The 55,989-nt window shown below is 60.4% G+C and carries 55 protein-coding genes (2 of these 55 only partly in view); 18 read left to right on the forward strand and 37 right to left on the reverse strand.

The genetic code is table 11. The features are described from left to right. Positions 1-126, reverse strand: partial view of an alpha/beta fold hydrolase gene (locus HF257_RS19065; RefSeq protein ID WP_185705985.1) — the 5' end (the start) only. Its footprint begins 753 nt before the window's first position; only the first 126 of its 879 coding nucleotides appear in the window; its start codon is at positions 124-126; its stop codon lies beyond the left edge, outside the window. Positions 127-303: 177 nt separating this feature from the next. Between HF257_RS19065 and HF257_RS19070 the strand changes: the two genes are divergently transcribed. Next, positions 304-894, forward strand: a complete 591-nt coding sequence (locus tag HF257_RS19070) for a CGNR zinc finger domain-containing protein (protein WP_185705987.1) — start codon at positions 304-306, stop codon at positions 892-894. Here the strand turns inward: HF257_RS19070 and ada are convergent. The 4 genes from ada to HF257_RS19090 form a co-directional block, all read right to left on the reverse strand. Further along, positions 891-1,943, reverse strand: a complete 1,053-nt coding sequence (ada, locus tag HF257_RS19075) for a bifunctional DNA-binding transcriptional regulator/O6-methylguanine-DNA methyltransferase Ada (RefSeq protein WP_185705989.1) — start codon at positions 1,941-1,943, stop codon at positions 891-893. The genes HF257_RS19070 and ada overlap by 4 nt on opposite strands. A 75-nt stretch (positions 1,944-2,018) precedes the next feature. Further along, entirely contained in the window at positions 2,019-2,684 is a 666-nt protein-coding gene (gene alkB, locus HF257_RS19080; protein ID WP_185705991.1) for a DNA oxidative demethylase AlkB, read from the reverse strand. A 4-nt stretch (positions 2,685-2,688) separates the two neighbouring features. Beyond that, positions 2,689-2,856 (reverse strand): hypothetical protein, encoded by a 168-nt coding sequence (locus HF257_RS19085; protein ID WP_185705993.1) that lies wholly within the window; start codon positions 2,854-2,856, stop codon positions 2,689-2,691. Between the two features lie 20 nt (positions 2,857-2,876). Next, a complete protein-coding gene (locus tag HF257_RS19090) occupies positions 2,877-3,179 on the reverse strand; it encodes a DUF1883 domain-containing protein (protein ID WP_135290423.1) in 303 nt (100 codons plus the stop codon). 211 nt (positions 3,180-3,390) lie between these two features. Here HF257_RS19090 and HF257_RS19095 point away from each other — a divergent pair, with 211 nt between their 5' ends. Together HF257_RS19095 and HF257_RS19100 are read left to right on the forward strand one after the other, a co-directional pair. Then, entirely contained in the window at positions 3,391-3,741 is a 351-nt protein-coding gene (locus HF257_RS19095; protein ID WP_185705995.1) for a hypothetical protein, read from the forward strand. A 22-nt stretch (positions 3,742-3,763) separates the two neighbouring features. Beyond that, positions 3,764-3,994 carry a hypothetical protein gene (locus HF257_RS19100; RefSeq protein WP_185705997.1) on the forward strand — a complete coding sequence of 77 codons (231 nt, stop codon included), beginning with the start codon at positions 3,764-3,766 and terminating at the stop codon, positions 3,992-3,994. Positions 3,995-4,001: 7 nt separating this feature from the next. Here HF257_RS19100 and HF257_RS19105 read toward each other — a convergent pair whose 3' ends face one another. Then, the gene (locus HF257_RS19105; protein ID WP_185705999.1) at positions 4,002-4,283 is read right to left on the reverse strand and encodes a hypothetical protein; all 282 of its coding nucleotides are present in this window, start codon (positions 4,281-4,283) and stop codon (positions 4,002-4,004) included. Between the two features lie 145 nt (positions 4,284-4,428). Further along, positions 4,429-4,614 (reverse strand): hypothetical protein, encoded by a 186-nt coding sequence (locus HF257_RS19110; RefSeq protein ID WP_012724166.1) that lies wholly within the window; start codon positions 4,612-4,614, stop codon positions 4,429-4,431. Between the two features lie 309 nt (positions 4,615-4,923). On the opposite strand from HF257_RS19110, the gene galU reads away from it, so the two are divergent. Then, entirely contained in the window at positions 4,924-5,763 is an 840-nt protein-coding gene (galU, locus tag HF257_RS19115; protein WP_003212579.1) for a UTP--glucose-1-phosphate uridylyltransferase GalU, read from the forward strand. A gap of 106 nt (positions 5,764-5,869) precedes the next feature. Then, entirely contained in the window at positions 5,870-7,228 is a 1,359-nt protein-coding gene (gene gorA / locus HF257_RS19120) for a glutathione-disulfide reductase (protein WP_185706001.1), read from the forward strand. On the opposite strand, the gene HF257_RS19125 is transcribed toward gorA, so the two are convergent. Beyond that, positions 7,229-8,236 carry a DNA-binding protein gene (locus HF257_RS19125; RefSeq protein WP_185706003.1) on the reverse strand — a complete coding sequence of 336 codons (1,008 nt, stop codon included), beginning with the start codon at positions 8,234-8,236 and terminating at the stop codon, positions 7,229-7,231. Between the two features lie 171 nt (positions 8,237-8,407). Between HF257_RS19125 and HF257_RS19130 the strand changes: the two genes are divergently transcribed. The 3 genes from HF257_RS19130 to ahpF all read left to right on the forward strand — a co-directional run bounded on the left by HF257_RS19130 (position 8,408) and on the right by ahpF (position 11,726). After that, positions 8,408-9,334 (forward strand): site-specific integrase, encoded by a 927-nt coding sequence (locus HF257_RS19130; protein ID WP_185706005.1) that lies wholly within the window; start codon positions 8,408-8,410, stop codon positions 9,332-9,334. A 143-nt stretch (positions 9,335-9,477) separates the two neighbouring features. Next, complete coding sequence (ahpC, locus tag HF257_RS19135) at positions 9,478-10,041, forward strand: alkyl hydroperoxide reductase subunit C (RefSeq protein WP_003173835.1); 564 nt, start codon at positions 9,478-9,480, stop codon at positions 10,039-10,041. A 119-nt stretch (positions 10,042-10,160) separates the two neighbouring features. After that, positions 10,161-11,726 (forward strand): alkyl hydroperoxide reductase subunit F, encoded by a 1,566-nt coding sequence (gene ahpF, locus HF257_RS19140; protein WP_185706007.1) that lies wholly within the window; start codon positions 10,161-10,163, stop codon positions 11,724-11,726. Between the two features lie 94 nt (positions 11,727-11,820). Here ahpF and gloA read toward each other — a convergent pair whose 3' ends face one another. Then, positions 11,821-12,342, reverse strand: a complete 522-nt coding sequence (gloA, locus tag HF257_RS19145) for a lactoylglutathione lyase (RefSeq protein WP_185706010.1) — start codon at positions 12,340-12,342, stop codon at positions 11,821-11,823. A gap of 198 nt (positions 12,343-12,540) precedes the next feature. On the opposite strand from gloA, the gene HF257_RS19150 reads away from it, so the two are divergent. Next, positions 12,541-13,077 carry a DUF4946 domain-containing protein gene (locus tag HF257_RS19150; protein WP_185706012.1) on the forward strand — a complete coding sequence of 179 codons (537 nt, stop codon included), beginning with the start codon at positions 12,541-12,543 and terminating at the stop codon, positions 13,075-13,077. Positions 13,078-13,189: 112 nt separating this feature from the next. On the opposite strand, the gene HF257_RS19155 is transcribed toward HF257_RS19150, so the two are convergent. From HF257_RS19155 to HF257_RS19165, 3 genes are all read right to left on the reverse strand, one after another. Further along, positions 13,190-13,555 carry a histone-like nucleoid-structuring protein, MvaT/MvaU family gene (locus HF257_RS19155; protein WP_105697335.1) on the reverse strand — a complete coding sequence of 122 codons (366 nt, stop codon included), beginning with the start codon at positions 13,553-13,555 and terminating at the stop codon, positions 13,190-13,192. A gap of 198 nt (positions 13,556-13,753) precedes the next feature. Then, complete coding sequence (locus tag HF257_RS19160; protein WP_185706014.1) at positions 13,754-15,295, reverse strand: EAL domain-containing protein; 1,542 nt, start codon at positions 15,293-15,295, stop codon at positions 13,754-13,756. Between the two features lie 136 nt (positions 15,296-15,431). Beyond that, on the reverse strand, positions 15,432-16,310 hold the full coding sequence (locus HF257_RS19165) for a LysR family transcriptional regulator (protein ID WP_185706016.1): 879 nt from the start codon (positions 16,308-16,310) through the stop codon (positions 15,432-15,434). 77 nt (positions 16,311-16,387) lie between these two features. Here HF257_RS19165 and HF257_RS19170 point away from each other — a divergent pair, with 77 nt between their 5' ends. Together HF257_RS19170 and hppD are read left to right on the forward strand one after the other, a co-directional pair. Next, positions 16,388-17,311 (forward strand): DMT family transporter, encoded by a 924-nt coding sequence (locus HF257_RS19170; protein WP_185706019.1) that lies wholly within the window; start codon positions 16,388-16,390, stop codon positions 17,309-17,311. Positions 17,312-17,556: 245 nt separating this feature from the next. Next, positions 17,557-18,633, forward strand: a complete 1,077-nt coding sequence (hppD, locus tag HF257_RS19175) for a 4-hydroxyphenylpyruvate dioxygenase (protein ID WP_185706021.1) — start codon at positions 17,557-17,559, stop codon at positions 18,631-18,633. A 54-nt stretch (positions 18,634-18,687) separates the two neighbouring features. On the opposite strand, the gene rarD is transcribed toward hppD, so the two are convergent. The 3 genes from rarD to HF257_RS19190 form a co-directional block, all read right to left on the reverse strand. After that, entirely contained in the window at positions 18,688-19,569 is an 882-nt protein-coding gene (rarD, locus tag HF257_RS19180) for an EamA family transporter RarD (RefSeq protein WP_185706023.1), read from the reverse strand. Between the two features lie 234 nt (positions 19,570-19,803). Continuing rightward, positions 19,804-20,814 (reverse strand): aldo/keto reductase, encoded by a 1,011-nt coding sequence (locus tag HF257_RS19185; RefSeq protein ID WP_185706025.1) that lies wholly within the window; start codon positions 20,812-20,814, stop codon positions 19,804-19,806. Positions 20,815-20,895: 81 nt separating this feature from the next. Continuing rightward, positions 20,896-21,798 carry a LysR family transcriptional regulator gene (locus HF257_RS19190; RefSeq protein WP_185706027.1) on the reverse strand — a complete coding sequence of 301 codons (903 nt, stop codon included), beginning with the start codon at positions 21,796-21,798 and terminating at the stop codon, positions 20,896-20,898. A 102-nt stretch (positions 21,799-21,900) separates the two neighbouring features. Here HF257_RS19190 and HF257_RS19195 point away from each other — a divergent pair, with 102 nt between their 5' ends. Continuing rightward, positions 21,901-22,605, forward strand: a complete 705-nt coding sequence (locus HF257_RS19195) for an SDR family oxidoreductase (protein ID WP_185706029.1) — start codon at positions 21,901-21,903, stop codon at positions 22,603-22,605. 112 nt (positions 22,606-22,717) lie between these two features. Here HF257_RS19195 and HF257_RS19200 read toward each other — a convergent pair whose 3' ends face one another. Beyond that, positions 22,718-24,028 (reverse strand): MFS transporter, encoded by a 1,311-nt coding sequence (locus tag HF257_RS19200; protein ID WP_185706031.1) that lies wholly within the window; start codon positions 24,026-24,028, stop codon positions 22,718-22,720. A gap of 158 nt (positions 24,029-24,186) precedes the next feature. On the opposite strand from HF257_RS19200, the gene HF257_RS19205 reads away from it, so the two are divergent. The 3 genes from HF257_RS19205 (at position 24,187) to HF257_RS19215 (ending at position 27,092) form a co-directional block, all read left to right on the forward strand. Continuing rightward, positions 24,187-25,293, forward strand: coding sequence for a sugar diacid recognition domain-containing protein (locus HF257_RS19205; protein ID WP_185706033.1), 1,107 nt, complete (start codon positions 24,187-24,189; stop codon positions 25,291-25,293). Positions 25,294-25,384: 91 nt separating this feature from the next. Beyond that, positions 25,385-26,530, forward strand: a complete 1,146-nt coding sequence (locus HF257_RS19210) for a glycerate kinase (protein WP_185706035.1) — start codon at positions 25,385-25,387, stop codon at positions 26,528-26,530. Positions 26,531-26,579: 49 nt separating this feature from the next. After that, positions 26,580-27,092, forward strand: a complete 513-nt coding sequence (locus HF257_RS19215) for a GNAT family N-acetyltransferase (RefSeq protein WP_185706037.1) — start codon at positions 26,580-26,582, stop codon at positions 27,090-27,092. Here HF257_RS19215 and HF257_RS19220 read toward each other — a convergent pair. The 3 genes from HF257_RS19220 to ccoN all read right to left on the reverse strand — a co-directional run bounded on the left by HF257_RS19220 (position 27,089) and on the right by ccoN (position 29,510). After that, a complete protein-coding gene (locus HF257_RS19220) occupies positions 27,089-27,781 on the reverse strand; it encodes an aspartate/glutamate racemase family protein (protein WP_185706039.1) in 693 nt (230 codons plus the stop codon). The genes HF257_RS19215 and HF257_RS19220 overlap by 4 nt on opposite strands. Positions 27,782-27,871: 90 nt before the next feature. After that, positions 27,872-28,081 carry a cbb3-type cytochrome c oxidase subunit 3 gene (locus HF257_RS19225; RefSeq protein WP_185706041.1) on the reverse strand — a complete coding sequence of 70 codons (210 nt, stop codon included), beginning with the start codon at positions 28,079-28,081 and terminating at the stop codon, positions 27,872-27,874. Between the two features lies 1 nt (position 28,082). Next, positions 28,083-29,510: a cytochrome-c oxidase, cbb3-type subunit I gene (gene ccoN, locus HF257_RS19230; protein ID WP_185706044.1), complete on the reverse strand. Its 1,428-nt coding sequence runs from the start codon at positions 29,508-29,510 to the stop codon at positions 28,083-28,085. A 293-nt stretch (positions 29,511-29,803) separates the two neighbouring features. On the opposite strand from ccoN, the gene HF257_RS19235 reads away from it, so the two are divergent. Then, positions 29,804-30,298, forward strand: coding sequence for a hypothetical protein (locus HF257_RS19235; protein WP_185706046.1), 495 nt, complete (start codon positions 29,804-29,806; stop codon positions 30,296-30,298). Between the two features lie 135 nt (positions 30,299-30,433). Here HF257_RS19235 and HF257_RS19240 read toward each other — a convergent pair whose 3' ends face one another. Then, entirely contained in the window at positions 30,434-32,626 is a 2,193-nt protein-coding gene (locus HF257_RS19240) for a tetratricopeptide repeat protein (protein ID WP_185706048.1), read from the reverse strand. 174 nt (positions 32,627-32,800) lie between these two features. Between HF257_RS19240 and HF257_RS19245 the strand changes: the two genes are divergently transcribed. Beyond that, positions 32,801-33,472: a DUF3313 domain-containing protein gene (locus HF257_RS19245; RefSeq protein WP_185706050.1), complete on the forward strand. Its 672-nt coding sequence runs from the start codon at positions 32,801-32,803 to the stop codon at positions 33,470-33,472. On the opposite strand, the gene HF257_RS19250 is transcribed toward HF257_RS19245, so the two are convergent. The 17 genes from HF257_RS19250 to HF257_RS19330 all read right to left on the reverse strand — a co-directional run bounded on the left by HF257_RS19250 (position 33,469) and on the right by HF257_RS19330 (position 52,488). Beyond that, positions 33,469-34,455 carry a DUF3829 domain-containing protein gene (locus tag HF257_RS19250; RefSeq protein WP_185706052.1) on the reverse strand — a complete coding sequence of 329 codons (987 nt, stop codon included), beginning with the start codon at positions 34,453-34,455 and terminating at the stop codon, positions 33,469-33,471. The two genes, HF257_RS19245 and HF257_RS19250, sit on opposite strands and share 4 nt — an antisense overlap. Then, a complete protein-coding gene (locus tag HF257_RS19255; protein ID WP_185706054.1) occupies positions 34,452-35,978 on the reverse strand; it encodes a J domain-containing protein in 1,527 nt (508 codons plus the stop codon). Before HF257_RS19255 ends, HF257_RS19250 begins: the two co-directional genes overlap by 4 nt. Before the next feature lie 43 nt (positions 35,979-36,021). Further along, on the reverse strand, positions 36,022-38,514 hold the full coding sequence (locus HF257_RS19260) for a spermidine synthase (RefSeq protein WP_185706056.1): 2,493 nt from the start codon (positions 38,512-38,514) through the stop codon (positions 36,022-36,024). A gap of 248 nt (positions 38,515-38,762) precedes the next feature. Further along, entirely contained in the window at positions 38,763-40,349 is a 1,587-nt protein-coding gene (locus tag HF257_RS19265) for an arylsulfatase (protein WP_185706058.1), read from the reverse strand. 75 nt (positions 40,350-40,424) lie between these two features. Beyond that, the gene (locus tag HF257_RS19270; RefSeq protein ID WP_185706060.1) at positions 40,425-41,426 is read right to left on the reverse strand and encodes an HAD family hydrolase; all 1,002 of its coding nucleotides are present in this window, start codon (positions 41,424-41,426) and stop codon (positions 40,425-40,427) included. Beyond that, the gene (locus HF257_RS19275) at positions 41,423-42,448 is read right to left on the reverse strand and encodes a BatD family protein (RefSeq protein WP_185706062.1); all 1,026 of its coding nucleotides are present in this window, start codon (positions 42,446-42,448) and stop codon (positions 41,423-41,425) included. Before HF257_RS19275 ends, HF257_RS19270 begins: the two co-directional genes overlap by 4 nt. After that, positions 42,445-43,899 carry a VWA domain-containing protein gene (locus tag HF257_RS19280; protein ID WP_185706064.1) on the reverse strand — a complete coding sequence of 485 codons (1,455 nt, stop codon included), beginning with the start codon at positions 43,897-43,899 and terminating at the stop codon, positions 42,445-42,447. Before HF257_RS19280 ends, HF257_RS19275 begins: the two co-directional genes overlap by 4 nt. Then, positions 43,886-44,881, reverse strand: a complete 996-nt coding sequence (locus HF257_RS19285; protein WP_185706066.1) for a vWA domain-containing protein — start codon at positions 44,879-44,881, stop codon at positions 43,886-43,888. The genes HF257_RS19280 and HF257_RS19285 overlap by 14 nt, the downstream gene beginning before the upstream one ends. Then, entirely contained in the window at positions 44,868-45,332 is a 465-nt protein-coding gene (locus HF257_RS19290) for a DUF4381 domain-containing protein (RefSeq protein ID WP_185706068.1), read from the reverse strand. The genes HF257_RS19285 and HF257_RS19290 overlap by 14 nt, the downstream gene beginning before the upstream one ends. Beyond that, positions 45,329-46,252 carry a DUF58 domain-containing protein gene (locus HF257_RS19295; RefSeq protein ID WP_185706070.1) on the reverse strand — a complete coding sequence of 308 codons (924 nt, stop codon included), beginning with the start codon at positions 46,250-46,252 and terminating at the stop codon, positions 45,329-45,331. Before HF257_RS19295 ends, HF257_RS19290 begins: the two co-directional genes overlap by 4 nt. Beyond that, positions 46,249-47,223, reverse strand: coding sequence for an AAA family ATPase (locus HF257_RS19300; protein WP_185706072.1), 975 nt, complete (start codon positions 47,221-47,223; stop codon positions 46,249-46,251). The genes HF257_RS19295 and HF257_RS19300 overlap by 4 nt, the downstream gene beginning before the upstream one ends. A 24-nt stretch (positions 47,224-47,247) precedes the next feature. Beyond that, complete coding sequence (locus HF257_RS19305; RefSeq protein ID WP_185706074.1) at positions 47,248-47,799, reverse strand: hypothetical protein; 552 nt, start codon at positions 47,797-47,799, stop codon at positions 47,248-47,250. Continuing rightward, the gene (locus tag HF257_RS19310) at positions 47,796-48,536 is read right to left on the reverse strand and encodes a DUF2092 domain-containing protein (RefSeq protein WP_185706076.1); all 741 of its coding nucleotides are present in this window, start codon (positions 48,534-48,536) and stop codon (positions 47,796-47,798) included. Before HF257_RS19310 ends, HF257_RS19305 begins: the two co-directional genes overlap by 4 nt. A 12-nt stretch (positions 48,537-48,548) precedes the next feature. After that, positions 48,549-49,595: a transporter family protein gene (locus HF257_RS19315; protein ID WP_185706078.1), complete on the reverse strand. Its 1,047-nt coding sequence runs from the start codon at positions 49,593-49,595 to the stop codon at positions 48,549-48,551. Positions 49,596-49,675: 80 nt separating this feature from the next. Next, positions 49,676-51,076: a DUF1254 domain-containing protein gene (locus HF257_RS19320; protein ID WP_185706080.1), complete on the reverse strand. Its 1,401-nt coding sequence runs from the start codon at positions 51,074-51,076 to the stop codon at positions 49,676-49,678. A 63-nt stretch (positions 51,077-51,139) separates the two neighbouring features. Continuing rightward, positions 51,140-51,901 (reverse strand): hypothetical protein, encoded by a 762-nt coding sequence (locus tag HF257_RS19325; RefSeq protein WP_233081322.1) that lies wholly within the window; start codon positions 51,899-51,901, stop codon positions 51,140-51,142. Between the two features lie 221 nt (positions 51,902-52,122). Continuing rightward, the gene (locus HF257_RS19330; protein WP_185706084.1) at positions 52,123-52,488 is read right to left on the reverse strand and encodes a response regulator transcription factor; all 366 of its coding nucleotides are present in this window, start codon (positions 52,486-52,488) and stop codon (positions 52,123-52,125) included. A 239-nt stretch (positions 52,489-52,727) separates the two neighbouring features. Here HF257_RS19330 and HF257_RS19335 point away from each other — a divergent pair, with 239 nt between their 5' ends. After that, a protein-coding gene (locus tag HF257_RS19335; protein WP_185706086.1) for a response regulator crosses the window boundary here: on the forward strand, positions 52,728-55,989 show its 5' portion. 236 nt of this gene lie beyond the right edge of the window; the window shows 3,262 of its 3,498 coding nt (coding positions 1-3,262); the start codon lies at positions 52,728-52,730; the stop codon falls past the right edge of the window.

The following is a 55,989-nucleotide window of genomic DNA, read 5'->3' on the forward strand; positions in this document are numbered from 1 at the left end:
AGAGCTGGGAAAACCGTGCAGAAGCAGCATCACCGGAGCGGTGGGGTCGCCGGCTTCACGGTAGAACATGCGCACGCCATCGGCATCGATAAGGCGGTAGTGAACTGCGGGAGCTTGGAGGGTCATGGTTGAAATCACCTTTTATGTAACTTGATAACGTATTTATACGGGTTACCTCTTTCAAAAGCTGCGCTCAATTAGGTAACCTGTCAAACGTTTTATATCGGTTAGCATTTTGTCGGCTGTAACTACCATTTCGTTTGATTGGCGGTTACGATGCCAGCGCATTCAAGAGAACTGACCATGACTATTTCCGCGCCGCCCGCTACACCTCTGGAGCCCTACGTCCTGGCCGACGACCCGGTACTGGACATGCTCAACACCTTGGCGAATATCGACGGTGTGCCGTGGGATTTTTGGCAGGTCGATGCCGACGTGCAAGCGTGGCTGGTGCGCCTGAGTTGGGTGCCGAGTGATAGTCTTCCGGCGCTTGAAGAAGGTGCACTGCTCAATGCGGCACGCGAGCTGCGCGAGGTGATCCGTGAGTTGGTAGCCACGCGCAAGGCCGGGAGACCTGGCAATCCAGCAGCGCTCAACAGCTTTTTACGCAAAGCCGTCAGCCATCCGCAGTTGGTGTGGCCGTCAAACGAGGTGCCACGGCTGGAGCGCTTGCGCAAGGTACAGACCGCCGAGCAGTTCCTGGCACCGATTGCCGAAGCTGCCGCAGGCTTGTTGGTGGACGGCGATTTCAGCTTGATTCGCCGCTGCGAGCATCCAGAATGCATCCTGTGGTTTTATGATCGCACCAAGGCCCACAAGCGCCGTTGGTGCAGCATGGCGTTGTGCGGCAACCGGCATAAGGTGGCCGAATTTCGTAAACGCAAAATTCGTTAATCGCTGAGGGTGTGCTCGCGGGCGAGTAACTGACGCTTGCGCTCCACACCCCAGCGGTAGCCTGACAAGTCGCCATTGCTGCGCACCACGCGGTGACACGGAATGGCCACCGCCAGGCAGTTGGCGCCACAGGCCTGAGCCACCGCGCGAAAGGCCTTGGGCGCCCCGATACGTTCGGCGATTTGCCCGTAGCTGACTGTGCTGCCTAACGGAATATCACGCAACGCTTGCCAGACCCGCTCCTGAAAAGCAGTGCCACGCAGATCGAGTGGCAAGTCCAGGCCCAGGGCAGGCGCTTCGATAAACCCGACGACCTGGGCCACCAATTGTTCAAAGCTGTGATCGGCGCCTACCAGGCTGGCCTTGGGAAATTGGTCCTGCAGGTCGCGCACCAGTTTGTCCGGGTCATCCCCCAGCAAAATCGCACATACGCCGCGAGTGCTTTGCGCCACCAATATCGCCCCCAGCGAGCATTGCCCGACGGCAAACAGGATTTCGTTGTTGGTGCCTCCGGCCCTGTAATCACTGGGCTTCATGCCGAGTAACTGGTTGGCCGATTCGTAGAAGCGGCTGTTGGAATTGAAGCCCGCGTCGTACAGCGCATCAGTGACTGAGTGCTGGTCCTTGAGCCCGTCACGCACCTTGCGTGAACGGTGTGCGCTGGCGTAACCCTTGGGCGTCAGGCCGGTGACGGCCTTGAACACGCGGTGGAAGTGAAAGGGGCTGAGGCCGGCTTGCGCGGCAAGTACTTCCAGGCTGGGTGGAGACTCGGCCTGCTCGATGTGTCGACAGGCGTTGGCGACCAATTGCGCGTGGTGAGCTGCGACTTGGGTGCGGTCGCCAGTGGCGCGTTTACTCGCACGGTAGCCAGCGGCTTCGGCTTGGGCCGGTGTGTCGAAGAATTCAATGTTCTGCGGGCGCGGCAGGCGCGAGGCGCTGCTGGGGCGGCAATACACGCCGGTGGTTTTTACGCCATAGACAAACAACGCGTCGGCCTTGGGGTCGCGGGCCAGGATCGCGGCCCAGCGGGGGTCTTGTTCGATAGTCATGGTCGGCACTCTTTACAGGTCCTGTGCAGACTAGCGGTGTTGCAGGCGCCTGACACTCCGAAGCTTGCGGTCAAATCAGCCGGCGGTGCGGAAGGTGAGGTTGATGCGCTGTGGGCCCATGATCGGGTGCACGCCCTCCTTGATGGGCATCACGCCGTGAAAGCGCAGGCGATCCACGCCGCCCCAGACCACCACGTCGCCATGAAACAGGGAAACTTTTTGGGTCTTGTCGCTGCGCTCATGGCCGCCAAACAGAAAAACTGCCGGCAAGCCCAAGGACACCGACACCACGGGCGCATTGTAACGGCGCTCATTCTTGTCTTGGTGCAGCGACATCTTTGCGCCCGGTACGTAACGGTTGATCAGGCAGGCGTCGGGCGCAAAGTCGATGAAGCCTGCGTCTGTCGCTGCCTCGACGGCCAGTTGGCGCAGCGCGTCGGGCATGTTTGGCCAGGGCTGTTGGCTGCGCGGATCCAAGGGGCTGTAGCGATAGCCGCCGGCATCGGTGGTCCAGCCCAAATCGCCGCAACTGCTCAGTGCGGCCGACATGGTAAAGCCGCCGGGAGTGATCATTTGTCGAAACGGCGATTGCGCCAGCACCTGCCGGAGTTCTGGAAGAAGGCGATCAATCCAGGGCAGGGCGTAGCCCCTCAGTACGTACGACTCTTCGCCAATTTGTTCACGCCCTGCGGGTTGTTGCAGGGCGTCATCGGCGAACAGGTCGGCAGTGGGGCCGTGCATGGGCCTACAGTGCCTTGCTCACGTTGATGTCGGTGATTTCATCGGTGGCATCGTGAATTTTTGCCAGCGCTTGCTTGGCTTCTTCTACGCTGTTGCTCTGCAACTGGGCAAATTCGAAGCGGCGTTCGCCGTTGAGTTTGTACTTGATGACGTATTTAGTAGTGGAAGTCACGGCGATGTCCTGTTGGGTGTTCAGCTCAGTTTGGAGCTGGTACGGCGCACGATACGGATCTTGTGGGACAGCGTCGGCTTTTTGGTCACGCTGATCGCGCGGCGGGTGACCACGTCCAAGGTGATGTTCCAGAACCCGGTGCTGGGTGCGGTGATCTTGGCCGGGAACTTGTCGAACGCGCCGCCGTGGTAGGTATGGCGACCGCCGTTCTTGAAGCTGCGAAAGTTCGCATCGCTCATCAGGCGGATGTTGCACGTTTGCGAGCATTCGATGACGACAATGTCTCCCTCGTTGAGGTGCTCGCGCTGGTGGATGAATTTCATGGGGTGTCTCCAGAAGGGCTTTTTCTGAAAAATCAGAACGATACGTAGGTTAAGATGGAGTTTATCAGCCCCAGCGCGTTTATTATCGGGTCGTCTTCACTGACGTCGACAATTTAAAACAGTTATTTACCGAGTTATCAGGGATAAATCCTACGTGGGCGGGAGAAAATTACCATCCCCGCTGTCGTAGGGTCTTTATCGGAGGTTTTGTATGAAGTGGAGTGTGTTGGTTCTGGCCTTGGCGATAGGTGGGTGTGCTTCGGTTGCAGATATCAAGCAGACCCCGCCGACACTGGCGGTCATTTCCGGGAAAAAACCCCAAGAATACGCGGCATGCGTGGTGCGCAAGCTGTCGACAACCCGTCGCCCGCCGCAGATCGAGCCGCATAAAGATGGCGTGCAGGTGATCGTGCCGCAAAAGTTCTCGGCTGATCCATCAGCTATCTTTGAAATTGAAGAGCGCTCCAGCGGCAGCAGCATCAAGCTCTACGAGAGCATGTCCAACGTGCCAATCCGTCCGGGTGATGTGAAGAAGGCCGGGGAAGACTGCATTTCCGGCTGATGCCGTGATGGAACAATCAGATATGAAGCGCGAACACGTCAAGGCCCGCCAGGCCGAGGGCCAGATCTCGGCCACCCATGTCATCCAGAATCCCGCCGACCTTGGCGAGTGGATCGTCTTTTTCAAGAAAAGCGGCGGTCGCAGCTTTTTCCTGGTGGACGATCATGATGAAGTCGAATCCTTTTCAAGTCTTGATGAGCTGACCGAGACCCTGCGCGGGTTAGGGATCAAGTTCGCCGAGATCCACCTGTAGCCTTCGGCTACTTGCAGACCACCACCACGCTGCGACTTTTGTAGTTGCCCACGTCTTTGCCCAGGGTCTTGTCGGCTTCCTTAAGCGACGGCGTACCCTCAGTCCCCACTATTCGATAGCCGGTGCCCGCGCAGGACGCATCGGCCTTCTCGTAGCAACTGGCCCAGGAATTGGCTTCGCCCGAGCAGTCGATGGTCAAGCCTTGCTCACCGTTTTTCAGGTAAATGTCAGAAGTGGTGGTGCAGCCAGCAAGCGCCAGTACCGCAGTCAGTGCCAGGGTTTTGTTCATGGATAGGTCGTCGTCGAGGGTGTAGGAGGAGGGCGCTGACACTGTCGTGGGGCGTCTGCGGGAGATTATAGCGAACCGCCATCAAGGTACAGGCAAACACAAAAAAAGCCCCGTCCAACGGGGCTTTTTACGAAGCCTTCGAGGCTTACTTGCCTTTAGGCCGCTTGCTCGATGCGTGGCCTGCTTCATCCACGAACACTTCAGCGACGGCGATCGCTTGGCTTTCGCTCGCGAATGCCCCGGCAACGCTGTCGCCGTGGAAGTTGATCAAGTGCCAGCCGTCCGCTCGCTTGGTGATCAGGTAGCCGTTCACGCCTTTTGGTTCTGACATCTATTAAGAATCTCGTGGTCTGGTTCAAGGGCGTAATGATAGCGCCAAATGTCGCAGGGACGCGCAAGTTATTCTAGGTCAGTGTTCTGGCGGCGAAAGCGTGCTAAAAAGGTTGCAGCCCTCTGAAACTGGGAGGTGCAGGCTTTTTTGCCGTGCCGGCGAGGCTGCTCTTCGTAAGATCAGCGGAACTTACGCCGACATTTTTTCTCTATGATGACATCGCAACGCCAGCAGGACCCATTGTAAGGTGACTGCGGCCTGATTAGACTGCGCCGAATTTCGTACGCACAGCCCTTTGTAAGGACTTATATGATCAAGAAATGCTTGTTCCCAGCAGCCGGTTACGGCACTCGCTTCCTGCCAGCGACCAAAGCCATGCCTAAAGAGATGCTGCCGGTGGTGAACAAGCCACTGATTCAGTACGGCGTCGAAGAGGCACTGGATGCCGGCCTGAACGAGATCTCCATCGTGACTGGCCGTGGTAAGCGCGCACTGGAAGATCACTTCGACATCAGCTACGAGCTGGAAAACCAGATCAAGGGCACCGACAAGGAAAAATACCTGGTCGGTATCCGTAAGCTGCTGGACGAGTGCTCCTTCTCCTACACCCGTCAGACTCAAATGAAAGGCCTGGGCCACGCGATCCTGACCGGTCGCCCGCTGATCGGTGACGAACCGTTCGCCGTGGTGCTGGCGGACGACCTGTGCGTCAACCTGGAAGGCGACGGCGTGCTGACCCAGATGGTCAAGCTTTACCAGAAATACCGCTGCACCATCGTTGCCGTTCAAGAGGTTGACCCTCAGGAAACCAACAAGTACGGCGTGATTGCTGGTGATGACATCGGCGATGGCCTGATTCGTGTGCGCGACATGGTTGAAAAACCGGCGCCGGAAGATGCTCCATCGAACCTGGCGATCATCGGTCGTTACATCCTGACCCCGGACATCTTCAAGTTGATCGAAGAAACCGAGCCAGGCAAAGGCGGCGAAATCCAGATTACCGACGCCCTGTTGAAGCAAGCCAAAGACGGTTGCGTGATTGCCTACAAATTCAAAGGTCGTCGTTTCGACTGCGGCGGCGCTGAAGGCTACATCGAAGCCACCAACTTCTGCTACGAGCACTTCTACAAGACTGGCAAGGCTTACTGACCCACGGTAGCCAAACCTGTTTTAAGAGAAAGCCACCTTCGGGTGGCTTTTTCGTTTTTCAGTCCCATGTAAGTCGGTATGCTGATGGCCTGCCGAGGAGAGTGAAATGGCCTACGATTTTGACCTGTATGTAATTGGCGCCGGTTCTGGCGGTGTTCGCGCAGCACGCTTTGCTGCGGGCTTTGGCGCCAAAGTGGCGGTGGCGGAAAGCCGCTACCTGGGGGGCACCTGCGTGAACGTGGGCTGCGTGCCTAAAAAGCTGCTGGTGTACGGCGCACACTTCGCCGAGGACTTCGAGCAAGCCAATGGTTTTGGCTGGTCGCTGGGTGAAGCGAACTTCGATTGGGCGACGTTGATCGCCAACAAAGACCGCGAGATCAACCGTCTCAACGGCATCTACCGCAACCTGCTGGTCAATAGCGGTGTCACCCTGCACGAGGGCCACGCGCGCGTAGTTGACCCGCACCAGGTAGAGATCAATGGTGAGCGCTTCACCGCCGAGCACATCCTGATCGCGACCGGCGGCTGGCCACAGATCCCGGAGATTCCAGGGCGCGAGCACGCCATTGGCTCCAATGAGGCGTTCTTCCTCAAGCAATTGCCCAAGCGTGTGTTGGTGGTGGGCGGTGGTTACATTGCCGTCGAATTTGCTGGCATCTTCCACGGGCTGGGTGCACAGACCACATTGTTGTATCGCGGCGACCTGTTTCTGCGCGGTTTCGACGGCTCGGTGCGCACGCACCTGAAAGAAGAGCTGACCAAGCGCGGGCTGGACCTGCAATTCAATGCCGATATCGAACGCATCGACAAACAAGCCGATGGCAGCCTCAAGGCCACCCTGAAAAACGGTCGTGTACTCGAAGCCGATTGTGTGTTCTACGCCACCGGTCGCCGCCCGATGCTCGACAACCTGGGCCTGGAAAACACCGGGGTCAAACTCGACAAGCGCGGCTTTGTAGAGGTAGACGATCTGTACCAGACGGCTGAGTCGTCGATCCTGGCCATTGGTGACGTGATCGGTCGGGTGCAACTGACGCCGGTTGCGTTAGCCGAAGGCATGGCCGTCGCGCGTCGCCTGTTCAAGCCTGAGCAATATCGTCCGGTGGATTACGCGATGATCCCGACGGCGGTGTTCAGCTTGCCGAATATCGGCACGGTGGGTCTGACCGAAGAAGAAGCGAAAGAGAAGGGCCACAGCGTGCAGGTCTTCGAAAGCCGCTTCCGGCCGATGAAGCTGACCTTGACGGAGTGCCAAGAGAAAACCCTGATGAAGCTGGTGGTCGACGCCGACACCGACAAAGTGTTGGGTTGCCACATGGTCGGCCCGGACGCCGGCGAGATCGTCCAGGGCTTGGCGATCGCGCTCAAGGCGGGCGCGACCAAGCGGCACTTCGATGAAACCATCGGCGTGCACCCTACGGCGGCGGAAGAGTTCGTCACCATGCGCACGCCTGTGGCGGGCTGATCAGTCTTGTGGTGTTGCCTCTGGCGCCGTTGCAATGATGGCCGCCAGGCGCAATGCCTCGATACTGGCCTGGGCCTTGATCAGGTCCAGTTCCAGGGTTTTGTTGATGTGCTGGTGTTCGGTCAATGCCGTTTGGCGTGACTGACCTTCCAGCACGGCAACCCGCAGCCGCTCCTGAAGCAAGGTGCGCTCGCTGTCTATCTGGCTCACCTGTTCGCTGAGCTTGAGTTGCTGGGCCTGGTCTTTGCGGGCTTGCTCCTGCAGTGCCGCCAATTCCTTCATCGTTACCCGATGTTCAATCAATAGCCGTTCGTTGTCGCGATGCAGTTGGGTGATTTCATCCTGGCGCACCAGTGCGCTTTGCTGGGCTTGGCGAAGCTCGGCCTGGACTTGCTGTAGTTGGCCTTCGTGGCGGCGCTGCTCCTGCTCACGCTGATCCTTGATTGCAGTGCGGTAATGCTCCAGCGCATCGCGGGCGTGCAGGTGCTTCTCTTCCAGTGAGCGGATCTGGTCGTCCTTGTCATTGATGCGCAGCTCGTAATCGCTGCAGGCCTGGCTGAGCCCCGCATTGCGGGTTTGTTCGGTTTGCAGGCTGGTGCTGGCTGTTTGCAGTGCGGCGCTTTCTTCTGCCAGCGCGGCGGCCTGGATATCAAATTGCTGCTTTAGCTGCCCGTGAACCTCTTCCAGGGTTTCCAGCTGCGTGAGGAGGGCTGCCTTCTGTTGTTCGAATTGCGCCAAGGCCAGGTCGATAGGCTCTTGGGCTTTCTCTTTCAGTCGTTGGGCCAGTCGTGAGACCAGCTCGCCAAGCTCGTCGTCAATGGGCGCTTCGGTGATGGTTAGCCGGGTCTCGCTGTCGTCCAGCTCTTTTAAATAGCGGTGAATCGTGGTTTTCGAGCCGGTATTGCCCATTTCGATCCGTACGGCATCGATGCTGGGGTTTTCGCCGCGGGCGAGGATCGCCAGGCGGGCCGTTTGAACGACTGCTTTATTGATGCCACCGCGAGCCATGGGGTCTCCGTCGATTTAGTACTGTGGTACGTAGTATGTATTTACATACTATATCACGAATATAAATCCTTTAAAATTCATGATTTAACAGATGGGATATTGGCGTATTATCCCGTGTGATAATCGTTTTGACCGTGCATACACCCTCCAGCAGTACGAATAGGCCCACCCATGAGCGATCTGGACCGATACCTGAATGCCGCCACCCGCGATAACACGCGACGCAGTTATCGTGCGGCGATCGAGCACTTCGAAGTGAGCTGGGGAGGGTTCCTGCCCGCGACCAGCGACAGCGTGGCGCGTTATCTGGTAGCGCACGCTGGCGTGTTGGCGGTCAACACCTTGAAGCTGCGGCTCTCGGCATTGGCGCAATGGCATACCAGCCAGGGCTTTCCCGATCCCACCAAGGCACCGGTGGTGCGCAAGGTGCTCAAGGGGATCCGCGCCGTGCATCCGGCACAAGAGAAACAGGCCGAACCGTTGCAGCTCAAACATCTGGAACAGGTCGTAGCGTCCCTTGAGGCTGAGATGAATGACACGCCCCACGACCCAGCTCGACTGTTGCGCGCCAAGCGCGACAAAGCCTTGATCCTACTGGGCTTCTGGCGTGGCTTTCGCAGTGATGAACTCTGCCGCTTGGAGATCGAGCATGTGCAGGCCACGCCCGGCACCGGCATCAGCCTTTACCTGCCGCGCAGCAAAAGCGATCGTGACAACCTCGGCAAGACCTACCACACCCCGGCGCTGCTGCGCCTGTGCCCGGTGCAGGCCTATAGCGAATGGCTCAGCGCCTCGGCATTGGTGCGAGGGCCGGTGTTCCGCGGGATTGATCGCTGGGGCAACCTGGGGGAGGAGGGGTTGCACGCCAACAGTGTCATCCCGCTATTGCGTCAGGCGCTTGAGCGCGCAGGCATCCCCGCCGAGCAATACACCAGTCACTCACTGCGCCGGGGCTTTGCCACCTGGGCTCATCGCAGCGGCTGGGACTTGAAGTCGTTGATGAGTTACGTCGGTTGGAACGACATGAAATCTGCCATGCGCTATGTTGAAGCGACGCCCTTTCTTGGCATGACACTGGCGACACAACCGCTGCTTTGAGATTTCTTCTATTAATACAGTCACCTGATAGGGAAAACCAATCGTCAGCATCAGGTTTGCCAATGAGCCATCGACGCGAAGAGTGGGTAGGATTCACTTCATCAACTTGTAACCCTTTCTACAAACCTGACGGAGAGTCAACGATGCCTATCATCAACAGCCAAGTAAAACCGTTCAAAGCTACCGCCTACAAAAACGGCAATTTCGTAGATGTGACCGACGCTGACCTGAAAGGCAAGTGGTCCGTAGTGTTCTTCTACCCAGCCGACTTCACCTTCGTTTGCCCAACCGAGCTGGAAGACCTGGCTGACAACTACGCCGAATTCCAGAAGCTGGGCGTCGAAATCTACAGCGTTTCCACCGACACCCACTTTGCCCACGCTGCCTGGCATAACACTTCGCCAGCCATCGGCAAAATCCAATACACCATGATCGGCGACCCAACCCTGACCATCTCCCGCAACTTCGACGTGCTGATCGAAGAAGCTGGCCTGGCAGACCGCGGTACTTTCGTGATCAACCCAGAAGGTCAGATCAAGATCGTTGAACTGAACGACGGCGGTGTTGGCCGTGACGCTTCCGAGCTGCTGCGCAAAATCAAGGCAGCTCAGTACGTAGCTGCCCACCCAGGTGAAGTGTGCCCAGCCAAGTGGAAAGAAGGCGAGGCTACTCTGGCTCCGTCCCTGGACTTGGTTGGCAAGATCTAAGTCTGTGAGTACCTCAGGGCGGAATACACCGCACCTTAAGTAAGCTGCATCCGCCCTCAAAACGCCCGGGCGAGATTCGCTCGGGCGTTTTTTTTACCGAATTAAAAGGAATCGCCCGTATGTTGGACGCCAATCTTAAAGCTCAGTTGAAGTCATACCTGGAACGGGTCACCCAGCCGATCGAGATCGTCGCCTCCCTTGACGACGGTGCGAAATCCCAGGAAATGCTTGCTCTTTTGCAGGATGTGGTCAGCCTCACCACGCTGATTACCCTGAAAACCGATGGCAATGATGCGCGCAAGCCATCTTTCTCCATCAACCGCCCAGGTGCCGAGATCAGCCTGCGTTTTGCCGGCATCCCCATGGGCCATGAATTCACTTCGCTGGTGTTGGCCCTGCTGCAAGTCGGTGGCCACCCGTCGAAGGCCAGTGTCGAAGTAATTGAACAAATTCGCGCCCTGAAAGGCGAGTTCAACTTCGAGACGTACTTCTCGCTGTCTTGCCAGAACTGCCCGGACGTGGTCCAGGCGCTGAACCTGATGGCCGTGCTCAACCCGAACATCCGTCACGTCGCGATCGACGGCGCGCTGTTCCAGGCTGAAGTGGATGAGCGCCAGATCATGGCGGTGCCGAGTGTGTACCTCAATGGCGTTAACTTTGGCCAGGGTCGCATGGGCCTGGAAGAAATCCTCGCCAAGCTCGACACCAGCGGTATCGAAAAAGCCGCCGAGAAAATCAGCGCCAAAGAGGCGTTCGATGTACTCGTTGTCGGCGGTGGCCCAGCCGGTTCCGCAGCCGCCATCTACGCAGCGCGTAAAGGCATCCGTACTGGTGTGGCCGCTGAGCGTTTTGGCGGACAAGTGCTGGACACCATGTCCATCGAGAACTTCATTTCCGTACAGGAAACCGAAGGGCCGAAACTGGCCAGCGCCCTTGAAGCGCACGTGCGTCAATACGACGTGGACATCATGAACCTGCAGCGCGCCAGTAGCCTGATCCCGGCGAAAAACCCGGGTGACCTGCACGAGATTCGTTTTGAAAGCGGTGCAACCCTCAAGTCCAAGACTGTGATCCTGGCCACCGGTGCCCGCTGGCGCGAAATGGGTGTGCCGGGCGAGCAGGAATACAAGGCCAAGGGCGTGTGCTTCTGCCCGCACTGTGACGGTCCATTGTTCAAAGGCAAGCGTGTGGCGGTGATCGGCGGCGGTAACTCCGGCGTCGAAGCGGCCATCGACTTGGCCGGTATCGTCAGCCACGTGACCTTGCTTGAGTTCGACAGCAAGCTGCGCGCCGACGCTGTACTGCAACGCAAGCTGTACAGCCTGCCGAACGTAGACGTGATCACCAGCGCACTCACCAGCGAAGTCAAAGGTGATGGCCAGAAAGTCACTGGTCTTGCCTACAAGGACCGTGACAGCGGCGAATTCAAGACCGTCGACCTGGAAGGCATCTTTGTGCAGATCGGTTTGTTGCCCAACACTGATTGGCTCAAAGGCACCGTGGAGCTGACGCCTCGTGGCGAGATCATCGTTGATGCCCGTGGCGAGACTTCACTGCCAGGCATTTTCGCCGCCGGCGATGTGACAACCGTGCCGTACAAGCAGATCGTGATCGCCGTAGGCGAGGGCGCCAAGGCCTCCCTGAGCGCTTTCGATCACCTGATCCGCACTTCCGCTCCGGCGTAAATTCGGACCCAGAAATGAAAAACCCCATGAGTGATCATGGGGTTTTTTCCGTTCCCACGTTCCGCGTGGGAATGCATCGTGTGACGCTCCGCGCTTACAGCGGCGCTGGCTGAATGATCTCAACCCAGTACGCATCCGGGTCCTTGATGAACGCCAGGCTTTTCATGCGGCCATCGCTCAAGCGCTTCTGGAAGTCGCAGCCCAACGCTTCGAAACGTTCGCATGCCGCGACAATATCCGGCACCGAGATGCAGATATGGCCAAAGCCACGAGGGTCGGTATTGCCGTTGTGGTAGGCGAAGTCGGCATCGTTTTCGGTGCCGTGGTTGTGGGTCAGTTCCAGGATGCCCGGGATGGATTTCATCCACTGGGTACGCTCGGCGGCGTCGGCCGGGATCAGGGATTTGTCTACCAGGGCCAGGAAGTACAGGCTGAATTCGGCTTCCGGGAAGTCGCGCTTTTCAACCAGGGAGAAACCCAGGACGCGGGTGTAGAAATCCAGGGATTTGGTGATGTCCTTGACCCGCAACATGGTGTGGTTGAACACGAAGTTAGAGGTAGCGGTGTCAGGTTGGGCGGTAACGCCCGGGAAGGTGTTCAGTTCGTGCAGGCTCATGGGCCCTCCAGAAAAAAATGGGGCAAACGCAGCTCTAGATGAAATGAGCGGTCCCTTGGCTTGCGGCCGGCATCCGTGCAGCCCGGCCATGATACGCAAGGGCTGCGCGCCGCGCCAAATGAAAAAGGTCACGCAGGCCTTGCGACCAACGGGGTCGGGCCTCAGACTTTGTGGCTTGAACCTTGAGTGTTTTTCGCAATGATCGAATTTCGTAAACCGCTGTTGACCTCTGTGTGTTTGCTGCTGGCCAGCCCGATGCTGTTGGCGGCTGACCCGGAAATCCATTGGCCCAGTGGCTGGCAAGTCGAGGAAGTTGTCCCTGATGGTGACGCGCCCGCAAAACCTCAGGCCGTGTCTCGCCAGCGGGCAATCAAGAATGATGAAAACGGCGCAACCTTGATGGTGATGGAGTTGACCGGCACGCCGATCGAAGCCGGGCACACCGTTAATCTTCAAGGCGTATTGCTGGAGATGCGCAAGTCTATTCAGAAAGATTTTGCCCAAGGCGGGTATCAAAGTGTGTGCAGCAAGATGCGCCCTACAACATTGAGCCGCCTTGACGCGTTGGAAACTACTTGTGTGATTACCGAAAACGGCCGGCACGTGCTTTCGCAAACATTGGTGGGGGCTGTTGATGCCGATAAAGCGTATGTTTTCTCATACGCCGGCCAGACCGATGCGTACGAATCGAGCAAGGATGAAGTCAGCTCGGTGCGCGACAGCCTCAAACTTTAAATGCGTTGCTCGCGTCGATTCTGAACGAAGTGAAATGTTATTTAAGTTCGACGCCGAACACGCCAATAAAAAAAGCCCCGCGAATGCGGGGCTCTTTGTTAGTGCAGTGTGATCACTTACGCAGCCAGGAATCTACAGTGGCCGCGCCGTGCTGTTCTTTCCACGCTTTGAGGCCACGGTGGTTGCCACCTTTGGTTTCGATCAGCTCGCCGGTGTGTGGGTTTTGGTAAACCTTGACCACGCGGGCACGGCGTTGTTTTGGTGCGGCGGTGGCCGCTGCGCTGGACTTGCCCGGGTTGGGGTCAAGGATCGAGATGATGTCCCGCAGGCCTTTGCCGTAGGTTTTCATCAGCGCTTGAAGCTTTTCTTCGAATTCGATTTCTTTCTTCAGGCCGGCGTCGTTCTTCAAGGATTCCAGTTGGGCAAGCTGCTCTTGAAGGGCTTTTTCTGCTGCGCGAAATTCGGCGAGTCTGGACAAAATCTGTACTCCAATAGTGTATTTGGCTGATATCAACTGCAGACAAAGCTATAAGCCAAAAGCTTTAGGCGACTCAAAAAAAGAAGTCGTCCTGCGAGTTCTGCACAGGCAGGAAAAATTGTAGTAGTTAATCCGCCACGAGTAAATCATGTCTTTAATCTAAATAATCCGATTTCAAGCGCCCTAGTGCGTGGCTAATCAATGGCTGGCCAGCGATTTAATGAATTCATCGACGGGCAATGGCCGCCCAAACAGGTAGCCTTGCAAAAAGTCTACGCCTTGCGCTGCCAGGTATTCGCATTGCTCTACGGTTTCAACGCCTTCCGCAACGACGCCCAGGTCCAGCTTGCCCGACAGTTCAATGATGCTGTCCAGGATATGTCGCGAGAGCGCATCGGCACCGATCATGGCGACAAAACTTTGATCAATCTTCAAGTAGTCGACATTGAAGTTACGCAAGTAACCCAGGCTGGAGTGGCCGGTGCCAAAGTCGTCAATGGCGATCATCACTCCCAGCTCATGCAAGGCGTCGAACAAGCGACGCGTGATGTCGGTGGGCTCGATCAACTCACGCTCGGTCAACTCCAGCACCAGCGTTACCTGGCCGGGCGCAAAGGCGGCGAGGAATTCCCGGCAATCCTCCACCAACGCCAAATCCTGGCAATGGCGCGCGGTAATGTTCACGCCAATATGAAACCCCGGATGGAAGCGGCCCGAGTGGGGTGCTAACTGAGCGGCGGTCTGGCGTAGCAACGCGCGAGTCATCGGCACGATCAGTCCGGAATGTTCGGCCAGCGGTATAAACAGGTCAGGCCGCACCAGGCCCTCCTTGGGGTGCTGCCAGCGCATCAACACCTCGCAACCGGCCCATTCGCGGGTATCGCCACGCACTACGGGTTGGTAGTACGGGACGAACTCGTTGGCGCCCAGCGCCCGCCGCAACTCATGAGTCGGTGCTGAGGAACGTTTCTGGAGCCAGTGCGCAAGGACGCCGGCCAGCACGCCAAAAAACACCAGCAGACTGAACAGCGCCGGGTAGCGGGCTTCCATGTACCGCCACGTTTCACCGGCCGGCATGCCGGCTTCGACGCTGTAGTCATAACGTTCGGAGGCTAAATGATGATGCGCCACGGCAAACGTCGGCACGGCAGAGTTTTGCACCTTGCCGTCGTCACTCATCCAATTGGGCCCCACTTGCAGGACCAGCTCCGCGTATCGACTGATCAGGCGCAAGGCGTTGGCCAGGTGGTAGCCGTCAATTGAGGCAAACGCCGCCTTGTCGCCGTCGACCAATCGATAAACCAGCAGTGCGGTGTCGGGGGTAACCGGGTTGCCGTTCATCAGCCACAGGCGGCCATCAACGTAGTCGTCCGGGTTGACCTTCGACTCGTATTCACCGCCGAACAACGAGCTGCAATAGATGTTTCTTTGCCAGGACAACGTGGTCGCCCGCACAAACGGCCGGCGGGTGACCTGCTCGCGCAGTGCCAGTTGTGCACCGTTATCACACGGCTGACCCGCCAGCGGTATCAGCGCCTGGGCGGCGAGGGCGGTGTTGTCGAGCATCAGGTCGACTTGGCGCACCGCTTCCTGGGCAGTTTGGGCGGTGCTTTGATCAAGGGAGCGCTCGGCCTGCCAGTAAAGGATGGCAACGCCTAATACGATAGGCAGCAACGCGCTGAGCGAAGTGATTAAGTAACGTGTGGCGCGTTTTCGCGGGCCGTTAACGGTCAGGGGCATTGGAAACGGCCTGTTGCGATGTGGGAAAAGCGCCGGAGGGCAAATCAAAGTTAGTTCGATGATAGATGGCTCGGCTGGTTTTAGCTCGTTGTACCTGGCTGTTCGGCCAGTAGGCCTGTCAGACGATTACGCAGGGTCACGAGGAGCGGTTATGAACACTCTGTGCCAGTTGGACAAATGCCAAGGTAGCGGGGGAGGCCTGCCGGCGGTCCAGCACCGCCAGCCCAATGGTGCGTGCAACGGCCGGTGCCAGGGGGCGTTGCACGTAGCGTGTGTCCGCCACTTGCGGCAGCGAAGCCTGGGCCACCAGGCTCACGCCATCACCTCGACACACGGCTTCAAGGGTGCTGAGCAGTTGGGCGCAGCGAAAGCGTACTTTCGGGCTTAGCCGTGCGCTGTGGAATAGCCGCGTCACCAGCTCCGAAGAACCCGCTTCAGTGAGGATAAAAGGATCGTCGCACAGCGCTTCAAGGCCAATGGCGGGGTGAGAAGCCAGAGGGTGATCGGCCGGCAGCAGCGCCACCAGTTGATCCTCGAAGAGTGCAAAGGTGTCGAAGCGTTCTTGTTCCAGGACCACGAACCCCACGTCGATACGCCGCTCGTCCAGCCATTGCAGCACCTGGCGATCCGGGCCCTCATCGATATGCACCTCGATCCCCGGATACGCCAGGCGAAAGCGCTCAAGAATGGGTGGTAAAAGCCGATTGGACGAGGTCGGCCCAAACGAGCCAATGCGCAGCGTGCCGCGTTTCATGCCACGGGCATCGGCGGCCTCTTGTTGCAAGGTATTGGCCAGGCCGAGCATCGCACGCGCGCGCAGCAACAGTTGTTGGCCGATGTCGCTGAGTTCCACTTGGGACTGATGGCGCCGGAACAGATCTATCCCGAGTTCCTGCTCCAGTGCCTTGATGGCATGGGACACCGCTGATTGGCTGATACCCAGGCGGTGGGCTGCACTGGTGAAACCTTGCAGTTCGGCGACCAGGGAAAAGATTTCAAGTTGGGTCAGGGTCATGAGCAATCACTCATTTTACGATGATCAAGTATTAGCAGAAGAATACGCCTGTCCTTCTTCTTGGAGAGTGCTCAGTGATGAATTTATCCGCAGACCACCGTACGTACCTGAAACTGGTGGCCGTGACCATGATCTGGGGCGGTACCTTTGTCGCGGGCCGCTATGTGGCGGCGAGCGTCGACCCGTTACTGGCAGCCAGCTTGCGCTTTGTGCTGGCCAGCCTGGCATTGCTGCTGTTCATGGCGTTTACGCGTACACCGCTGGTGCGCCCAAGTTTCAGGCAACTGGCGCAGTTGGTCACGCTGGGTGCTTGCGGGATCTATGCCTACAACCTGTGTTTCTTTTATGGTCTGCAGTACATCAACGCCTCGCGGGCCTCGCTGATCGTCGCCTTGAACCCGGCGGTGATTGGACTGGCGTCCTGGCTGTTGTTTCGTGAGCGCCTTGGCGGGTACAAGTTGCTGGGCATTGCTCTGTGCCTGGGCGGTGCGGCGACTGTTATCGTCAGCCGTAACCCGCAACTGCTGCAAGGCACCGCCAATGCCTGGCGCGGTGACCTGTTGATATTTGGCTGTGTAGTGGGGTGGGGCGTGTACTCGTTGTTTTCACGCGGGCTGAACCAAAGCCTGGGGCCGTTGCAGACGGTCACCTGGTCGATCCTGTTGGGCACGTTGATGCTGGTGGTCACCACGCTCACTACCGGTCGATTTACGATGCAGGGGCTGGAAGCAATTCATAGGCCGCAACTATTAAGCCTGCTTTACCTCGGCGTGTTGGGGTCGGCCCTGGCGTACATCGGCTATTACGATGGCTTGCGTCGAATCGGTGCCACCCGTGCCGGGGTGTTTATTGCGCTCAACCCGTTGACGGCGGTGGTCTGCGGTGCGCTCTTGCTGGACGAGCCATTGACTTGGCCAATGCTCTGCGGTGGCGGGGTGATCCTGCTGGGTATCTACCTGTGCAACAAACCCCTTGCGCCGGCCAAGGCATTGGGGATTTGATAAGAGTACGGACAAACCTGGTTACGCTGTGTAGAATCGATTTACGCATACAAGAATATGGACTTGCGCTCACGCAAGCCTAGGCCGTCAGAGACTGATGACACCATGAAGCTACTCGGCTCCCCCCTCATCTTTGGTGACTTTCTCGCCCGCAGTGTGCGAGGTCTTTCCTGTGCGCCACCCTGCAACCTCATCCTTGCTCGCAACTGACACTGTGTCTATTACAAGAATGATGAGGTGCCACCATGGCAGATCTATACGAAAACCCAATGGGCCTGATGGGCTTTGAATTTATCGAATTCGCCTCGCCGACGCCGGGCACCCTGGAGCCGATCTTCGAGATCATGGGCTTCACCAAAGTCGCGACTCACCGCTCCAAAAACGTACACCTGTACCGCCAGGGCGAGATCAACCTGATCCTCAACAATGAGCCCCATAGCATCGCCTCCTATTTTGCGGCCGAGCATGGCCCGTCGGTGTGTGGCATGGCGTTCCGCGTCAAGGACTCGCAAAAGGCCTACAACCGTGCCCTGGAACTCGGCGCCCAGCCGATACACATCGAAACCGGCCCGATGGAATTGAACCTGCCAGCGATCAAAGGCATCGGCGGCGCGCCGCTGTACCTGATCGACCGTTTTGGCGAAGGCAGTTCGATCTACGACATCGACTTCGTGTTCATCGACGGCGTGGAGCGCAACCCACAAGGTGCGGGCCTCAAGGTCATCGACCACCTGACCCACAACGTCTATCGCGGGCGCATGGTGTACTGGGCCAACTTCTACGAGAAGTTGTTCAACTTCCGTGAAGCGCGCTACTTCGACATCAAGGGCGAATACACCGGCCTGACCTCCAAGGCCATGAGCGCGCCGGATGGCATGATCCGCATCCCGCTCAACGAAGAGTCGTCCAAAGGCGCAGGGCAAATCGAAGAGTTCCTGATGCAGTTCAACGGTGAGGGCATCCAGCACGTGGCGTTCCTCACCGACGACCTGATCAAGACCTGGGACGCGCTGAAGAAGATCGGCATGCGCTTCATGACGGCGCCACCGGACACGTACTACGAAATGCTCGAAGGCCGCCTGCCAAACCACGGCGAGCCGGTGGACCAACTGCAAGCACGTGGCATCCTGCTGGATGGCTCGTCCATCGAGGGCGACAAACGCCTGTTGCTGCAGATCTTCTCGGAAACCCTGATGGGCCCGGTGTTCTTCGAATTCATCCAGCGCAAGGGCGATGATGGGTTTGGCGAGGGCAACTTCAAGGCGCTGTTCGAATCCATCGAACGCGATCAGGTGCGTCGTGGCGTGTTGACCACCGAATAAGCATAAAAAAGCCCGGCCGAGGTTACCCCGGCCGGGCTTTTTATTGTCCGTGAATCAGGCTTTACGCTGGCGCACCAAGTGCTTGAAACCTTCGTACACCAACACCATTACTGCCAGCCAGATCGGGATGTAGGTCAGCCACTCACCGCCCTTGATCCCTTCACCCAATATCAGCGCAACGCCTAGCAACAGCACCGGTTCAACGTAGCTGAGCAGCCCGAACAGGCTGAACGCCAACAAACGGCTGGCGATGATGTAGCTCACCAGTGCCGACGCACTGATCAGGCCCAGCAGTGGAATCAACGCGTACAGCTTCGGATGGGCGTCCATCACGGCAAACCCCTGTTCGCCGCTTTGCACAAACCACCAGGCCACCGGCAGCATCAGCGCCATGTCCAGCCAGAGTCCGCCCAGGTGATCGGTCTTGAGGTATTTGCGCACGATGAAATAGATCGGGTAGCCGATGATGACCACCAGCGTCGCCCAGGAGAACCCGCCGGCCTGATACAGCTCGTTCAGCACGCCGAGGGCGGCAAATACCACCGCAATCTGTTGCAGGCGCGATAACCGCTCGCCGTACACCAGGCGACCGGTCAGCACCATGGTCAATGGCAGCAGGAAATACCCCACCGACACATCCAGGCTGCGCCCATTGAGCGGGGCCCACATGAACAGCCACAACTGCACACCGAGCAAGGCCGAAGACAACACCACCCCGCCAATAAACGCAGGCTTGATCGCCAGCATCCGCAGCAATTCCCACACCCGCCGCCATTCACCGCTGACGATCATGAACACCGTCATGCACGGCACGGTCAGCAGCATGCGCCAGCCGAAGATTTCCAGGCCGCTCAATGGCGTGAGCAACGATGTGAAGTAATACATCACGGCAAACAACACCGAGGCCAATACCGATAACACAACACCTTTAGACACGCTGTCCTCGCGAAAACCGATTGTTACAAAGAGGAGAGGATTATGGTGCTTTTAGCGGGAAAGGGTTGCGCTGTTTTGGGGCGATTTTCAGCAAATTTTCTTGCTGATGCACAGTAAGCGCGAGGGTTCTGTGGCGAGGGGGCTTGCTCCCGCTGGACTGCGCGGCAGTCCCCAGGTTTTTTGGGGGGCGCTTCGCACCCCAGCGCAAGCAAGCTTGCTCACTACAAAGGGGCTTTATGGGCGGGGAATGCGGCCCGACACAAAATGGCCCACATCATTAAACCCCGGGGTGGACGAATGCCCCGGCGTTACCAGTGAGTCGATAAATGCTTCATCTTCAGCCGTAATCCTTACGTCCAGCGCACCGGTATAGGCATCCCACTGCGCTTCGGTACGCGGCCCGACAATCGCCGAACTTACCGCGCCGTTGTTCAACACCCAGGCAATCGCGAATTCGACAATGCCCACGCCACGCCCTTGGGTGTACTGCTGGATCTGCTGTGCAATGCGCAGCGATTCCACACGCCACTCGGTTTCAAGGATGCGCTTGTCCTGGCGCGCGGCGCGGCTGCCAGCCTCAGGCGTAACGTCCGGTGCATATTTGCCACTGAGCACGCCGCGAGCCAGCGGGCTGTAGGGCACCACGCCCAACCCGTAGTTGGCAGCGGCGGTGATCTGTTCCACTTCGGCCTGTCGGTTGACGATGTTGTACAGCGGTTGGCTGATCACTGGTTTGTCCACGCCCAGGCGCTCAGCCACGCGAATCACTTCGGCAATGCGCCAGCCCCGGTAGTTGGACAGGCCCCAATAGCGGACCTTGCCCTGGCGGATCAAGTCGCCAATCGCCGACACCGTGACTTCCAGCGGGGTGTCGTGGTCTTCGCGGTGCAGGTAGTAGATGTCGAGGTAGTCGGTATCCAGACGCGTAAGGCTCGCCTCCAGTGCGTTGAAAATACGTTTGCGGCTCAGGCCGCTGCGGTTGGGGATGCCGTCGACAGGGCCGATGCCTACTTTGGACGCCAGCACCCAATCCGAACGGTGACGGGCGATGGCTTCGCCGACGATCTCCTCCGAACGCCCGCCGGTGTAGACGTCCGCCGTGTCGATAAAATTGATGCCCTGGTCCCAGGCCTTGTCGATGATGCGCAGCGAGTCCTCGGTGTTGGTCTGTTCGCCAAACATCATGGTGCCCAGGGTCAAGGCACTGACCTTCAACCCGGATTGGCCCAATGTGCGGTAAATCATGGATAACTCCTCAAGGCTGGGAAACGTGAGTCATGCAATACCAGACTCGAAGGCTCTGGAACAAGCCCTGGGCGCATTTCTTCATGGATCGAGCAAGGCCTGGCAGCGCGCCTGCACAAATCGATGCAGCACCTTCACTCGCTCCGACACTTGCAGGCGGTGCGGGCACATGAGGTTGAACGGCGTGGGTTCGCCTTGCCACTCAGGCAACAACGGCACCAGGCGTCCGGCCTTGAAGTCACGGGCCACGTCCAGGTTGGCTTTATAGGCAATGCCATGCCCGGCCAGTGCCCAGCGGCGCACGATTTCGCCGTCATCGCTCAGGTAATCCCCGGTCACCTCGACCTCCTGGCGCAACCCGCTCTGGTAGAAACTCCACGTGCTGTTGGCTTGCCCCCGGCGCATGTAGCGCAACGTGCTGTGCTGCGACAGTTCTGCCGGTGTGCGCGGCGTACCGTGCCGCGCCAGGTAGTCGGGGCTGGCGCAGGGAATGCGATGGTGGCCAGGCACCACCGGCAGCGCGACCAGGCTAGAGTCCCCGGGCACCCCAAAACGCAGGGCGATGTCGACGGTGTCGCGGAACAGGTCGGCGTTGCTGTCATTGAGCAATAGCTGGATGCGGATGTCGGGATGTTCCTGCTTGAACTCATCCAGCCAGCCCAGCAGCACATTGCGTCCAAAATCCGAGGGCGCCGACAGCTGCAGCAGCCCGCTGAGGCTCTGACCCTGCTGCTTGATTGCTCGCTCACCTTCGGACAACGCCTCCAAAGCCAACCGTACGCTGCCCAGGTAACGCGCGCCTTCTTCGGTCAGGCGCATGCTGCGGGTCGAGCGGGCGAGCAGACGGATGCCCAATCGGGTTTCCAGGCGCTTAAGGGCGATACTCGCCGCTGCCGGCGTCAGGTTGAGGCCACGAGCCGCTGCGGAAAGGCTGCCGGTGTCGGCGGTGCGCACGAAGACTTCAAGGTCGAGTGTCGAGCTCATTTGTAAAAATCCTTTAAAGATCTTGTCGTTTTACCGGGATTTTTTGCCGATTGCCAAGCTGGGAGGATGAACGCTCACTTTCTCACCCAGGAATACTCATCCATGACTTCTTCCCTCAACGGCAAAACCGTCATCGTGATTGGCGGCAGCAGCGGTATCGGCGCCGCCGTGGCCAAGGCCGCAACCGAGCGTGGCGCCCACGTGGTATTGGCCGGACGGCGCCTGGCGTCGGGTATCGATAATGGCCTGCGTAGCGAGCCGGTGGACGTGACCGATGCCACCTCGTTGCAACGCCTGTTCGAAACGGTTGGGCGTTTCGACCACCTCGTCTACACCTCCGGCCCGTCGGTGCGCGCAAAAAACCTCGTCGAGACGGACCTGGATGAAGCCCAGGAAAACTTCAACGTAAAACTCTGGGGCTCGCTACGGGCGATCCAGCTCGCGCTGCCTTACCTTGACGAGCGCGGCAGCATCAGCCTCACGTCCGGGCAGTTGGGGCGCAAGTTGGCGCCTGGCCAGTTCATCAAGACCGGTATCAACGCGGCGACCGAAGCACTCGGCAAGCAATTGGCCAAGGAACTGGCACCGCGGCGGGTCAATGTGATCAGCCCAGGCGTGATCGATACACCGGCGTATGCGGGCTTGGCTGAGGAACAGCGCCAAGCGATGTTCACCAAGGCGAGCGGGCTGTTGCCTGTTGGGCGGGTAGGGCAGGCAGAGGAAGTGGCGGCGGGGTATGTGTTGGCGATGGAGAATGGCTTTATGACCGGCGCCGTGATTGATATCGATGGCGGCGGCCTGCTGTAAACACCGGGCAAAAGTGTGGGAGCGGGCTTGCTCGCGAACGCGCAGTGTCAGTCACTACTTCTGTGACTGAACCACCGCATTCGCGAGCAAGCCCGCTCCCACATGGACTGAGTTACACCTTCAAGGTACGGGTCATGCGCAGAGCCAGAACGCTACCCGCCACAATCACCGCCGCCAGCAGGTACAACGCGATATCTGTCGACCCGGTGGCATCCTTCACAAACCCGACGATATACGGGCTGAGGAAACCGGCCATCTGGCCCATCGAGTTGATCAACGCCAAGCCACCCGCCGCAGCACCCGCGCTGAGCATGGCGGTCGGCACCGGCCAGAACATCGGCAGGCCGGTGAGGGCGCCCATGGTGGCAATCGTCAGGCCGAGAATCGCAATTGCTGGAGTGGTGGCGAAGTTCACCGCAATCACCAGACCAATCGCGCCCATCAACATCGGCACCACCAAGTGCCAACGACGCTCTTTGCGCAAGTCCGCCGAGCGGCCCACCAGCAACATGAACACCGCCGCCAGCAGGTACGGGATCGCACTCAGCCAGCCAATCACCAGGTTATCGCTGAACCCCAGGTTTTTGATGATCGACGGCAGCCAGAAGTTAATGGCGTAGACGCCACTCTGGATGCAGAAGTAGATCAGGCCGAACGCCCAGATCGCTGGGTTCTTGAACACTTCGGCGAGGGAGTCGGTGGTGGTTTTCGGCTTGTTGGCGAGGTCCGTCGCCTGGTCGGCTTCCAGCACCGCACGCTCATGGGGCTTGAGCCACTTGGCGTTGGCGAAGCTGTCACTCAGCAGGAAGTAGGCGAGGAAGCCCAGGATTACAGTCGGGATGCCTTGCAGCAGGAACATCCACTGCCAACCCGCGAGGCCACCTTGCCCTGCGGCGAAGTGGTTGAGGATCCAGCCGGAGAACGGGCTGCCGAGCAAACCGGATACCGGGATCGCCGACATGAACAGCGCCATGATCCGCCCACGGCGGAACGTCGGGAACCACTGCGAGAGGTACAACACCACGCCCGGGAAGAACCCGGCTTCGGCCGCACCGGTAAACAGGCGCAGGGTGTAGAAGTGGGTGGGCGTGGTAACGAACAGCAGGCAGGTGGACAAGGTGCCCCAGACGATCATCATCAACGCAATCCAGCGCCGTGGACCGAACTTGGTCAACGCCAGGTTGCTCGGCACGCCACACAGCACGTAGCCGATGAAGAAAATCCCGGCACCCAGGCCGTACACGGTTTCGCTGAACTTCAATGCATCGAGCATCTGCAACTTGGCAAAGCCAACGTTTACCCGGTCGAGGTAGTTGAACAGATAGCAGATAAAGATGAAGGGGATCAGGCGCAGGGTAATGCGCTTGTAGATGGCGTTTTTATCGTCATCGGTGGCCAGTGTGGCAGCGGCGCTCTGTGACATGGCGGTCTCTCTTTATTATGATTTTTCGCGATGCGAGGGTAACGTTGATCGCCCAAACAGTCTCGGCGACGCGATGGGGTACTGTCTTTGTGCTCGCGCACAGTGAAGCACCCTTTGCGCTGTGCTGGTGAACAACCACCTTTTAGGAACTTAGCCCCATGTTCGAGCTGGATCATGACCTGGCGCAGGATATTGTCGATCGCACCATGGCGATCCTGCCCTACAACGTGAATGTCATGGACAGCCAGGGGTTGATTCTTGGCAGCGGCGAACCGGAACGCATCAACACCCGCCACGAAGGCGCGCAACTGGTACTGGCCAACGGGCGGGTGGTGGAAATCGACGGCCAGACCGCCAAGCACCTCAAGGGCGTGCAACCCGGCATCAACCTGCCGCTGCTGCACGATGGGCGCCTGATCGGTGTGCTGGGCATTACCGGCGAACCAGAAGGCCTGCGCACTTATGCGGAACTGGTGCGCATGACCGCCGAAATGCTGGTGAGCCATCGCCACCAGCAAGCCGAGCAGCAATGGCGTCGGCAACGCTGCGACGATCTACTGGCCCTGCTGCTGGCCGAAACGGGAGACTCGCCGCGCCTGGTGGACGAAGCCCAGCAACTGGGGCTCAAACCGCAGATGGCACGTACGCCGTATTTGTTCGAACTCGGTGCGGGCCAGTCGGCGGAGGCGTTGAGTGCCTGGTTGACCTCGCGTTACCCGGACAGTTGGTGTGTCAGCTCGGCGCAATTCTCGTTGTTGTGGTGCCGCCCGGCGGCAGTGCAAGTGGACAATCCACGCCTGTTGGAAAAACTCGACGGCTTGGGCTGGAACATCCTGCGGGTAGCGGTGGGCGGGCAGGCCGATGGCTTGGCCGGGTTGCGTCGCTGTTATCGCCGCGTCGGTGACCTGCTGGCCTACGGGCGGGACATCCTGCCGCACTCCAGGCTGCTGACCCTCAACCGCTATCGCCTGCCAGTGATGCTCTGGCGTCATCGCAACGACGATGCCCTCGATGAGTTGCTCAACCCCTTGCGCAAAGTGCTGGCAAAAGACGGCAACGGCCAACTGCTGGCTACGTTGCGCAGTTGGTGCGAGCACGACGGGCAAAGCCAGGCGTGTGCCGATGCCCTGGGCATTCACCGCAACAGCCTGCGCTACCGCATGGAGCGCATCGCCGAACTCAGTGGGGTCGACCCGCTGAGGCTGGACGGCATGCTCGCGCTGTATCTCGGTGTGCAGCTATTGCCCCAGGCTTTGTCGGAATGAACAACAAACCTTTCCCGCACTTGTGCATCGGACCGGCGTCAATGTCGGTACCAACTGGCAGCATGGGCGTTATAAAAACCGGAGAAAGCCCATGAAAATCATCATCGCCCCCGACTCATTCAAGGACAGCCTGAGCGCTGAAGGCGTCGCCCAGGCCATTGCCGAGGGGCTACGCCAAGTCTGGCCAGATGCCGAGTTGGTGCAATGCCCTATGGCGGATGGTGGTGAGGGCACGGTTGAGTCAGTACTTGCCGCGTGCAACGGCGAATTGCGCAGCCAGTCGGTGCGCGGGCCGCTGGGGGCAACCGTTGAAGCCCATTGGGGCTGGTTGGCCGACAGCCACACCGCAATCATCGAGATGGCTGAAGCCAGCGGCCTGCAACTGGTGCCGCCTGGGCAGCGCGACGCCTGTTCCAGCAGCACCTACGGCACGGGCGAATTGATCCGCGCCGCCTTGGACCTCGGTGCCCAGCGCATCATCCTGGCCATTGGCGGCAGCGCCACCAACGACGGCGGCGCGGGTGCGATGCAGGCCCTTGGCGTGCAGTTGTTCGACGCTCAAGACCGAGCGTTGCCACCGGGCGGCCTGGCCTTGGCTCGCCTGGCCCATATCGACCTTGAACAACTCGACCCACGCCTAGCCCAAGTCCGCTTCGAAATCGCCGCTGACGTGAACAACCCGCTCTGCGGCCCGCACGGCGCCTCGGCGATTTTCGGTCCGCAAAAAGGCGCCAACCCCGATCAAGTCCAACAACTGGACGCCGCCCTCGGGCACTTCGCCGACCACTGCGCCAAGGTGCTGCCCAAGGACGTGCGCGAAGAGCCCGGCAGCGGTGCCGCGGGTGGCCTTGGCTTTGCCGCCAAAGCCTTCCTCGGGGCGCAGTTCCGCGCTGGTGTAGAGGTGGTGGCCGAACTGGTCGGCCTGGATGCGGCCGTACGCGGCGCCAACCTGGTGATCACCGGCGAAGGTCGCTTCGACGCCCAGACCTTGCGCGGCAAAACCCCCTTCGGCGTGGCGCGCATCGCCCAGCAGCACGGTGTACCGGTGATTGTCATCGCTGGCACACTGGGCGACGGCTACGAGCAGATGTACGCCCATGGGGTGGACGCCGCATTTGCCTTGCCCGCCGGGCCGATGAGTCTGGAGCAAGCCTGCGGTGAAGCGCCGCGCTTGTTGCGTGAGCGGGCGGCAGATATCGCTCGGGTGTGGCGAGTGGCGGCGTTGCGCGCGCAATAGGCGCGCCCCTACACTGGGCGGCCACTTGTCTTTCAAAGGATGAAACACAATGCACACGCCTGAACCCCATATCGTCATCCAGCGCTTCACCGAGGCCCACCTTGAAGGTGTCGCGGCGCTCTATAACGAACCGGCCGTCTGCCGTCAGGTGCTACAGATGCCGTTCCAGTCCGTTGAGGCCTGGCGCAACAAGCTGGTGCTGGACAACGAACGGCGCCTACAGCTGGTGGCGGTGCATGGTGGGGAAGTGATCGGGCAACTCGGCCTTGAGCAACAACTGCGCGTACGCCGCAGCCATGTTGGGTCGTTCGGCATGGGCGTGGCGACTGCCTGGCAGGGCAAGGGCGTAGGTTCCCGGCTACTGGCCGCCGCGCTGGACGTGGCCGATAACTGGATGAACCTGCACCGGGTTGAACTCACGGTGTATGCCGACAACGAAGCCGCGCAGAAGCTGTACCGCAAGTTCGGCTTTGAGGTCGAAGGCCTGATGCGCGACTACGCCGTGCGCGATGGCCAGTTTGTCGACACGGTGAGCATGGCCCGCCTTCGCACCTCGGTTTAGTCTTGCAGGGCAAATGCCACCGCAGCTTGCGCATGCAGCTCGGTGGTATCCAGCAGCGGCAGGTCGCTGTGTTCCGGCTTGATCAGCAAGCCGATTTCCGTACACCCGAGGATGATCGCCTGGGCGCCGCGTGCCGCCAGCGACTCGATAACCCGTTGGTAAACCTGGCGTGACGCATCGCTGATCACGCCAACGCACAATTCCTCGTAGATAATTCGGTGCACGGCTTGGCGCTCATCGGCTTCGGGCACCAGCACGTTCAGGCCGTGGCCCGCGAGACGCGCCTTGAGAAAATCCTGTTCCATGGTGAACGCAGTACCCAGCAAACCCACCGTCAGCGTGCCGGCCTCAACCGCTGCCAGCCCTGCGGCATCAGCAATATGCAGGAACGGAATCGACACCGCGGCCTCGATACGCGGCGCCACCAGGTGCATGGTATTGGTACACAGCACCACACACTCGGCTCCCCCGGCTTGCAGGCGGCGGGCGGCATCTTCCAGGATCAGCGCGGTGTCGTCCCAACGCCCGGCATGCTGGGCTTGCTCCACCGGCCCGAAGTCCACGCTGTACATCAGCAGTTGCGCCGAGCGCAGCGGACCGAGTTGGTCGCGCACGCGCTGGTTGATGATGCGGTAATACTCGGCGCTGGACTCCCAGCTCATGCCGCCAATAAGGCCGATGGTGCGCATGCGATGCTCCTGACAAGGAATGTCGCGTCACCTTACCCATCGGCGGTGGATTAGTCATACGCAGTTAGCCGCCAAATGACCGGTGCAGTTTCACATGTCCAGGTTCACCCAGCCCGGCTCTGCCTCTTGCGGTGCCACTGCGTCGATGCGCTTGCCGGTCGCCAACTCCACGCGTCTCGCTACGTCCGGATCGTCGGCAAAAGGGATCAAGCTGGCATCGTCCAAGCTTTTGTCGGACAGCCCCTGCAAGCAATACTCCACCGCGCCGTACAGGCACACCACCATCAGCACGCCCCACATTTCAAACGATCCGAGCGTCAAGCTGGGCCCGTTTCATGTCGGCCACCCGCACCGTACGCCACGTGTTGTAGGCCATCAGCACCATCCCGGTAAGAAAGAACACACCACCGGCAAAGCGCACCACAAACCCCGGATGGCTTGCCTGCAAGGCCTCGACAAAGGAATAGGTGAGGGTGCCGTCATCGTTCACGGCCCTCCACATCAGGCCTTGGGTAATGCCGTTGACCCACATCGAGGCGATGTACAGCACCGTGCCGATGGTCGCCAGCCAAAAGTGCAGGTTGATCAGCGGCACGCTGTGCATCTGCTCGCGGCCAAATACCTTGGGAATCATGTGATACAGCGAGCCGAATGTGATCATCGCCACCCAGCCCAAGGCGCCGGCGTGTACGTGGCCAATGGTCCAGTCGGTGTAGTGGGAGAGCGCGTTGACGGTCTTGATCGCCATCATCGGGCCTTCAAAGGTCGACATGCCGTAGAACGCCAACGACAGCACCAGAAAACGCAGGATCGGATCGGTGCGCAACTGATGCCAGCCGCCGGACAAGGTCATCATGCCGTTGATCATCCCGCCCCAACTCGGCGCCAGCAGGATCAGCGACATCGCCATGCCCAGTGATTGCGCCCAGTCCGGCAGCGCGGTGTAGTGCAAGTGGTGAGGGCCGGCCCAGATGTACAGGGTGATCAGCGCCCAGAAGTGCACGATGGACAGGCGATAGGAATACACCGGCCGTCCGACTTGTTTCGGCACGAAGTAGTACATCATCCCCAGGAAGCCGGTGGTCAGGAAAAAGCCCACGGCGTTGTACCCGTACCACCACTGCACCATCGCATCGGTCGCGCCGGAATACACCGGGTAGGACTTGAACCAATCCACGGGAATCGCCAGGTGATTGACCACATGCAACATGGCGATCACCAGGATGAATGCGCCAAAAAACCAGTTGCCCACGTAGATGTGCTTTGTCTTGCGGCGTACCACGGTGGTGAAGAACACCACGGCATAGGCCACCCACACGACGGTCATCCACACCGCTCCGGAGAACTCGATCTCGGCGTATTCCTTGGTGGTGGTGTAGCCCAGCGGCAGGCTGACCAGCATGATCACGATCACCGACTGCCAGCCCCAAAAGGTAAAGGCTGCCAGGGTGTCGGAAAACAGCCGGACCTGGCAGGTACGCTGTACCGCGTAATAGCTGGCGGCAAATTGTGCGCTGCCGGCAAAGCCGAAAATCACCAGGCTGGTGTGCAACGGTCGCAAACGGCCAAAGGTGGTCCAGGGTAGATCAAGGTTCATTTCGGGCCACACCAATTGCGACGCGATCCACACGCCCATGGCCATGCCTACCACGCCCCAGACGAGGGTGGCGATAACGAATTGCCGCACGACTTTATAGTTATAGGCCTGCCCGATTGTTGCTGTGCTCATGCTCAGCCCTCCCACGGTTCCAAGTGGCGGCACTGTAGGAAGCATGGGCAAAACAAAACAGGCTCAGAAAAAACTCATTCATGCGGATCAGTTTTATCAGCCTGAAATAGCTGCTTCTAGACGCTCTGATCTGCTTTTTAACGCCGGACCTGAATCTTCAACGTGCTGCGCCGTAGCTGCATAGTGGGCCCAGAGAAGACGCGCCCGCTGTCTCGCCGGCGTTAGTTACACGCCACCCCCGTGCATCTGCCATGATCGAGCTTCGCAACCTGGCTCACCCAAGGAACGCCGCAATGGACGATGTACAGCAACTGGGCGAGATGCTTCGTCATTACGCCGATAGTGAAGCGCACAAGAAACAGCAATTCGACGTGCAGTCAGCGCGCTGGGCGCAAAAACTCGGTGAGCTGTTCGGGCAGATCGAGCAATGGCTGGAACCGGTCAAGTCGGTGGGCTTGCTCGAAGTCCATCGTGAAGCCTATGTGGCCAGCGGCCCAAGCGTGCCGGTGGAGACCTCGACGTTCAAGACCGAGAAGCTGACCGTGCACATCACCGGTAAGCCCGTGGAATTCGTCCCGGATGTGATGGGCGTGGGCGGTTTCATTTCGGTGGCGGTGATGGGCCTGACCGCCGCACGTCATGGCAGCGTCTCGCTGGTGCTGCCGGCGGATAAAAACGACTGGCTATGGAAGAAAACCAATGGCCTCAAGGACCCCGACACCTTCAGCTTTGACGCCAACTTCCTCGCCTCTCAGCTCCAAGGCCTGATTCCACGGGAACGTTTGTAGTGAGCGGGCTTGTCCCGCGCTGGGCTGCGAAGCCGCCCTGATTCGGCAAACGCATTCTTCCAGGAAGAACCTGATTGCCCGATTTTGGGGCCGCTTCGCAGCCCAGCGCGGGACAAGCCCGCTCACTACCAATGCTTATTTCAAGGCAGGGTCACCTGGGTTGAGCTTTTTCCAGCTTTGCATCACCACCTGCGCCTTGGGCTCCTGGCCGTTCTCCAGGTAGTACTGGATCAGCGACAGCCGCGCGTTACGGTTGTAAGGCTGGCGTTGCAACAGGTTTTCCAACTGTTGGGTGGCTTCATCGACCTTGCCGCCGTCGTGCAGGGCTACGGCGAGTACAAACGCGTACTGCGCGTTGGCGGGATCCAAGCGCACAGCGTTGCGTAAGTAGGGCATGGCATTGGCCGTACCGCCCGAACGAATCAGCATCAGCCCTTGGGTGTGCTGCAACAGCGCCGCATCCGGATGTTGTGCCAACTGCTCGGTGATCAGGCTGCGAGCCTCCTGCGCGCGGCCGTTGGCTTCAAGCCACTGCGCGAGGGTGACCAGCGCAGGAAAAAAGTCCGGGTCACGCAGCAACGCCGTGCGCAACTGACCTTCCACTCTGTCGCCACGGCCACTGGCCTGGTACAGCATGGCAAGGTTGAGGTTGGCTTCGGCGCGCTCCAGCAGGCTCATCTGCACCTGTTCATACTCGGCGATGGCGCTGTCCCAGGCCGGGCCTTGGCCGGGCACGCTCAACAGGTCGCGCGCGGCGATGATGCGCACAGCCCGCACCGGGTCTTTGAGCAAAGTACCGTAAAGCGCCACGCGTTCTGCGGGTGGCAGCAGGGCGCTGACCGCACGCACGGCGCTTTCCCGTACTTGCGGGGCAGGGTGGGAGAGGTCCTTGGTCGCCAACGCCAGTGCCTGCTGGCTCGGGTAGTTGGGCAACTCCACCAGCAACGTGGCACGCTGGATCGCCGGCAGGTTGCCGCGCGCCAACTGGTCATAGAGCGCCTGGGCTGCACCAGGCTCGCCACCGCGAATCAACACCATGCTCTCGGCGTAAGAAGGCGCCTTGAGCACGTCACGCGCTGCCGCTGGGATGCTAAAGCTGTGGTCATGGCGCAAGTCATTGCCCATGTAGACCTTGCCTGGCATGTGGCAATCGACACAGAACGCACCGGCCTTGCCCATGTGGTCGGCGGAATCGTACTGCTTGGCCTGCAACCCACGCCCATCCACCGTGGTGTACGGGGTTTTGCCCGCCGGGTTATGACACTGCGCGCACACGGCATTGCCGGGTGCCTTGAGTTCATTGCTGTGGGGGTTGTGGCAGTTGCTGCAGCGCACGCCTTTTTCGGCCATTTTGCTTTGCGCGAAGGAGCCGTGCTCGAATACTTCGTCCTTGATCTTGCCGTCCAGGGCGTACAGCTCGCGGGTCAATACGCTGGGCAGGTAGTCGTCCATCAAGCGTTTGCCCACGGTGAAACCATCGCCCAAGGGCGCACGGCGCGCATGACAGCGCGCACAGGTTTCCAGCTCGACGGTGGCGTCTTTGTCTTTGAGGTCTACGGCGAAGCCGGCATGCAGCAGGTCGCCCTTTTTAGCCGCCCATTGCAGGTGGTTGGACGCCGGGCCATGGCAGGCCTGGCAGCCGACGCCGAGACTGTTCCATTGGCTGTCGAAGCTGTTTTTAACCGCGTCGAAATTGCGCTTGTAGCCGGTGGTGTGGCACTCCACGCACATGAAGTTGGCGTTCTGGCTGGGTTTGCTCCAGTGCAGCGGGTTCTTGAAGTTCACGCCTTGGCCGGGGTAAAGGTGAAACCAGCGGTGCTGCTGCGTATCCCAGGCCACGCCGAGGGCTTGCAGGCGCCCCTCGCCAACCTCGATCAGGTATTGCTGCAACGGGGCAATGCCAAAGGTGTAGGCCACCTTGAAGTCGGCCGCCTGGCCGTCGCTGCCGGGGGTATTGACCCAATATTCGGCGCCTCGGCGAAAAAAGCGCGTGGTTTCGCCTTCGCCGGTAAAGCTTGCGTCATTGAAGTCTGCCGGCACCGTCTGCGCGTTGGCCTCCTGCATCGCCAGCTGATGGTGGGAGCCTTGCCAGTCCTTGACCTGCGCCTGGTGGCAACCCTGGCATTGCTGTTCATCGACCATCTGCGCCGGGGCGATGGCCGCCGGTTTCACTGCAACCACAGGTGCCGGCAAGCGAGGTGTGCCGGCCTGCAGGAAAAACCAGATCCCGGCCATGGCCAACAACAGCAACACAATCAATACGAGGTAGAGGTAACGTCGGGGTGAATCACGGTGGGGTACGGCTGGTTCTTTTTTGGGCTTGGGCATTCCGACTTCCGTTGTCTTGATGCATGGACGCTCTACGGCGTGCTTAAGCTTCGTGCAGCTTTGACGCTGTGCTCAAGTCTGTCAAACGCACAGCGCGAAATAGCGGCTATTTCTCCAGAGTTGGCTATACCTACAAGCTCAATGTTTCAGTGATGACCGCCAGGGAGTTCAATGATGAAACTAAGGCTAACGATCAGCGCGCTGTGCTTCGCCTCAATCGCAATGGCAGGTTGTGCCAGCAAGGTCACGCAACCCGAGGAATACTCCGGGTTTCTCTCCGACTACAGCCAACTCAAGGAAGCCAAGTCCCCGTCGGGTGCCGAGGTGATGCGTTGGGTTGATCCCAAGCTGGACCTTAGCCGCTACACCGCGGTGTACGTTGAACCGACCCAGTTCTATCCCAAGCCCCAGGCCACCGCCAAGATCCCGGAAAGCACCCTCAACGGCATCAACACCTACTACAACCAGGCGCTCAAGCGTGAGCTGGAAAAATCCCTGCCCTTGGCCAACGCGCCTGGCCCCGGGGTGATTGTGGTGCGTGCGGCGATCACCGCTGTCAGCAGCAAGACCGAAGCCCTCGCGCCGTACGAATACATCCCCGTTGCGCTCGTCGTGGCGGCCGCCAGTACGGCGACGGGCCACCGTGACCAGGAAACCACCCTGGGCACCGAGGCGCAGTTCCTCGACGGTGCCAGCGGCAAGGTGCTGGCCCAAGTGGTGCGCAAGGGCACCGGCAAGCCACTGTCCAACGACGCCCAAGTGATGAAGGCCGACGATGTGAAAAGCGTCATCGACGGTTGGGCGTCAGACCTGCATCAGTCGTACGTGAAGCTCAAAAAGCACTAGAACGTATTACGCGCCTGCCGGTTGTAATAGCTGAGCAGGGCGTCGTAGCGGCGGGTGACGAGGTAATAGTCGTCACTCAGCTGCTGCGGCAGCGCGCGGGCGTGCCAGTCTTTCTCCAATGTGCGTAACGCCGCCAGGTAAGCCTCGGCAGGCGAGGTGATGATGTACCACATGTACTCGGCGTCCTCATCCCGCTCCGGGCTGGTGGGCGTGCGGATGTAGGCCTTGGTGCCATCGGCGGCCTGTTGCACCGCTTCGGCCAGGGTAGCGACCGCCTGCGGTGTGAGGCTCGCATCACGCATGCCGAGCTCGATCTGGTTCACCGCCTCACGCGCCGCGATCATGTAGTTGAGAATGTGCCAATGCACGTCACGACCGAACCGAGCCTCCAGCAACGCCAGTTGCGCAGGCCGCATGCGCAGGTCCTCCACTTCCAAATCGTTACGCAGCTCGGCAGAGACGCGCCAGTAGTCCTCGCCTTTTTTCTCCAGCTCTTGCGCCAGGTGCTTGTTCATCACCTCTGCGACCATTTGCTGTGTGCTCGGCGGTATACCGTTGGCGCGATAGGCCGGTATGACGGTGTCAGACAGTGAGGTGAATTTGTTCAACTGGTAGGCGTACACGCTGGCCAGCCCAACCATGCGACTGCCAGGGTCCTGGCGCTCCAGCTTGAGGGTGTAGAGCTGCGAGCAGACTGACGCCTGGATCAGGCGCGGTTCGGGCTCGGTACGGTCGCCATAGTTATCGGTATCAGGCGCTACCGGCTGGGTTGAGCGCTTGCGGTAATAGGCCAGGCGCGTATCCCGGTCGATGCGGTTCACGCAATCAATGATCGGCGCCAGGGCGCTGGCGGCTGCGGTGTGGGGGCTGTCGTGCTGGTCCAGCCACAACTGCACTTGTTGCAGGGGCTTGGTGGCGCCGGCCATGCCGAGCAATCCCAGGCCCAGGAAAATGCCGATGGGGAATAGCAGATTCGGATTCATCTCTTGGCCTCCTGGCCGTACCACTGCGCTTCGGTGGCGGGTGCCTGGCATTCGGGAGCAGTGCGCGGCATGCGGCTGCACAGGCGTTCGGCCCACTGTTGCAGGCCTTGGTCGCGGGTGACCAAGTACTGCCTGTCGAGCAGCAACAGGCCGGCGTAGAGCGCAATCACCACGAGGACGGCCAGCACCATGCCCCCTGTGGTCCAGCGGGGATGACGGACAGTCCAGGGGGTGTGGTGGTTGTTGAACGGTCGCTTGATCAGACCGATCAGTGCCAGAGCGCCCACCAGCGTCAGGCTGGCGACGGGGCTGAAGATATACCCCAGCGCGCCCGCCAGCACCACCCCGGGCACCAGGTCGCGTATTGGCAGTAACTTCAGGGGCATGCGCTCGCTGAGTCGTTCATCCAGCACACGGTATTGGTGGGCCAATGGGCGCCACACTTGCCAGGCCAGCCCAGCACCGATCACGGCGGCCAGTGCCCACAGGATCCCATAGCCCATTGTCGGTATCACGTGACCGGCCAAGCGCTCGGCCTTGACCAGCACGCCCACCAGGCAACCCAGCACCAGCGCAACGATCCAGGGCCAAGTGTCGGTAGCCGTGTCCCAGCCTTGCCAGAAATACACGGTGCCGCCGGGCATCGCTTCGGCGAGGGCCACGTGGTCGGCATAGATATCGGCGCTGAGCGCCTGGCAGGCTTTCCAGTCGTCTTGATCCAGGCGCTCGGCGAACGCACGGCGCTGATTCAGGCTCATCGGTGCCAGCAACAGGCGTGCAGCGCGTTGTTGCGGGGTGAAGGGCGGCTCGGCGGCCAATGCCCGTTGGCGTGCGATAAAAAGTGGCCCTTGCTGGCGTCGCAACAACAGCGCCCAGTCGCCGGGCGGGCACGTGTGGTCGGCGCCACCGTGCCAGTCCTGGCCAGCACACACCGCGTCGAACACGGCGCAGGACCAGTAATGACTCTGGGCCAACAGCCTGGCCAGCCATTGGTTGAACCACTCGGCATGCGGGTGGTTATGCACCCACGCGTGTTGATCACGCGCCGCGTAGGCGGCCAGGAATGCCGCCTCGTCCTTGTGCGCAAGGGCCTCGCGTAACGGTTGCTGCAGAGCGGCACGGTGTTGGCGTTCGAGCTTCTCGACCAGCTCGGCGGGCAGCTCGAGGCGTTGCCAGGCCGTAAGCCAGTTGAACGTTTCGAAGGCCCAGCGCGTGTCTTCGGCGCTGAGTTCGCCTTCGATGCTGCGATGCAGCAGGTGCACTTCGAAGAACAGCGCTGTGCCGTCCTGCATTGCGGCTTGATAGCGTTGGTCGAGGGTTTCACCCCGGTGTTCAACCACGACTTCGACGGTTTCCTGCGGAGCCTGGCTGCGCTCCAGCGCAGCCTCGTAGGCTTCGCGCAGGCGCTGGAAACCCTCGGGATCTTCGTCCGGCCGGGTCTTCTTCAACAGCGCGGCGTATTGGCGCTTGATCGTGCGGCTATCGGCATCCGGCGTAAGGCCAAGGACATTCCAGCAAGTCATGTGCGGTGCAACTCCCTAAACAATCGGGCGCACATTACCTGTTTTAGGGGGTGATAAACCAGCGGTAGTACGGGTTGGCGCTGTCCTGCTGCAACACCTCCCGAATATCCCGCCCCCATGCATCACGGTCGCCGTCGTAGGCATGCAGGCTGGCGCGGTAGAACTGCATCAGCCGTTGCTGCTCGGCGCTGAGGGTGCGGGTGAACGTTGCGTCTGCATTGACCAGCGGCACCGGCGTGCGCAGGTCGAGCAAGGCCGGCAGCACCCGGGTGATTTCCTTGGCGCGCACCCACGGTGCGTACTCGATGTGCGGCTGGTCATCGGTGACGGCGGGCGCGTCGGCGGCAAAATGTTCCAGGCCCTGGCGATCGGTGACCCAGGTGGCCAGCAGCGTCGCGGCTGAATCGATACCGACGTCGGACAGCGCACTGCGCACGCCGGGCTGCTCGAAGCGCTGTCGGATGCGGTCTGCATCCAGGTTGATCGGTTCAAGGGAACCCACCAGCAGCATCTCGTGAAACTCACTGGTCCACAGCGATGCGTAGGGGAATACGTCAAGAAAGCTGCGCACCAGCGCGCGGGAGTCGTCAATGTTTTGCGTCGGCAACGGCAGCCATTGGGCGAGCAGGCCGTTTTTCTCCAGGCGCGTGGCGGCCAGTCTGTAGAAGTCCTTGGAATAGAGATTAACCACACCAGCGGCGGAGGGCGGTGGGGGTTCCAGGGTGATCAGGTCGTAGGCCTGTGGATTGCGCAGCAGTTCCTGGCGACCGTCGCGCAGGCGCAGTTCTACGCCAGGGTCGCTGGCAGCGTTGTAATTGCCTTTGAACAACGGCGCCGCCTGCACCACCGACGGCAGCAATTCGGCAACGACGCGGTGTTCCAGGCCTGGATAACGCAACAAGGCGCCGGCGGTTATGCCGGTGCCAAAACCGATCACCAACGCCGACTTGGGCTCGCCGTTGTGGATCAGCAGCGGCAATAACGCCTGGATACGCATGTAGCGCAGCGACGGCATGGCGTCGCCGGTGTTCGATACACCTTGGATATACAGACGCTGGAAAGTCCGCGCGCCCTGGCCTTGGGTGACCACGGCCACCGTCGCCCCACGTCCTTCCTGATAAAACGCCAAGCTGGCATTGCGTGCGCCCGGCAGTAATTTGGCCAGGCGATCCACTGGAGTCAGCAGTGCCACGGCCAGCGATACCAGCCCCAGCGCCACCACGGCCTGGCGCCGACCTTTTTTCACGCCATGGCCACGCCGCACGGCCAGGTAGCCCACCACGCCCGCGATCACGGCCAGCAGGCCCAAAGTCCGCACCAATCCCAGCCACGGGATCAGCACAAACCCGCAGAGCATCACGCCGACAATCCCACCCAGGGTGTTGAACGCCACCACGGCGCCCACGTCGCGGCCGACATGGCGGTTGCCCACGCTCAGGCGCAAGGCCACGGGAAACGCAGCGCCCAGCAACAGTGTCGGCACAAACACGATGCACAGTGCCGCCACTGCAAACCGTGCACTCATACCGGGCAGCTCACTGCCGCCCAGGCTCAGCACCAGCGACTCGGCCTGGGTTTGCAACAGCACCAGCCAACGGCCCAGCAGGGCGATTTCCAGCAGGGCTACCAGCCCGGCACCCGCGATCAACAGGCCGAATATGCCCCAAGGGTCACGCAGGCGCTCCACGCGGCGGGACATCCATTGACTGCCCACATACAAGCCGGTCAGGTAGGTGGCGAGTACCACCGCAAACGCATAGGTGCGTGTGCTCATGAACTGCACGATGGATTGTGACCACACCACCTCGTAGCCCAGCGCCACACCTCCCGCAATGGCGTAGAGCACCAGCGCCAATCGAGCGGGTTGTACCGCATGAGCCGCAGCCACAATGGCGGGCGGTCGATGACGCACCGCCAGCATTGCGCCCGCCGCGGCGGCCAGGTTCAACAGCGCCGCGACCAACGCACTGCCGCGCACGCCAAATTGCGCGATCAAAACGAATGCCGTCAGCAACGTACCGGCAATTGCCCCGGCGGTGTTGGCGGCATACAAGCGTCCGCCAGCCTGGCTCAAGCCTTTGGCGTCGATGTTCAGCGAGCGCACCAGCACCGGCAGCGTGCCGCCCATTAGCAACGCTGGCAGCCCCACCAGGGCAAACGGCAGCGCCCAGGCCACCGGGCCAATGCGTGCCTCCAGCCAAGCGAAGGGTTCGGCGGCCGTACCCAGCGCCAGCGTGGCGCCGACGCCGAAAACGGCCACCAGTAATTCCAGACCTGCGTACAGCAGCAATGGCCGCGAGAAACGATCCGCCAAACGTCCAAACAGCAGCCCGCCCAGAGCCAGCCCGGCGAAAAAAGCACTGATGCCGGTGGTGATTGCATACACCTCCACGCCGACCACCAAGGACAACTGCTTGATCCACAGCACTTGGTAGACCAACGCTGCGCCGCCGGAGATGAACAGGAGGAGGGCGGGGAGCAGGATTGAAGTGGTCGAATGAGTTTCTATTGTTTTGCTTGCAGCGTGTGAGGTCATTACCAAATTCCAGAGCTTTCAGAGAACTCCTGTGGGAGGAGGCATGCCCTACCGCAACACTGCCTCTGTAGTGAGCGGGCTTGCCCCGCGCTGGGTGGCGCAGCCGCCCTAAAACCAGACACCTCGGTCTCGCTGAAATACCGAGGCGTCCCGTTTAGGGCGGCTGCGCCACCCAGCGCGGGGCAAGCCCGCTCACTACAAGAGTGCGGCGGGCTTTTTGTTCCCACATTTGCCTTGTGTTGTATCGGTTATGAGCCCGGGGCAGCCTTCATTTTCGCGTCAATTTGCTTGTCCACCGCGCCGCGAATCTGGTCGATGCTGAAGCTCGCCGGTTTCTGGCTGGGCGGGTACTCGACAAAGGTTTGGAGGAACTTGGCTGATTTGGTAACGGCTACCGCAACCAAGTAAACGTTTTTGGTACTCCAGTCGTAGTACTGGTCAGAAACCACGTCCGCTCGTTCATAAGGGTCCATGCGCAGGTTGAAGATCTTCGGCACCCTTAGGCACACGAAGGGCTCGCTCCACACCGCAAAGCCACCCGGCGCACGTTGCTCGCAGTACACGGCCTTCCAATTGCCAAAGCGCGCCGAGACCAGTACGCCGTCATCGTTGAAATAGTAAAACTCGTCGCGGGCACCCTTGGGTTGCTGGCCGGTCAGGTAGGGCAACTGGTTAAAACCATCCAAATGTACTTTGAAGTTCTGGCCACCGGATGTCGGTGCCCAGCCCTTGAGCAGCTTGTCTTTGACGTCGGCATCGCCTGCTGCCGCCAATAGGGTGGGGAACCAATCCATGCCCGAGAACATTTCGTTGGAGACCTCCGCCGGCTTGATCTTGCCGGGCCAGCGGATCATCGCAGGCACGCGGTACGCGCCTTCCCAGTTGGAGTTTTTCTCGTTACGGAACGGTGTAGTCGCCGCGTCCGGCCAGGAGAACTGGTTGGGTCCGTTGTCGGTGGTGTAGACCACGATGGTGTTATCGGCGATTTTCAGGTCGTCGAGGGTTTGCAGGAGTTTGCCCACATCGCCGTCATGTTCCAGCATGCCGTCTGCGTATTCGTTGCCGGGCATGCCGCTCTGGCCCTTCATCGAGTCACGCACATGGGTGAATAGATGCATCCGCGTCGTGTTCATCCAGACGAAGAACGGTTTGTTGGCCTCGGTTTGTTTTTTGATAAACGCTTGGGCTGCGGCCGTGGTTTCGTCGTCGATGGTTTCCATGCGCTTGGTGGTCAAGGCACCGGTGTCTTCGATCTTGCCATCGGCGAAGCTGTGGATCACGCCACGGGGCGAGTTGGCCTTAACGAACTCGGGGTCGTCCTTCGGCCAGTACGGGCGTTCGGGTTCTTCTTCAGCGTTGAGGTGATAGAGGTTGCCGAAGAATTCGTCAAACCCGTGGTTGGTCGGCAGGTACTCGTCTTTATCACCCAGGTGGTTCTTGCCGAATTGTCCGGTGGCATAACCCAGTGACTTCAGCGCTTGGGCAATGGTGATGTCGCGCTTTTGCAAACCCACCGAAGCCCCTGGCGCACCCACCTTCGACAGCCCCGTGCGCAACGGCGTCTGGCCGGTGATGAAGGACGAGCGCCCAGCCGTGCAGCTGTTCTCCGCGTAGTAGTCGGTGAACATCATGCCTTCTTTGGCGATCCGGTCGATATTGGGCGTTTTGTACCCCACAACGCCCATGGAATAGGCGCTGATGTTGGTTTGCCCGATGTCATCGCCGAAGATCACCAGGATATTCGGCTTCTCGGCGGCCAGGGCGGATGCCGAGGCGCCGATCACCGAAGCCGCCACCAGGGCGAGCTTCGGCAGCCACTTACGTATGCGAGTCATAAGACTTGCTCCTTTTAGGGCTCTGGTCGCATTGGCTGCGACCTACGTTTATTACAGTCCGTCGTGACGTTTTTCTTATTGCACCTGCGCTTGCACAGCCGGCTCGAAAGGGTAGATACGGCGCCATTCGCGTGCCATATCCACCACGGTCCAGCCATTTGCCTTGGCCAGGTCAAGCGCCTTGTCCAGGCGCCCCACCTGAGAATTACGGTCGTAGGCCCACTCGCGCTTGGCATCGGTGTGGTGCACCAGGCCCATCAAGCGCTTGCCGCTGCCAGCGGCGGTCCATTGCAGCATTTGCAGGTCGCCGTCGGAGTTGCCGAACGCCAGGATCGGACGCCGCCCGATCACCGCGTCGATGCTTTCCGGCTTGCCGGGACCGTCGTCGTTGTGCGCCAGCTTGGCGGTGCGCAGTACCTGGGGTTGGCCGCCGTTTAGCTGGAACTGAGTGACGAAGTTCGAGCCGATGACCTGCTCTGGCGGTATGCCGTACACCTCTTCGGCAAAGGCGCGCATGAAGGCGGTGTCACCACCGGAGACGATGTAGGTCTTGAATTGCTGGCTGCGCAGGTAATCGAGCATCTCCAGCATGGGCTGATAGATCATCTGGTCGAACGGCTTGCCGGTTTTGGGGTGACGAGCCTGTTTCAGCCAGTGCCGGGCATTGTCGATGAAGGCTTGCGTGCTGATACCGGTGTGGGTGGCGCCGATGATTTTCAGCAGGCCCTGCATGCCGGCGGCGGCGAGGGCTTGGTGGTCGCCTTCCAGCACGGCTTGGAACGGTTGGGTGGTTTTCCATTCAGGATGCTGGGGCGCCAGGCGCTTGACCTCGTCAAAGGCAAACAGCACTTCGAAGTACGCCGGTTGTTCGGTCCACAAGGTGCCGTCGTTATCGAAGACGGCGATGCGTTCGGCAGGCTTGACGTAGTCCTTGGAGCCTTCGACGGTCACGGCCTGGACGAAGTCGATGATCTGCTGCTTGCTTGGGCCTTCGTTCCATGAGGGCAGCGGGTCGGCGGCCAGTGCAGGCAGGGTCAGCAGCAGGAGAAGGGGCAGGGCAGAACGCAGCGACGTCATGGGAAGTCCTTTTCGTGACGAGGGTTCAGTGCAACCAAGCGTAGTTGACGACACGCCCAACGCAATGCAGCCCACGTTTTTCGCCACAGGGGCGGGATACGCGGCCACAACGCATGCAACAGATAACCCGCCAGGATCAGCGCGATAATCGCAGCAATCCAGGCGAACAGGTGCTGAGACAGCTGCCTGCGGCCGTGTTCGATGGCGAAGGTTGGGGTGTAGGCGCTGACTGCCTGGGCGTCCACCGTGAGTGGCGGCAGCTGCGCGAATTGGAGGCGATGATTGCGGCTGTCCCACCACTTCACGCTAATGGCGGGTAGCGTGTAATGGCCGCCTTGCTGCACGCGGTACACCAAGGCGTCGATGCGCTGGCCACCAGTGATGGCGCCACGGCCGTCGTCCAGGTTGCTGATAATGGGGGCCTGCGGGTAAAGGCGCAGGCCTTTGATCTGCGCGGCGGCGGGCGGGGGCAGCGACAGGCCGGGCGTATCGTCGGCCTGCAGTGTGAGCGTGCGGGTCAGGCTGTCACCGACCTTGAGGTCCGTGGCAGTGAGGGTCTGGCTCAAGCGCAAGCCACTGGCAACCAGCACTGGTTCGTCCGCAGCAAATCCCGGCGGCTGGCTTGCCTCGAAGGATAACGGTGCACTTTGCGCCGTCAGCGGTGCGCTGGCCTGGCCCGGCTGCGCGCTGATTCTCAGTGCGGGCACCGTAAAGTGTTGCGCGGCATTTGGCGTGATGCGGTAGGCGTAGCGCATGCCGTAGAAGGTCTGGCCGTCGATCACCTGTGTGGTGTGCTCGGCTTCACCACCGGGGGGCTGCACGCGTGCACCTGGCAACTTCAAGTCAGGCAGTGTTGCGCCGGAGGTGAACCAGGTATCGGTCAGCACATCGACCTGCACCAACAACTGCTCGCCTACCACCACCGACGCACCGGGTACCAACTGCGCCTGTACGCGCAACTGGGGCTCGGCGGCCCACGCGGGGGCAGTGATCAGCAAGAGAACGCCACAATAGCGCTTCATGGTTTCGCCTCCTGGTCCTGCAGGCTGAATTTACGCCGCAGGAAATTGGCAGGCGAGGTGGTCAGATTTTGTAGCCACAGCGCATCGTTGTTGGCTTGCTGGGTCTGGATCGCCTTGCTTTGGCCCTTGCCGGGGGCCTTGTCGAACTTGACTTCATCGGGCTTGACCTCGGGGGTGTTGTTCGCCGCGCTTTCGGTGTCTTTCTTCAAGGCAATCGCCAGGGCCAGGTTGGCGCTGGCTTCAGGAAAGTCCGGTTGGAGCTGCAAGGCATGCTGGTAGGCGCTGATGGCGTCGTCGAACTTGAAGCGGCGTACGTGGATGTTGCCCAGGTAGAACGCGGCTTGCGGCGTGTTCATCGCACTGAACGTGGTTTGGGCCAAGTCGTAGTCCGCCGCGTTGTAGGCGGCAATGCCCTTCCAGTAGGGATCGACAAACCGCGCCGCCGCCTCAGGGTAGTGATGATGCTCAAAGGCCCAGCGGCCTTGTTGGTCTAGGGTCAGGAACGGATTGGCCTCAGCTGGCGTTGGCGGCAGCAGCAGGCCGAGCAGTAAGACGGCGCCCCAATTCAGGCTCCAGCCCCGACGCACGCTGACCAACGCCAATAGCAGCAGCGGCCAGCACAGCCAATACCCTGCGTCTTTCCATTGCAGCAGCCGCTGTTGCTCGTCGGCATTCTGGAAATGTTGCTGGGCGTGGCGTGCGACCCAGTCCAGGTCATCGTCATTCAATGTCAGGCTGCCCAGGGGCGCATCGAGTGCCGAGGCCAGTTGCTTGAGCGTCGGGCTGCTGCCCAAGGCCAGCACCAGCACTTGCAGCGAGTCGTCCTTGAGCGTGGGCAGTTGGGCGACGTCCGCGCCATCGGTCACCAGCAGCAAGGTGCCCGGCGACTGTTGCAGCAATCGCTTGGCCTGCTCGATCACCGCGGCGACATCCTTGCCGGACTTGCTGATCAAGTCGGTGCCCAACGCCTGGATGAAGGTGTCGAGCAGTTCAGGATCGTCGGTGGGCGGCAACACCAGATGGGCGCTGCCCGCATACACCAGCAATGCCGTGCGCGTGCCTTTGCGGCGTTGCACCAGGTCGTGCAACGTGTGCTTGGCGGCCGTCAGGCGGGTGGGCGGCACGTCAGCGGTGTCCATCGACGGCGACAGGTCCACGGCGATGATCAGCGGCGCGCGGTTTTCCAGGAAATCCGGGCGATCCTGTTGCCAGGTCGGCCCGGCAGTCGCTATTGCGCCGAGCACTAGCAGCGCGCACACCAGATGCACCGGGCGCACGCGATGCGGGTCGTTGGGAGTCAGCAGCAAATGCGGCAACAGGTGCGGGGCGATATTGCCGCGCAGGCGCCGTTGCAGGTCGCGGCTGCGTTGCCAGATCAGCGGCAGCAGAAGACCCAACAGGGCAAGCAACAGCCAAGTCGGCCGCAGGAAGTGGAAGTTACTGAAGTCCATCCGCTGCCTCCCGTTTCGGCCGATGCGGCCACAGCGCCGCAATCAAGTGATACCCCGCCAATAGCACCAACGCGGCGCCCAGCGGCCACCAGAACAGGTCGCGCTTGGGTTGATGGCTGAGGGTTTTCACTTGATGCGGGGTGATCTTGTCCAGGGTGGCGTAGACCTGGGTGAGGCTGTCGCGGTCCTCTGCGCGAAAGTAGCGGCCGCCGGTTGCGCTGGCGATGTCCTGCAAGGCGTTCAGGTTAACCTTGGCTTCCCCGGTCGCCTGTGGGTCGCCAATGCCGATGGTGTGGATGATCACGCCTTTGGCAGCCGCCATGTCGGCGGCATGATCTGGAGTGATTGCGCTGCTGGTGTCGTTGCCGTCGGTGAGCAGGATCAGCACTTTTTCCGGCTCATGGGCCTGGTCGAGCAGCTTGAGACCAAGACCAATGGCATCGCCAATGGCGGTATTCGGCCCAGCCATGCCGATGCCGCTGTCATCCAACAACAGCGACAGGCTGGCGTGATCGAGGGTCAAGGGCGCCTGGGGGTAGGCACCGCTGCCAAACAGAATCAGGCCGATACGGTCGTCTTTGCGCTGCTGGATAAAGCCATGCACCACCTGTTTGACGGCGGCCAGGCGGTCGATCTTGTGGCCGGCGGCATCGGTGAAGTCCTGGGTTTCCATGGACTGGGAGATGTCGATGGCCAGCATCAAGTCGCGCACCGGTTGCTGGCGTTCAATGGGTTTTTCCACCCACACCGGGCGGGCGATCGCCAGCACCAGCAACGCCCAGACCAGCAGATTGAGCAGTAACTGGCTGCGATTATGGCGCGTGCCGCTGTTGGAGGGCGATGTACCGATGGCCTGGCTCATTCCGCGGAAAAACGGCACCCGCACGGCGCTGCGTGCTTCGCGGTAGGGCGGCAAATAGCGGTAGGCCAGCCACGGCAGCGGCAGCAGTAGCAGCAGCCAGGGGTAGTCAAGCTGCCACATGGTGTTGCTCCACCCAGGCAGTGCACTGGGCCAGTAATTGCGTGTGCTGCTCGGCAGGCAAAGGCGCGCCGTAGGCCAATTGCGCCAACTGCTGGCTCAGGTCCTCCGGTATCGGCGCGCCGGCGTGGTGCTGCAAGAAGGCCTGCCATTCGGCGCCGCGCAGGGTCGGGATGCGTTGGTGTTGCGCTTTTGACAGCGGCATGGACAAGGCGACGCGCTTGAGTAGTTCGGGTAACTCTCGCAGGTCTTTCAACTGTTTCAAGCGCGCCAAGGCCTCGCGCCGATAAGCATCGCGCCGCCAACGCAGCCATTTGCGGATGCCGAGGATCAGCAGTCCAATCACCAGCAGCCCCAGTAGCACGCCCCAACCCCAGGTCTGTGGCCAGTAGCTGACCGGCGCGGGCAAGCCCAACTCCTTGAGTTGCTCGATGCTCGGCACATGGGCGGTCACCGGCGCTTCCCCAGTTCCGTGCGCAGTTGCTCGGCGGCGGGCAATGCGGTGCTGATCATCAGCAGCGGAACCTGGCTGCGACGCAACAGGCTGGCGACGTCCTTGAGGCGCCCCCCGAGAAAGTCGCCCAACGGCTGGCGCACCTTGCGTTGGTTGACGGCCAATTCCACTTGCAACTGCCCCTGGGTCACCAATAACTGCCCACGGCTGGGCACGTTGAGCGCCAAGGGGTCGTACACCTGCAACGCCACCACATCGTTGTGGGCCGACAGTTGCTGCAGCAGTTGAGAGGTGCGTGGGCCGGCGCCCGCAAAATCGCTGACCAGGCAGATCAAATGGTCGTGACCCGCCAGCGCCACGCACTGCTGCAAGACCTTGTCCAATTGGCTGTCGCCTTCATGGTCGGCATTGCCAGCATTGAGTTCGCTGCTCTGCAAGGCGATGCGGCTGCACAACGCTTCTACCCGTTTACGGCTGCGCAACGGCGCCACGCTGTCGATGCGTGAGTCGTTGAACACCAGGCCACCCACACGGTCGCCGGCGTTGAACACCATCCAGGCGGCCAACGCCCCGAGTTCAGCGGCAACGGCAGACTTGAAGCTGCGCACCGAACCAAAAAACATCGACATGCGCTGGTCCACCACAATCAAGGCCGGACGGTCGCGTTCTTCGGTGAAGGTGCGCACCACCGGTTTGCCGGTGCGCAACGATGCACGCCAATCCAGATGGCGCAAATCGTCGCCCGGCTGGTAGCGCCGCAGCTCATCGAAATTCAAGCCACGGCCACGCAGGCGTGAAGCATGGTTGCCCGCCAGCAGGCTCCCCTGGGGCTGGCGCGCGACAAAACTCAAGCCTTGCGCCTGGAACTGCAACGCCATCAACTGCGCCAGACTCACGTAGACCAAGCCGTCGGCGTTCATGCGGGAATCGCCACTTTGCTGAGCAGGCGGTCGAGTACCTGGTCTGCTGTCACACCGTCCGCCACCGCGTCGTAGCTCAGTTGTATTCGATGGCGCAGCACCGGGTGCACCACCGCTTGCACGTTGTCCGGGGTGACAAAGGCCTGGCCCTGCAACCACGCATCTGCCCGCGCACAGCGGTCCAGGCCGATGCCGCCTCGGGGGCTGGCACCCAGGCTGATCCAGCGGGCGAGGTCGGGGTCGTAGTCGCCGGGGTGGCGGGTGGCGTTGATCACGTCGATCAGGTAACGGTCGATCGCAGGGGAGACCTGGATCGCGCTGACTTCCTTGCGCGCGGCAAAGATCACCTCGGGCTCCAGGGTAAAGCCCTGGACTGCCTGGGTGGCGGCGGCCTGTTCCTCTGCCCTGAGCAGGCGCAGGACCTGGCTTTCATTCTCGGCGCTGGGGTAGTCGAGCAGCAGCTTCATCACAAAACGGTCCATCTGCGCTTCCGGCAAGGGATAGGTGCCTTCCTGTTCGATGGGGTTTTGGGTGGCTACCACGATAAACAGCTCGGGCAGCGGGTGGCTGGCGCCGGCCACGGTGATTTGCCGTTCTTCCATGGCTTCAAGCAGCGCTGCCTGGACCTTGGCCGGCGCGCGGTTGATCTCATCGGCCAGAATCAAGTTGCCGAACAAGGGCCCCGGCTGGAAGCGGATCTGGTTCTGACCGTCGACCTGGTGCAGCACCTCGGCACCGGTGATATCCGATGGCAGCAGGTCGGGCGTGAACTGGATGCGGCTCATCTTTGCGTCCAAATGCCGAGCCAGGGCCTTGACTGTACGGGTCTTGGCCAGCCCTGGCAGGCTTTCCAGCAACAGATGACCGTTGGCCAGCAGGCCCAGCAGTATCTGGCGGATCACGTGCTCCTGGCCCAGGACGCTTTCGGCCATGCTGGCTTGCAAGGCGGTTAGATCGTTGAGTGCTGTCATGCCATTCCTCCTTGAAACCTTGGGTCACCAGGGTGAGGTGACCACGATGTATTGCACGGAGCTGCCGACGTAACGCGGCTGGTACCAGGTCGGCCCGCAATGCTGGTAGGCCACGCCATTGGCCACTACCGAGACACAATCGGCCGGCACGGTGCTGACCTGGGTGCCAATGGCGAGGATCGTTGCCGTGGTGGCACCGACTACCGCCGCTGCCGCCCAAGGGTGATACCAGTCATCCGGGTGCGGTGGCGGTGGCGGTGGAGGAGGCGGCGGCGGCGGCATTGGGCCTGGATGTGGCCCGGGTCCCGGGTAAGGGTGCGGCCCTGGCTCCGGATGGGGTTGCGGGTGCGGCTGCGGCTGCGGCTGCGGGTGTGGCTCGGGATGTGGCGGCATTGGCCGAGGCGCAGGCATGGGACGCGGCATTGGCGGCGGTGGTCGATACCCACCGCTGCCACCATGGGGCACCACGAAGGTGCGCGCGCCGCCACCGCCGCGCACTTGCCAGGCCTGGGCCACCAAGGGGTCGAACAGGCTCAGCAGCAAACTGGCTGTCAATACCGCCGCCGTGGCTCTCATGGCTGTTCTCCTTGAGGCTCCAATTGCTGCAAGGGCACCGCACGGGCGCCGGCGGGAGGAATAAACTCAAAGTCCTGGGGCTTGATCGCGCTGTTGAGTTGCCAGTGATAGTTGACGCTGTGCCGAGGCTGCTCAGCCGTGTCACGACGGCTGATCACCAGGCGACAGGGCAGGGGTCGGGGCCCTTGGCGCACCCACAGTTGCCAATCGATGTCCGGCTGGCGATAGGCGTAATGGGTGCAGGTGTTGCCGTCGACGGTTTCATCGCCGATCAGCAACGCACTGCTGATGCCCACGTCCCTGGCGGTGCCGGGGTGCCAGCGAAACAGATCGGCCAGGGGCAATTCGATGCCGTAGCGTTCGCTCAACTGGTCGAGCAAGCCGCCAATGTTCGCAGGCGCGGCCTGGTTGGCGAAGTAGCCGCTGCGGCTGTCGTAAAGCGTGAAGCTCTTGCCGTTGTAAAACAGGCTGCGGCGTTTGCCGTCGCTTTCCAGTGACACGTGCAGCTTGTCTGGCTGACGGGCCAGCAAACGTGCCTGATGGCTGAACTCGATGACCTGGCCGTTCTCCAGCACCTGGTCGGTGTGGCTGCTGGCGTCGATGCGAAACTGCTGCAGGCTGCGCAAATAGGCGCCCATCTGGTCAAGGGCGGCCAGGGCCTTGGGTTCCAGTTCCTCGGCCGAGACCGTGTTGGCAGTCAAGGCCAGGCAAATCAACAAGCATTGAAAGCGCGACATGACGCACCTCGTTCAAAGCATGAAGGTTGGTATCACCGGGATAAACGACAGGCGGAAGTTCCAGCGGGGGCTGATCAGGTCGTCGGCGTGAATCACCGAGTACTGCACCTCACCGGAGATGCGTACTGGCAACTTGCCGAAATTGACGATGCGTCCTGCGCCGATACCGATGGGAAAGTTGACCTTGTTCCCGCTCTCGGCCTTCCAGTTCACCGTGATATTGGGCGTCATGCCCACCCGCCATTGGCTAGGACCGGGAATGGCACGCTGGATGAAATACTGGATGTTGGTCAGGCTGACGTCCTTGCGCCGTGAGTCGCCGCCTACCGACCACCAATGCTGCGGGAAGAACCCGAGGGTCCAGTCTTCGCCCAGGTAGGCCGCGACAAACGCCGGACCAAGGGCGTATTTGCCGGTGCCCAGCACGTCTTTTTCGGCGGTGGGGAACATGGCCGTGGGGCCGAACCCCCAGACCATCTTGCCGCCATTGGCAAACCGTATCGGCTGCTTGGGGGAAAACACCCCCACATAGGCCAGGTCGCCAAACCCCGAGGTGCGGTCGAACGGGTCGTTGACCACGTCGGGAAAGTCGCGGTCAGTCAGCACACCATACGGGCTCATGCCGATCAGGTTGCCCGCTTTGGCATTCACCGGCGCGCTGACATAGCTCAGCGGAATGCGGTTGATCAGGTTCCAGTCCTCGCCGATGGATATCGGGAAGGTCGGCATGAAGCTGTATTTGCCCAGGTGCCGGGTGCCGTTGCTGTGGGGGCCCTTGAGGGCGGTGTAATCAAACTGATTGAACAGCAACACCAGGTTGCCCACGGGGTTGTCCATCAGCTTGGCGATTTGCTCGGTTGACGGGTCGCAACCGGCCTTGACCACTTGCTTGAGGTCGATATCGAAGTCTTGTTGCAGACGGTGGCAGGTTTCGGGATCGGCCTTGGTGGCGGGCGCCGGGCTGCTGCCCAGTTCCGGCAGGCTGGCGGCCGATAGACCGCCACTGGAAAGCACGCCAAAAATCAGCGGGGCAGCACACAAGCGAGCACGTGAAATCATGGCGTTACGCATCCTTGTAAACGGCCTGATATCGGGAGTTACGCGCCCGGTCTATCCCCTGTATGACCGGGCACGTGGTGTTACTTGAGCGGCGTCAACGGTGGCAGTTTCCATTGACCACTACTTACCTCAGGCTTGGGCAGGTAGATCCGCAGCACGGCATAAAACGGGCCGGGTGGAGCCGGCAACCAATTGCTCTGTTCCGCTTTCGGCGGTTCGTGGTGCTGCAATGCCAGGGTCAGGCCGCCGTCGGCGTCCAGCTTGAGGTTGGGCAACATCCGCGAATTGATCAGGTAGCGCTTCTTGTGGTTGGGCACCAGCAGTTTGGTCTTGGCGTCGTACATGGTCAGCGACCAGAACGCATCGGCCGGCGGCAGTTGGTCCTTGGCGAAGTGCACGGTGTAGCTGTGGCGTGCGCCGTTGGCGGGCTTGCCTTCGCTGTCGACGAAATAGCTCAGGTAGATGGCTTCGTCGGTGGAATTGCCGAAAATCCCCAGGTCCGCACCGGCATAGCGGTACAGGTAGTTGTTTTTCAGCCGGTCACGGCTGCCGAACAGCTCCCCGCTGGACACTTGATGGGTGTCGATCTTGTCTTTTTTGAACGCGGCAAACTCGGCACGCGCATCGGCGATTCCGTATTCCAGGGCCTTGCGTTGTTCGGCGGTCAGTTGGTGCACCTTGAAAGGTGCGCCCGGGGCGATGCCGATCTTGGCAAAACGTGCCAGCAGGTCTTTTTCGCTGTCCTGGGGCGCGGCGAACGCCAGCATGAAGTTCAGGTAACGGAACAACTGCGGGCCTTCGGTCATGGTCGCCATGGGCTTGGGCCAGTCGATTTTCGGCGCCGCAGGTGGGGCCGGCTGTTTAACGTAGCTGCTCAGTGGCTGCACTTTATAGCCGTTCTGGATCTGCTTGACCTTGTTCAGGTCTTTCTCGTCAAACAACTGCGTGCGGTAGAGCGCGTAGGCGATGTTGCTCTCGCTGTACACCACGCGGTCGATGTCGACCGGTTGCTGACCTTTCCAGTCAGGCCCGGCAATCATGTAGTGGCCGCCGTTGTTACCGGTGCTGCGGGTGCCCAGGTAGGCGATGTTCTGCGTGTAGAGGTCGATCAACTGCACCGAGTAGTAGCGGTTGTCTTCGATCTTCGGCAAGGTCAGGACCAGCGGTTCCTTGCGCAGGTCCATCCAGACGAACGAGTAGGGCGTGTCCGAATTGGGCGTGACAAACGCGTTGTCCTTGGGCGTGAACACTTGGGCGGTATTGCCGATATGGTTGAACGGCGCCTTGAAGTTCGCACCGCCCTTATCAACGGCCTGGGTGTAGAGCGTCTTGTACATCGCTACCACTGGGTAGCCATATAGATAGGCTTCCTTGGCAATGGCACGTGCTTCGGCGGGAGTGGCCGTGAAATCGGCCAAAGCGCCAGTACTCATGAGTATCGAGAGGCTCGCCAACAGCAGGCGCGTCGGTTTTCCAATCATGTTGTTGCGTCCTTCCAGAGATCTTTTTAAAGGGCGTGGGATGAAAGCGCCGAGTTTCCTGTTTTATTTGCCGAACGTCACGTTAATCCCTGCGAACAGGGTGAACTGAGGCAAACCATCGCCTTTGCGTGCCACAGTCCATTGCGGCTCCACATAGGCATTAAGGATATTGCTGCCGGCTTTCCAGGCCTTGCCCATCCCCAAGCCAATGGGGATGTAGTGAGTGTCGTTCTTCAAATCGAAGGTCCAGGTGCCCGTGGAGCGCAGGTACCAACCCTTCGGCAGGTTATGAATGATGAAAGGCTGGAAAGTTGCACTTTCTACATGCGCCCGGTCGCGGTCTCCGGCGAACGAGCTTTGGTATTGCACCAGTGCGCCAAGCAGTCCTCTTGGCGAGGCATCAATAGCAATTGCCGCCAGGCCCGCCTGCCACTTGCCGGTGCCAAGTTCGTCGTGCTCTGCGGTCGGGGCGGTGATTTGCGGGCCGATACCCAACTGCACGCCCTCGGTCTTGAGCAGGAAGATATCGAACAGGTTCAAGTCGCCGATACCGGTGCTGTAGCCGCTATGGGGATCGGGGCGGGTGCTGAGGGGCAGGGTGGCGCGCAGCAATTGCGGCACACCGAAGAAGTCCGAAGGGGCAATGGGCAAGGTGCCGCGCAGCAACAGATCATTGGTGTGGGCGTTACTGTCGAACAGGCGTGGGGTGTAGTAATCCTGCAGGTTGGCACCCGGCGCGAGGTTGAGCGGGTTGTTACTCTTGTTGGCGGTCTCGGCGTTGTCGGCCAAGGCGGCAAAACTGAGTAGTGTCAAAACGGCCAGCATCACTGCCGACGTGTACGTTGCCTTGAACATACGCGCTCCCCCATACCTGGGTGATTGTCCCTTGTGATTAATACTTGTAGGGCGTGTCGATAGAAGCTAGCAGCTAAATCCGGCTGCGCTAGGCATCCGATCGAATTAGCTGGGGGCTGCGGGGCGTATCACAGGTCTGTAGAAAGGCGCAAAACGCCGCCTTGGCTAGGCGGCGAGGCGTAAAGAGGGGGTCAGGCTGTCGCAAGCATCGCTTTGACTTTGTCGCGTAATTGATCGATGGAGAATGGTTTGGCGATCACCTGCATGCCTGCAGGTACATCGATATTTTCAGCGTAGCCGCTGGCAAACAGGATTGGCAGGGTGGGCCGCAGTTCACGCACCTTGCTCGCCAGTTGCTTGCCGTCCATGTCCGGCAAGCCCACGTCGGTCATCATGAGGTCAATGACTTGCTCGGCTTGTTGAACCAACGCCAGCGCTTCCTCGGCATCGGCCGCTTCCAGCACACTGAATTCCAACTCCTCCAGAACATCGACGATGAGCATGCGCACGATGGCATCGTCTTCGACAACAAGGATGGTGGAGGTGACTGCGGACATAATATGGAATTCCCAAGAAAGACGAGATTTACAGGCGGCGGTTCAAGCCGGCCTCTTCCTTGAGTAAGCGCGGACTCGCGACAAGTTCCCGCTGGCCGTAAAAACAATGCAACACAAAAGAACAGGGAGAATAGCCTGTTCTGCTGTAGGAATCTGTACAAAACAGCTCTGGAAAAATGGTTTTGCCTGCCACTTTGGGGCAAACTCCCGGTTTTTCCATACTTGGCCAAGGCAAGCCCATGACTCCTGCGTCGTCCATCGATGAAAAGAGCTTTCGTAACCTCCTGAGCCGAAACGTTGCGCTGCCCCTGGGTGTGGGCGTGCTCAGTGCGGTGTTTTTTGTCGTGCTGATCACCTATTTGTTGTCGGTGATCCAGTGGGTCGAACACACAGACCGGGTGATCAATAACCTCAATGAATCCTCGAAACTGACGGTCGACCTGGAAACCGGCATGCGCGGCTTCCTGATCACTGGCGACGAGCATTTTCTCGACCCGTACGAAGTGGCCAAGCCACGGATCATTGCCGACCTGCGCAACTTGCAGGACCTGGTAGCGGACAACCCGCAGCAGGTAGACCGTCTCAAACGTCTGGAAGCCTTGCAGATCGAATGGAACAAGTACGCCCAGTCGATGATTGATATGCAGCGCGAAAGCGGTGATTACCGCAGCGCGGTCAAGGCCGGCCGAGGCAAGCGCCTGACCGACGAGATCCGCAAGGAGTACGACGATGCGGTGGTGATGGAGCAGCAGTTCCGTATCACCCGCAATGAAGAAGTGACGCGCACTACCGTGATCAGCGTCACCTTGTACCTGATCTTCGTACTCGGGCTGAGTGGTTTTCTGGCGTATATCGGTCGTAAAAATTTAATTGCATTATCAGATAGTTACAACGAAAACCTCGCGTCACAGCAGAGGATTGCGGGGCGCCTGGAGCAACAAGCCTGGTTGCGCAACGGCCAGACCGAATTGGCCGAACAGGTACTTGGCCAGCTCACCTTGAACATGCTGGGTCGCAACATCCTGCAGTTTTTCGCCCAGTACATGGGCTCCGCGGTGGCGGCGCTGTATGTGCGCGAAGAACACGGCGGTCTCAAGCGCGTCGCTACCTACGGCTTCTCCCGCGAACAGGAACAATTGGAACAGTCGATCTACAGCGACGAGGGTATTGTCGGCCAGGCTGCCCAATTGGATCGCCTGATTCGCCTGGACGATGTGCCAGTGGACTACTTCAAAGTCAGCTCCGGCCTGGGTGAAGGCGCTACCCGCAGTGTGCTGGTGATGCCGACCAGCGATGATGATCGGGTCAACGGTGTGATCGAGCTGGGCTTCCTGCGTACGGTGGATGAGCGCGACGTGGAACTGCTGGAGCTGATCGCCGGCAATATCGGCACCTCGATCGAGGCCGCGCGTTACCGTCAGCGCCTGCAGGAAGTGCTCGCCGAGACCCAGCAGCTAAACGAAGAGCTGCAAGTGCAGCAAGAAGAGCTGAAGACCGCTAACGAAGAACTCGAAGAGCAGTCGCGCATCCTCAAGGAGTCCCAGGCCCACCTGGAAACCCAGCAAGCCGAGCTGGAGCAGACTAACGAGCAGTTGGCCGAGCAGACCCAGACCCTGGCCGAGCAACGCGACGCCATGGACCGCAAGAACGTCGAGCTCAACCAGGCCCAACTGGAGCTGGAAGAACGTGCTGAAGAGTTGCAACGCTCCAGCAAGTACAAATCCGAATTCCTTGCCAACATGTCCCACGAGCTGCGCACGCCGCTGAACAGCTCGTTGATCCTGGCAAAATTGCTGGCGGAGAACCCGCAAGAGAATCTGAGCGCCGAACAGGTCAAGTTTGCCGAGTCGATCTATTCCGCCGGCAATGACCTGCTCAACCTGATCAACGACATCCTGGATATTTCCAAGGTGGAAGCCGGCAAGTTGGAAATGCGCCCGGAGAATTCCAGCGTGGCTCGCCTGGTCGACGGCCTGCGCGGCATGTTCGAGCCGCTGGCCGCCGACCGCAAACTGGGCTTCCAGGTGGACGTGCAGGAAGGTGCGCCGGCGATGCTGTTCACCGACCGCCAGCGCCTGGAGCAGATCCTCAAGAACCTGCTGTCCAATGCGGTCAAGTTTACCGAGCACGGCGAAGTCAGCCTGTCGGTCTCCCGTGCGCCGGGGGAGGGTATTGCCTTCACTGTACGTGACTCGGGTATCGGTATTGCACCGGACCAGCAGGAAAGCATCTTCGAAGCCTTCCGCCAGGCCGACGGCACCACCAACCGCCGTTACGGCGGCACCGGCCTGGGCCTGTCGATTTCCCGTGACTTGGCCACTTTGCTTGGCGGCTACATCAGCGTGACCAGCGCACCGGGCAAGGGCAGTGTGTTTACTTTGGTATTGCCGGAGCAGTATGTAGAGCGCGAGGAAGACGCCGCACCGATCGAGCAGCCGCGCCAAGTTTTCGTCGCACCTGCCCCGGCGCCGGCCAGGGTTTCACCGCTGCCGGTAGCCGATGCCAGCCTGATCCCACGCTTTGCCGACGACCGTGACAAGGCCCCGTTCACCACCCGTTGCATCCTGGTGGTGGAAGACGAGCCGAACTTTGCACGCATCCTCTTCGATCTGGCACATGAACTGGGCTACAACTGCCTGGTGGCCCATGGTGCGGACGAAGGCTACAGCCTGGCCGAGGAATACGCGCCCGATGCGATCCTGCTGGACATGCGCCTGCCGGACCATTCCGGGCTGACCGTGTTGCAGCGCCTTAAAGAGCACGCCAGCACGCGTCACATCCCGGTGCACGTGATTTCCGTGGAAGACCGTGTCGAAGCCGCCATGCACATGGGCGCCATCGGTTATGCGGTCAAGCCCACCACCCGCGAAGAACTCAAGGATGTGTTCGCACGCCTTGAGGCCAAGCTGACCCAGAAGGTCAAGCGTGTGCTGCTGGTGGAAGACGATGACCTGCAACGTGACAGCATTGCCCGCCTGATCGGCGACGATGACATTGAAATCACCGCCGTTGGCTTTGCTCAGGAAGCACTTGACCTGCTGCGTACCACTATTTACGACTGCATGATCATCGACTTGAAGCTGCCGGACATGCTTGGCAACGAACTGCTCAAGCGCATGGCCACCGAGGACATCTGCTCGTTCCCACCCGTGATCGTCTACACCGGGCGCAACCTCACCCGTGATGAGGAAGCTGAGCTGCGCAAGTATTCGCGCTCGATCATCATTAAGGGCGCGCGCTCGCCGGAGCGGTTGCTGGATGAAGTGACACTCTTTCTGCACAAAGTCGAATCCCAGCTGTCCCATGAACGCCAGAAGATGCTCAAGACCGCTCGCAGCCGCGACAAGGTCTTCGAGGGGCGCAAGATCCTGCTGGTGGACGACGATGTACGCAACATCTTCGCCCTGACCAGCGCCCTGGAGCACAAAGGCGCTGTGGTGGTCATCGGGCGTAATGGCCGTGAAGCCATCGACAAACTCAATGAAGTCGACGATATCGACC

This window comes from Pseudomonas cremoris, from assembly GCF_014230465.1.

Excerpts from the sequence above, each read along its gene's own strand:
- HF257_RS19070 (WP_185705987.1), top strand. The coding sequence starts at position 304 with ATGACTATTTCCGCGCCGCCCGCTACACCTCTGGAGCCCTACGTCCTG.
- ada (WP_185705989.1), bottom strand. The coding sequence starts at position 1,943 with ATGACTATCGAACAAGACCCCCGCTGGGCCGCGATCCTGGCCCGCGAC.
- alkB (WP_185705991.1), bottom strand. The coding sequence starts at position 2,684 with ATGCACGGCCCCACTGCCGACCTGTTCGCCGATGACGCCCTGCAACAA.
- HF257_RS19090 (WP_135290423.1), bottom strand. The coding sequence starts at position 3,179 with ATGAAATTCATCCACCAGCGCGAGCACCTCAACGAGGGAGACATTGTC.
- HF257_RS19095 (WP_185705995.1), top strand. The coding sequence starts at position 3,391 with ATGAAGTGGAGTGTGTTGGTTCTGGCCTTGGCGATAGGTGGGTGTGCT.
- HF257_RS19100 (WP_185705997.1), top strand. The coding sequence starts at position 3,764 with ATGAAGCGCGAACACGTCAAGGCCCGCCAGGCCGAGGGCCAGATCTCG.
- HF257_RS19105 (WP_185705999.1), bottom strand. The coding sequence starts at position 4,283 with ATGAACAAAACCCTGGCACTGACTGCGGTACTGGCGCTTGCTGGCTGC.
- HF257_RS19110 (WP_012724166.1), bottom strand. The coding sequence starts at position 4,614 with ATGTCAGAACCAAAAGGCGTGAACGGCTACCTGATCACCAAGCGAGCG.
- galU (WP_003212579.1), top strand. The coding sequence starts at position 4,924 with ATGATCAAGAAATGCTTGTTCCCAGCAGCCGGTTACGGCACTCGCTTC.
- gorA (WP_185706001.1), top strand. The coding sequence starts at position 5,870 with ATGGCCTACGATTTTGACCTGTATGTAATTGGCGCCGGTTCTGGCGGT.
- HF257_RS19125 (WP_185706003.1), bottom strand. The coding sequence starts at position 8,236 with ATGGCTCGCGGTGGCATCAATAAAGCAGTCGTTCAAACGGCCCGCCTG.
- HF257_RS19130 (WP_185706005.1), top strand. The coding sequence starts at position 8,408 with ATGAGCGATCTGGACCGATACCTGAATGCCGCCACCCGCGATAACACG.
- ahpC (WP_003173835.1), top strand. The coding sequence starts at position 9,478 with ATGCCTATCATCAACAGCCAAGTAAAACCGTTCAAAGCTACCGCCTAC.
- ahpF (WP_185706007.1), top strand. The coding sequence starts at position 10,161 with ATGTTGGACGCCAATCTTAAAGCTCAGTTGAAGTCATACCTGGAACGG.
- gloA (WP_185706010.1), bottom strand. The coding sequence starts at position 12,342 with ATGAGCCTGCACGAACTGAACACCTTCCCGGGCGTTACCGCCCAACCT.
- HF257_RS19150 (WP_185706012.1), top strand. The coding sequence starts at position 12,541 with ATGATCGAATTTCGTAAACCGCTGTTGACCTCTGTGTGTTTGCTGCTG.
- HF257_RS19160 (WP_185706014.1), bottom strand. The coding sequence starts at position 15,295 with ATGCCCCTGACCGTTAACGGCCCGCGAAAACGCGCCACACGTTACTTA.
- HF257_RS19165 (WP_185706016.1), bottom strand. The coding sequence starts at position 16,310 with ATGACCCTGACCCAACTTGAAATCTTTTCCCTGGTCGCCGAACTGCAA.
- HF257_RS19170 (WP_185706019.1), top strand. The coding sequence starts at position 16,388 with ATGAATTTATCCGCAGACCACCGTACGTACCTGAAACTGGTGGCCGTG.
- hppD (WP_185706021.1), top strand. The coding sequence starts at position 17,557 with ATGGCAGATCTATACGAAAACCCAATGGGCCTGATGGGCTTTGAATTT.
- HF257_RS19185 (WP_185706025.1), bottom strand. The coding sequence starts at position 20,814 with ATGATTTACCGCACATTGGGCCAATCCGGGTTGAAGGTCAGTGCCTTG.
- HF257_RS19190 (WP_185706027.1), bottom strand. The coding sequence starts at position 21,798 with ATGAGCTCGACACTCGACCTTGAAGTCTTCGTGCGCACCGCCGACACC.
- HF257_RS19195 (WP_185706029.1), top strand. The coding sequence starts at position 21,901 with ATGACTTCTTCCCTCAACGGCAAAACCGTCATCGTGATTGGCGGCAGC.
- HF257_RS19200 (WP_185706031.1), bottom strand. The coding sequence starts at position 24,028 with ATGTCACAGAGCGCCGCTGCCACACTGGCCACCGATGACGATAAAAAC.
- HF257_RS19205 (WP_185706033.1), top strand. The coding sequence starts at position 24,187 with ATGTTCGAGCTGGATCATGACCTGGCGCAGGATATTGTCGATCGCACC.
- HF257_RS19210 (WP_185706035.1), top strand. The coding sequence starts at position 25,385 with ATGAAAATCATCATCGCCCCCGACTCATTCAAGGACAGCCTGAGCGCT.
- HF257_RS19215 (WP_185706037.1), top strand. The coding sequence starts at position 26,580 with ATGCACACGCCTGAACCCCATATCGTCATCCAGCGCTTCACCGAGGCC.
- HF257_RS19220 (WP_185706039.1), bottom strand. The coding sequence starts at position 27,781 with ATGCGCACCATCGGCCTTATTGGCGGCATGAGCTGGGAGTCCAGCGCC.
- HF257_RS19225 (WP_185706041.1), bottom strand. The coding sequence starts at position 28,081 with ATGTGGGGCGTGCTGATGGTGGTGTGCCTGTACGGCGCGGTGGAGTAT.
- ccoN (WP_185706044.1), bottom strand. The coding sequence starts at position 29,510 with ATGAGCACAGCAACAATCGGGCAGGCCTATAACTATAAAGTCGTGCGG.
- HF257_RS19235 (WP_185706046.1), top strand. The coding sequence starts at position 29,804 with ATGGACGATGTACAGCAACTGGGCGAGATGCTTCGTCATTACGCCGAT.
- HF257_RS19240 (WP_185706048.1), bottom strand. The coding sequence starts at position 32,626 with ATGCCCAAGCCCAAAAAAGAACCAGCCGTACCCCACCGTGATTCACCC.
- HF257_RS19245 (WP_185706050.1), top strand. The coding sequence starts at position 32,801 with ATGAAACTAAGGCTAACGATCAGCGCGCTGTGCTTCGCCTCAATCGCA.
- HF257_RS19250 (WP_185706052.1), bottom strand. The coding sequence starts at position 34,455 with ATGAATCCGAATCTGCTATTCCCCATCGGCATTTTCCTGGGCCTGGGA.
- HF257_RS19255 (WP_185706054.1), bottom strand. The coding sequence starts at position 35,978 with ATGACTTGCTGGAATGTCCTTGGCCTTACGCCGGATGCCGATAGCCGC.
- HF257_RS19260 (WP_185706056.1), bottom strand. The coding sequence starts at position 38,514 with ATGACCTCACACGCTGCAAGCAAAACAATAGAAACTCATTCGACCACT.
- HF257_RS19265 (WP_185706058.1), bottom strand. The coding sequence starts at position 40,349 with ATGACTCGCATACGTAAGTGGCTGCCGAAGCTCGCCCTGGTGGCGGCT.
- HF257_RS19270 (WP_185706060.1), bottom strand. The coding sequence starts at position 41,426 with ATGACGTCGCTGCGTTCTGCCCTGCCCCTTCTCCTGCTGCTGACCCTG.
- HF257_RS19275 (WP_185706062.1), bottom strand. The coding sequence starts at position 42,448 with ATGAAGCGCTATTGTGGCGTTCTCTTGCTGATCACTGCCCCCGCGTGG.
- HF257_RS19280 (WP_185706064.1), bottom strand. The coding sequence starts at position 43,899 with ATGGACTTCAGTAACTTCCACTTCCTGCGGCCGACTTGGCTGTTGCTT.
- HF257_RS19285 (WP_185706066.1), bottom strand. The coding sequence starts at position 44,881 with ATGTGGCAGCTTGACTACCCCTGGCTGCTGCTACTGCTGCCGCTGCCG.
- HF257_RS19295 (WP_185706070.1), bottom strand. The coding sequence starts at position 46,252 with ATGAACGCCGACGGCTTGGTCTACGTGAGTCTGGCGCAGTTGATGGCG.
- HF257_RS19300 (WP_185706072.1), bottom strand. The coding sequence starts at position 47,223 with ATGACAGCACTCAACGATCTAACCGCCTTGCAAGCCAGCATGGCCGAA.
- HF257_RS19305 (WP_185706074.1), bottom strand. The coding sequence starts at position 47,799 with ATGAGAGCCACGGCGGCGGTATTGACAGCCAGTTTGCTGCTGAGCCTG.
- HF257_RS19310 (WP_185706076.1), bottom strand. The coding sequence starts at position 48,536 with ATGTCGCGCTTTCAATGCTTGTTGATTTGCCTGGCCTTGACTGCCAAC.
- HF257_RS19315 (WP_185706078.1), bottom strand. The coding sequence starts at position 49,595 with ATGATTTCACGTGCTCGCTTGTGTGCTGCCCCGCTGATTTTTGGCGTG.
- HF257_RS19320 (WP_185706080.1), bottom strand. The coding sequence starts at position 51,076 with ATGATTGGAAAACCGACGCGCCTGCTGTTGGCGAGCCTCTCGATACTC.
- HF257_RS19325 (WP_233081322.1), bottom strand. The coding sequence starts at position 51,901 with ATGCTGGCCGTTTTGACACTACTCAGTTTTGCCGCCTTGGCCGACAAC.
- HF257_RS19330 (WP_185706084.1), bottom strand. The coding sequence starts at position 52,488 with ATGTCCGCAGTCACCTCCACCATCCTTGTTGTCGAAGACGATGCCATC.